We start from the raw sequence: 57,094 nt of genomic DNA, 5'->3' as shown, positions 1-57,094 counted from the left end.
GGCGGCCGGCACCCCGGAGGCCGACCGTTACCTGCTGGGTCTAGATCCGCACGCACCCGATACCCATTCACCGTTGGCGTCGGCTCTGATGCGGGTCGGAATTGCGCCCACCCTAATCGGCACCCGTAGCGGTCGACCGGCGCTGCGGATCAGCGGCCGTCGCAGGCTATCGCGCCTGGTAGAGAACGTTGGGGAACCTCCCGACTGGGCCGAGGCGTTAGCGCTGTGGCCGCGGGTTTAGCGGCCCGCTCAGACCACTGTTTGGTGCAGTCGGTTTGCGCAGGCCCACCCAAGGGTGCGAAATTGTCAGTTGCCCGCGGGCGGAGGGATGCCAACGCAACTGCCTTTCACCGGAGTCTTAGAAGCCGGCCGGTCATTTCTTCGTGCAGGGTGGTCCCGCAAGGGACCGGGATTAAGAGATGGAGCGTAAGCGAAGTTGGCTGACCCGAAGTCGGTGAAGAGCCCCGGGGGCTCTAGGAGCGGCGGAAATGGGAGCCCGCGGCGACTTGTCATAGTCGAGTCGCCGACGAAAGCGCGCAAATTGGCAGGCTATCTGGGCTCCGCGTACATCGTCGAGTCATCCCGGGGGCACATCCGTGACCTGCCGCGAGCGGCGGCCGACGTGCCCGCGAAGTTCAAGTCTGAGCCGTGGGCCCGGCTGGGCGTCAACGTCGACGCCGACTTCGAACCGCTCTACATCATCAGCCCCGAAAAGAAGAGCACCGTCACCGAACTCAAAGGCCTGCTGCAAGACGTCGACGAGCTCTATCTGGCCACTGATGGTGACCGCGAGGGCGAAGCCATCGCCTGGCACCTGATGGAAACTCTGAAACCGCGCGTTCCGGTCAAGCGGATGGTTTTCCATGAGATCACCGAGCACGCGATCCTCGCTGCCGCGCAGCACCCCCGTGACCTGGATATCGACCTGGTTGACGCGCAGGAGACCCGACGCATCCTGGACCGGCTATATGGCTACGAAGTTAGCCCGGTGCTGTGGAAGAAGGTCGCGCCTAAGCTGTCGGCCGGCCGGGTGCAATCAGTGGCCACCCGCATCATCGTGCAGCGTGAACGCGACCGGATGGCGTTCCGCAGCGCAGCGTACTGGGACATCGTTGCCAAGCTGGACGCCAGCGGGTCCGATCCGGCCGCCCAGCCGCCCACCTTCACTGCCCGACTGACCAATGTGGACGGCCAGCGCGTGGCCACTGGCCGCGACTTCGACTCGCTGGGCACGCTGCGTACTAGGGGCGGCGAAAGCACCCCAGAAGTGACAGTGTTAGACGAGGCCAACGCGACCAGGCTGGCCACGGCCCTGCGCGGCGCCCAGCTGACCGTGGCGTCGGCGGAGGAGAAGCCCTACACCCGGCGCCCGTATCCGCCGTTCATGACATCGACGCTGCAGCAGGAAGCCGGTCGCAAGTTGCGGTTTTCCGCGGAGCGCACGATGAGCATCGCTCAGCGGCTCTACGAGAACGGCTACATCACCTACATGCGTACCGACTCGACCACGCTGTCGGAGTCAGCGATCAACGCCGCCCGTACACAGGCACGTCAGCTCTACGGCGAGCAATATATCGCCACCTCTCCTCGCCAATACACCCGCAAGGTAAAGAACGCCCAGGAAGCCCACGAGGCCATCCGGCCCGCCGGCGAGACGTTCGCCACCCCGGACGCGGTGCGTCGCGAACTCGACGGCGATGAATTCCGGCTCTACGAGCTGGTCTGGCAGCGCACGGTGGCGTCGCAGATGGCCGACGCGCGCGGCACTACGCTGAGCCTGCGGATCGCCGGTAGTGCGGGCGACCCTGGCCAAGAACAGCAAGTGGTGTTCTCCGCGACCGGGCGCACCCTGACCTTCCCCGGCTTCCTTAAGGCCTATGTGGAAACCGTGGACGAGCTGGCCGGCGGCGAGGCTGACGACGCCGAGCGGCGATTGCCGCATCTGACTCCGGGTCAGCGGTTGGATGCCATCGAGCTGACCCCGGACGGGCACGCCACCAACCCGCCGGCGCGCTATACCGAGGCCTCCTTGGTCAAAGCGCTGGAGGAGCTGGGTATCGGCCGCCCGTCGACGTACTCGTCGATCATCAAGACCATCCAGGACCGTGGCTACGTGCAGAAGAAGGGCAGCGCCCTGGTGCCGTCGTGGGTCGCGTTCGCCGTTACCGGTCTGTTGGAGCAGCATTTCGGCCGCCTCGTCGACTATGACTTCACCGCGGCGATGGAAGATGAGCTTGACGAGATCGCCAACGGGCATGAGCAACGCACCAACTGGCTCAACAACTTCTACTTCGGCGGCAACCATGGTGTGCCCGATTCAATAGCCCGCTCCGGTGGATTGAAGAAGCTGGTCGGTGTGAATCTCGAAGGCATTGACGCCCGAGAGGTCAACTCCATCAAACTGTTTGACGATGCGCAGGGTCGTCCCGTCTATGTTCGGGTCGGCAAGAACGGGCCGTACCTGGAACGTTTGGTAGCAGGCGATGATGGTGAGCCCACCCCGCAGCGGGCCAACCTCAACGGCACGCTCACCCCGGACGAGCTCACCTTGGAGGTTGCCGAGGAGCTTTTCGCCACACCGCAAGAGGGGCGCGTCCTGGGCGTGGATCCAGAAACCGGCCACGAGATCGTCGCCAAAGACGGTCGGTACGGGCCTTACGTGACCGAGGTCCTGCCTAAGCCCGATGACGACGACAGTGCAGCGGATCAGGGAGCTAAGAAGGGTAAGAAGGCGTCGGCTTCTCAAGGCCCCAAACCGAGGACCGGGTCGCTGCTGCGGAGCATGGATTTGCAGACGGTCACTCTCGAGGATGCGCTGAAACTGCTGTCGCTGCCTCGGGTTGTTGGTGTGGACCCTGCTTCAGGTGAAGAGATCACCGCGCAGAACGGGCGTTACGGCCCATATTTGAAGCGCGGCGCCGATTCTCGGTCGCTGGCAACCGAAGACCAGATGTTCACCATTACTCTCGACGAAGCGTTAAGGATCTACGCTGAACCGAAACGTGCTGGCCGGCAAAGCGCTTCGGCGCCGCCGCTGCGTGAGCTGGGGACTGATCCGGCGTCAGGCAAGCCAATGCTGATCAAGGACGGCCGGTTCGGCCCGTACGTCACCGATGGTGAGACCAACGCTAGCTTGCGCAAAGGCGATGACGTGGCGTCGATTACCGATGAACGTGCCGCCGAACTGCTGGCCGACCGACGGGCCCGGGGTCCGGTTAAGCGGCCCGCTAAGAAAACTGCCCGCAAGGCGCCGGCGAAGAAGGCGGCCAAGCGCAGCTAGCCCCGGCACCCGCGGAATCAGCCAGTCACCTCGCTGGAGATCTCTTCAGGGACAGCCAGATTCACCGGTCGGGCAAGCTGGGTAGGTGCTGTGCGTCCGCGCAGCTCGACGATTTCGCCGACGTTCCAGCACAAAGCTTCGGCGTCGAGCGCGCCGCTGACCGCGATCGCCGACGCGAGCACATGGCCATCCTCGAGTTTGGCTAGTTCGGTGAGTCTCGCCGCCTCGTTGACCGGGTCGCCGATCACGGTGTACTCGAAGCGGGCTTGCGCGCCGATATGGCCGGCGATGGCCCTGCCGGCCGACACCCCAATGCCGAACTCCGCGCTACCCAGCACCGGCAGGAGTTCGTCGTGCAGCTCACGTGCGGCCGACAGCGCCGCACCGGCACCGTCAGGGTGCTCGATAGGCGCGCCGAAGATCGCCAGCGCGGCATCGCCCTGGAACTTGTTGACGAACCCGCCGTGCCGCCCGACGGTGTCCACGACCACGCGGAAGAACTCGTTGAGCAGGTGGACCACCTCGGCGGGTGGTCTTGTCTCTGCGAGCTGGGTGGAGCCGATCAGGTCCACGAACAGCACCGCGACGTCGCGCTCCTGCCCACCCAACTCGGTGCCGCGCTCCAAGGCCCGGCGGGCCACGTCTTCGCCGACGTAACGACCGAACAGGTCACGCAGCCGCTGCCGCTCGGACAGCTCACGCACCATGTCGTTGAAGCCGGCTTGCAGCAAGCCCAGCTCACTGGCGTCATAGATCTGCATGTGCGCGTTGTAATTGCCGCGCTGGACCTCGGACAGTGCCCAGCGCAGTTGTCGCAGCGGATCGGCGATCGACATGGCCACCAACCAGGTGCTGACCAGCCCGAGCACCAACGCCGCCAACGCCAGCAGCAGGATGGGGCTGAAAAACTGCTCCGGCGGTGCATGCAGTAGGGCAATCTTGTCGGCCACCACGGCCAGCACGATCGCCAGGATTGGCACGCCGGTGGACGGCACCCAGGTCAACATCAGCCGCAAGGTGACACCGGGTGCTTTGACGTTCTCTGGTATGCCGCTCCGCAGGGCTGCCACGGCCACCGGTCGCAAGACCCGCTCAGATTGCAGGTAGCCGATGATCGCGGTCGCGGTGGCGCCCAGTGCGGTGGCGAGCACCACGATGGGCGCTGAATGCCTGGCCGCCGACCAGCTGGCGACGATGAATACCGCCCCACCGATGCTCCAGGCCACCAGGCTGATCATGGTGCGATAGAAAGGCATGCGTAGTGCGCGGCTACGGGCCAGTTCGGTCGCGGCAGGATCAGCCTCGGCGAGCAGGTTGTCGCGGCGTTGCCATCGGAAAACCGGCATCAGCAGCTTCAGGTTCACTGCGAACCCAGTGGAGAACGCCACGATCACCGAGATGGTGAAGATTGCCAGGTTGCGGACGGGCAGATCCTGCAGCTCGACGCGGTCCTGGGGTGGCAAGCCGTAGCGCAGGAAACCGAGCACGAACAGGGCGCCGATGATGTCGGACTGCAGCATGCTCAGCGAGAACACCGGCCACGGGGTGCGCACCACCCACCGGACGAACGCACCGATCCGCCCGGGCAGTCCTGCCGCCTGGGTTGCCACTAACTCACCGTATCGGTCGGCGGGGACTTGTCGGAAACCTCCAGCGTCTTTGCTGGTCGCGGGAGGGTGGTGCGAGCGGCCAAAGGGTCACGGAAATGTCGCGACATGGCCGCCGATCGGGCATCATGTCGGTCGGTATCGCTACTGTTACCGATGATGTCCGGGGTGTTTACGCGGCTGGTGGGCCAAGATGCGGTGGAAGCCGAGCTGCTGGCCGCCGCCAAGGCCGCCCGTGGTGACTTAGTTCACAGTCGGACGGCTGACGGGACTATGACACATGCGTGGCTCATCACCGGTCCGCCGGGCTCGGGACGCTCGGTTGCGGCGGTGTGCTTCGCGGCCGCGCTGCAATGCACTGCAGACTTCGCCGACGGCGGCCCGGGCTGCGGGCGCTGCCGGGCGTGCACGACGACGATGGCCGGCACCCACGCCGACGTCCGCCGGGTGATTCCCGACGGCCTATCGATCGGCGTGGACGAGATGCGCGCCATCGTGCAGACCGCCTCGCGCCGTCCGACCACCGGGCGTCGGCAGATCGTGCTGATCGAGGACGCCGATCGGTTGACCGAAGGAGCCGCGAACGCGCTGCTCAAGGTTGTCGAGGAACCGCCGCCGTCGACGGTGTTCCTGTTGTGCGCGCCGTCGGTGGATCCAGAAGACATCGCGGTCACGTTGCGGTCCCGCTGCCGGCATGTCGCGCTGGTGACCCCGTCACCCGCGGCGATCGCGCAGGTACTGATTGACAGCGACGGGCTGGCCGCCGACACGGCGAACTGGGCGGCGTCGGTCAGCGGTGGCCATGTGGGACGGGCGCGCCGGTTGGCGACCGACCCGGAAGCCCAGCAGCGACGCGAACGGGCGCTCGGGCTGATCCGCGACGCCGCGACGCCGTCGCGGGCGTACGCCGCGGCCGAGGAACTGGTGGCCGCGGCCGAAGCGGAGGCTCTGGTGCTGACCGCTGAGCGGGCCGAGGCCGAGACCGAAGAGCTGCGGACGGCTCTGGGGGCCGGCGGCACCGGAAAGGGCACGGCTGGGGCGCTGCGCGGCGTTGCGGGCGCGATCAAGGATCTCGAGCGGCGGCAGAAATCCCGTCAGACCCGTGCTTCGCGTGATGCGCTGGACCGAGCATTGATCGATTTGGCGACCTACTTTCGGGATGCGTTGTTCGTTTCGGCGAATGCGGGGCCGGTGCGGCCCAACCATCCGGACATGGCCGACCGGGTAGCGGCGCTGGCCGCTCATGCCACGCCGGAGCGGCTGTTGCGCTGCATCGAAGCCGTGCTGGAGTGCCGCGAAGCGTTGGCGGTCAACGTCAAACCCAAGTTCGCGGTCGACGCTATGGTCGCGACCATCGGCCAGGAACTGCGCGAATAACTCCCTGGCGACGATGCGGCTTGGGTTGGCCAGCCCATCTGCCGTAGACTCGTGCCGCCCGGCGCGAGGGTAGGCCGCCTTAGCTCAGTCGGTAGAGCGATTCACTCGTAATGAATAGGTCAGGAGTTCGATTCTCCTAGGCGGCTCCATCTACCAGCGAAACCTCCTCAGGACGTTTCGCTGACCACGTCGGAGCCAGGGCAACGTGATGCTTTCCCAATACTTTCAGCCGCCACTTTCCTGGCAGGAGCAATTGTCAAAAGTTGTGGGTCATCGACGTATGCAGCCTTTTGGTCTTGTCCTTCGGGGCGTTGACGAGTTTGATCGGCTATTGCATCCATCGGTTGTAGAAGCGGCTGAAGGTGCCGTTGGTGAGGGCTTGGGCGAGCCACTCGTTTGTTTGTGCGGTCAGTTGGCTTCCTTTGGGCAGCAGGAAGGCCTTGTGATCGGTGGTAAACGGCGTGTCCGGGTGCACGGCCACCAGTTCGGGGTGTTGTTTCGCTTGGTAGCTAGCCTCGATGGCGTCGGTGATCATCACGTCAGCCTTGCCCTCGAGGAGCTGGTCGAACACGGTGGTGTTATCTTGCCAAATGGTGAGCGTGGCGTTGGGGAAGTTTTGTTTTGCGAACTGTTCGTTGGTCCCGCCCGCATTCTCGATCACGCGCACACCGTGCTGATTGATCTGGTCTATCGAGTGGAAGCCATCCGCATTCGCAGCGGTGGTCAGTGGTGTCTTGCCGCTGGTCAGATACGGCTGGGTGAAGTCGGCGAGCTGCTCGCGTGCCGGTGTTTTAGAAATCCCGCCAACAGCGACATCACATCTGCCCGGCGCCCCGACGTCTGTCATCAACGATCCCCACGTGGTCGCCACGAATGTCGCGATACGTCCCAGATGCGCCGCGAGATCGTTGGCCATGTCGATGTCGATACCGGCGTACTGTCCGGTTTTCGGATCACGATAGGACAGCGGCTTGTAGTCGCCGGTCGTACAGATCCGCAGCACCTCAGCAGTTGAGGAATGGCGAGCCGCGGTCTGCTCGCGTGAGCAACTCGCGCACAGCGCAGCGGCAAACGTAAAGATGCTCACTACGATCGTCGGGAAGAGCTGACGGCTAAGCCGGAAACGCATCAGCCGAGCATACGGCGACACCTGATCGCGGCCTGAACCCCGTTGTTGGCGTTGTCTACGCGGCCCCTGGTGGGCAGGCTCAAGCGACTAGGTGCGGGGCGTTGACCGCGAGCCAGCGGCTCCGAGCGGCATCAATGAGCTTGTAGGCCATGGCAATTCCGGCGGCTCTGGAACCATCGCCTTTGATGACCTTGGTGCGCAACGCACTAGCGAAAGTTGATTCAATGTCCTCGGCGTTGTAGATGTCACGCATCGCCGCGGCCGCGCCCGGGTGCGCGGATTTCGGCAGTGCGGAAAGCGCATTGGCCCGCTGGACTTGATCAACACCTGCGAATCCAGATCATCCGGAAGTACTTTCTTCCCGGCCATCCACAAGTTTCGATCATTGCTCTCCTGGCAGTGAATCTGTCCAGTGTTCCGCACGTCCGGGCTGTGGGGTATGCCGCTGCAAAATAAGGCGCTTTGGTCGTGGCTAGCTTGGAGCAGCTGAGCGATTCTACGGTGTGTTTTGGGCGGCCATTCTTCCAGGTTCTGCACGGGATTAAGAAATTGTGAAATCGGCGGTTAGCGCCGATACCCGTTAGGCCGGCGCGAGAAAGCCCACCGGTCCGGACGCGATGCACAATGACAGCGCGGTGGTGTTGGCGCGCACGGTGATCGCGTCTCCAGCGCCCGGTAGCCGCGCGTAGACCCGGTTGAGTCCCGGATGCACCGGAACCTTGACGCCGGGTCCTTGGGTCAGCGATAGCGTCATCGAGCCGTCGCTGTTGGCCAGGTAGTTGAGTTCGACGGTCCAATCGGCCGGCAGCAGCGGACCGTCGAGCGTCATGCGCGCCGGTTTGTCCGGCTGCACGAAATAGCCGCAACGTGGCGTAGGCCCGGCAACGATGGCCCGGATCCAGGTCACGTGCGCATCGACCAGCCGGCCGGAGCTGTCCAGCATCATCAATTGTGTTGTAGAAGAGGTAAATTCAGGTCTGTCGTGCAGCAGGGCGAACATGTGGCTGGCCAGGTTCTCCGGCCAAGCGACCCGTTGCAGCACCAGCGGATCGACCTCGGAATCCAGCAGCGGCGCACTCGAGGCCGCATGCGCGGCGGCCAAACCAGCACGGGCGTTCTGCAGATAGGGCTGGGCGGGGTTGTCACGCCAGCTGGTGAGAAACGTCGCCGTCGAGTACAGGCTGCTGGCCATAAACAGCACCGCGAGACCGGTTGTCACCACGGTGCGCGTCGGCGACATGTCCAGCCAACGCGCGGCCAGTGAGCGGTTCGGCGCACCAAACGCGACGGCCGCCAGCAGCGCCAGCACAATCACGAGATCCGGTAGATACCGTAGGGTCTGGGCCAATTCTAAGGCGGTCTGCTGCGACGACCGCATCAGATAGATCGGCACCTGACAGGCGACCGTATACCCCGCCGCGGTCAGCCACACCAACCCGATGCGTTGCTTGCGGACCAGCGAGAGCGCCAGTACTCCGATTAGCACCAGCCAGCCCAGCGCCATCACCAGCGGCCCCGGAGTGGCCCACGGCGACGCCGGCGCCCACCGGTCCCAACGCCACGGTCCGCCGGCCAGGCCCGGCACAATGCCGTGGGTGATCGAACGCCACAGCAGATCCCGCGTCATCGACAGGTCCGAACTCCATCGCCGCTGATTAACCACGGCCAGGTAGAGCGCTACCCAGCCAACGGTCAATGTCAACGACGCGATCCACAACCGGACGCCGTCAAGCCACACCGTCCGCACAGCCGTGTGATCACCTCGCACCTGGCGGAGCAGGGTGGCCACCGCGAACGCGACGAACGGGATCACCGCAGCTTTCTCGAAAAACAACAGCCCACCGCAGTAGACCGCCGCGCCGGTGACTGCGTAGCGCTGGTTGCCGGTGCGGACCAGCAGGATCGCGTCGGCGCACACCCAGGCCAGCGCCGCCAACATCGGCAGCGAATTCAGCGCCGCCGCCCACCACGCGAACCCCGGCACGGCAAGTGGCGCAAAAAGCGCAAACGTCAACGGGACCAGCAACACCCGGCGCCAGCCGAGGATGACGTACAGCGCACGCAGCAGGGCCAGCGACACCAGCAATTGCAGGATCACCAGGCTGATCGCCGGTCCGGTCCAGACCAGTGGCGCCAATCGGATGAGCACGCCGGCGATCAGGAAGGCGGCCGGCATCAGGTGGCCGTCGTGGTCGTCGAACAAGTACGACGGTGACAGCAGGCCTTGGGTGCCGGCCTTCCCGATCAGGATCAGGTCGTCCCAATAGAAGTAGCCGCGAAACGCCAGCACCGCGCGGATCCCTAGCTGCAGCGCGATCAACACGGCGGCGGCCACCCCTATGTATGGTGAGCCGGTGCGCGCACTAGTCACCGGGGCAGCCGGTTTCATCGGCTCGACGCTAGTCGACCGTCTGCTGGCCGACGGCCACACGGTGGTAGGACTCGACAATTTCGCGACCGGTCACGCGACCAACCTCGAGCATCTCGCCGACACTCCCGGGCACGCCTTCGTCGAGGCCGACATTGTGACCGCGGACCTGCACGCGATCCTCGACGAGCATCGGCCCGAGGTGGTGTTCCACCTGGCGGCGCAAATCGACGTCCGGCACTCGGTGGCCGACCCGCAGTTCGACGCGTCGGTTAACGTCATCGGCACGGTACGGCTAGCGGAAGCGGCCCGGCGCACCGGGGTGCGCAAAGTCGTGCACACCTCGTCGGGCGGATCGATCTACGGCACCCCCTCGCAGTACCCCACCCCGGAAACCGTGCCCACCGACCCCGCGTCGCCGTACGCCGCCGGCAAGGTGGCAGGGGAGATCTACCTGAACACCTTTCGCCACCTCTACGGCCTGGACTGCTCGCATATCGCGCCGGCCAACGTCTACGGCCCCCGCCAGGATCCGCACGGTGAAGCGGGTGTGGTGGCCATCTTCGCCCAGGCGTTGCTGTCGGGTAGGCCCACCAAGGTGTTCGGCGACGGCACCCACACCCGCGACTACGTGTTCGTCGACGATGTGGTCGACGCCTTCATCAAGGCGTCCGGCGAGGCGGGCGGCGGCCAGCGCTTCAACATCGGCACCGGGATCGAGACATCAGACCGCCAACTGCATACCGCGGTCGCGGCGGCCGTCGGGGGGCCCGACGATCCGGAGTTTGCGCCGCCGCGCCTGGGTGACTTGAAGCGGTCCTGCCTCGACATCGGCTTAGCAACAACGGTTTTGGGCTGGAGCCCACAAGTTCAGCTGAACGACGGGGTACGGCGCACAGTCGAGTACTTCCGTGTCGCCCAGCGGGCCTAGCGCGGCTCGGGCGCCTGCGCCTCCGCCAGTGCAACGGCGCGGGCCAACCGCGCGTAGCGCAACTCCAGGTCCTTGAACCGCATGTAGGTGCTCAGCGTGGTGAAACTGAACGCCATGATCAGCGCGTAGAGCATCAGATCGGTGCCGCGGCGTACCCCGAACCAGTGCGCCACGACGGTGGTGTCGTCGGGCCGAAGCACGGCATAGACACCGCCGAGCACAAACGCGATGTACCCGACCTTCACCCAGGCGCGAGACCGCGCGTTGCGGCGCGACCGCAGCAAGTAGACCAGCAGCGCAATGATCGACCCGATCAGCAGCACTTGGATCCAGTTCATCTTTCGGTCCTTTTCATCTCGGCATCCTCCCGCGCAGGAACCCGTCAAAGACGATGTTGACGCCGTTGAGCAGGGGCTGCCCCTTCGACTTCGAGTACTCGGTGTACAGCACCTCCACCGGTGCCTCGACGACGCGCCAGTGGTTCTCGGCGATCAACATGACGAACTCGTTGGCGTGGCTCATGCCGCTCATCGTGATATTCAGTCCGTCGGCTACTTTCTTGTTGAACACCCGCAGGCCGTTGTTGGTGTCGGTGAGGCCTAACCGGCGACCGCGCCGACTCAACCGCGCCGCGGTCCACAACACAACCCTTTTCACAAGCGGCGGCCGGCTGGCTGGGCTAGCTAAGGGCCGGCCAAAACGCGTTCCGATAACCACGTCGACGTCATTAGCGCCGAGCCGATCGACCATCGCGGCAAGGTCTTTGACGCGGTGCTGGCCGTCGGCGTCGAAGGTGGCGAAAACCTGCGCTCCCGGCTGCTGACGGGCGTACTCGACGCCGGTCTGGATCGCCGCACCCTGGCCCAGGTTGACCGGATGACGCACCAGGTGCGCCCCGGCTCTCAAAGCGATCTCGCCGGTGCCGTCGGCGCTGCCGTCGTCCACGCAGACGACGTGATCGAAAACCGCGCGCACATCGGCGATGACTTCCCCGATGACAGCGGCTTCATTGAAGGCGGGAACGATAACCCAGACTCTCGCGTAATGCGTTGCAGTGTCCATTTTCAAGCCCATTTAAGCCCACAAGGTACACGCCCGGTCAGGCCGGCTGTCCGGAACGCGCCAGTGCCGCCAGATGGACGCCGATCCCCACCAGCGGACCGCACAACAGCGCGACCACCGTGCGGGTCTCCAGCTGCAGCGGCAACAGCAGCAACGATGCCGACGCGACCGTCGCGCAAACCCAGCCCAGTGAATACGCGCGATGCAGCGCCGCTGCTACCGCAGCCGCGCCGGTGAGCGTCAACATGGCGATCGCCACCGCGGCCGCCGTCAGCCATGCCAGCAGCGTGCCGCTGGCGTCGTACTGTGACCCAAACCCGGCGCGCAGTAGCCACGGCCCCGCAACACCCGCCGCCAGCACCCCGAGTGCGCCGATACCGCCGATGATCGCCGCCGGCGCGATGAGTGCCCGGAGTCGGTTGCGGCGCTGGTCAACGAAATGAGCGATGAGGTTGCCCTGCATGGCGGTCAGCGGCACCAGCAGCGGCGCGCGGGTCAACGTCACAGCCAGGATGACGACGCCGCCTTGTGCCCCGAGCTCATTCGAGGTCAGCTTCAGCAGTACCGGAAACCCCATCACCAGAATCGCGCTGGCACCGGCAGCGGTGATCGAATGGGCGGCGCCGCGCAGGAACGTCGTGGTGCCGCAACGTGTGTGTAGGCGTGTCGTGGCTCGTGCTGTGGGGGAAGCCAGCAGTGTGATTAGCCACGCTATCGCGCCGGCGACGGTTGCCCACAAGAAGCCGATCAGACCCCATCCGATCACGAACGTTGCTGCGGCGATGGCCACCCGGATAACCGCGTCGGTCACCATCAGCGACCCGTAGTGGCTCCATCGGTTGGTGCCGGCCAGCATGCCCAGCAGGGTGGCGTGCAGGCAAAACCCGGCTAAACCAACGCTGAGCAGGGCCACCGAAAGCCAGCGCGCCTCAACGAACGTTCGCCCACTCCACAACGGCGAGCTCCCGGCGATCACGACGGCGGCAGCGACACCAACCGTCCCGGCGATCCACAGCGGGCGGGTAGGCCGACCCGGCATGGCCGCCAAATCGCTGACATAGCCCGTCGCGCGGACCTCGCGGGTGGTTTCTTGCAGCAAGCCGTTGGCTGCACCGGTGACCAGGCCGAACGCCCCCCAAAACACCCCGAATACCGAGAATCCACTCGGCGCCAGGTTACGGGCGGCCAGATAAATCACCGCATAGCCGCACAGCGCGGTCAATGCGGTCGCCGCGCCGACCCGGGCCACGCTGCCCCGGGCGACCGGACCCCGCGAGGTGCTGTCGGATCCAAGGGAATTCCCCAGCGGGAATCCCATTGGCGAGGGCGCTCCGCCGACCTCGGTCACTGTGGCGGCACCACCGGTCGACTGACCCGACGCATCGCCACAGTTTGAAAATACTAAGTGCACGGGGCCGAAAAGCCCGCGACGGCGACCAGCGTCGCTATTGTGGGTGGCTGGCAGGAAGGATCCATGGCAGCGTTCCGCGGTTTCGGCCTCTCGCTTTTGATAACCGCGGTGGCCCTCGTAGCCGGATACGTCTACGGCGGGCTCGCCGCCCTCTTTCTGCTGGTGGTGCTCGCTATCCTCGAAGTGTCCCTGTCGTTCGACAACGCCATCATCAACGCCGCGGTGCTCAAGCAGATGAGCCGTTTTTGGCGGCGGATGTTCCTGACGATCGGGATCCTCATCGCGGTATTCGGTATGCGCCTGGTCTTCCCGCTGGTCATCGTCTGGGCGACCGCCGAGCTTGACCCCGTTCGCGCCATGGGCTTGGCTTTACATCCGCCGCCCAACCACGCGCTGGAATTTCCGGACGGCTCGCCCAGCTATCAAAAGCTCATCATGTCGGCCCACCCACAGATCGCGGCCTTCGGCGGAATGTTCCTGTTGATGCTGTTCCTGGATTTCGTCTTTCACGACCGAGACATCAAGTGGCTCAAGTGGATCGAGGTCCCCTTCGCCCGCATCGGGCGGCTTGGTCAGCTGTCGGTGGTGGTGGCCGGCGTGATGTTGGTCCTCATCGCCGCCACGCTGACGCATTCCAGTGACGAGCAGGCGAAGGTGCTGATAGCCGGGCTGCTGGGCTTGGTGACGTATCTTCTCGTCAATGGATTGAGCCGGGCGTTTCGGCCATCAGGCATTGACGCGGCTTCTGGGCGGAGGGTGGCCGGCAAGGCCGGCCTCGTCTGGTTTCTCTATCTCGAGGTTCTCGACGCCGCCTTCTCCTTCGACGGGGTAACCGGCGCCTTTGCGATCACCGCCGACCCAATCATCATCGCGCTGGGTCTGGGACTGATCGGCTCGGTGTTCGTCCGTTCGATCACCATCTACCTGGTCCACCAGGACACGCTGGACCGTTATGTGTACCTGGAACACGGCGCGCACTGGGCGATCGGCGCGTTGTCGGTGATCATGTTGCTTTCTGTCGAGCCGCGATTCGAGGTCCCCGAGGCCGTCACCGCCTTGGTGGGCGTGGTCTTCATCGGCGCGGCACTCACCTGGAGCGTGTTGCGCAATCGTCGTGAGATCAAGGCCGGCGTCGACCTGCTGCCGACGGCGTCGTCGAGCTAGGCCGTCATCTGGTCGGCAATCATGCGGACACCAGCCAGTCCGGGGGATCACCATTGAGGTCTCGGACTGTCTTAAGAGACTTGTGCACGCTTTAAACACCAGTGCCGCTGCGGAGAAAGTGCCCGTCCGCGAGCGCGCGCAAAATGCCAGTCAATACGGCGTGTCGCCGTACCGACACGGACGTTCGTCCCGCGTCGTGTATCCCGGCCAGCGCTAGGCTTCGATTGCTCCGGCGATGCGCCGTTCGATGCTGGCTCGCGCGGGGGACGGCAGCACGATAAGCCCGTCGAGCTCCTTATTCGCCCGCGCATAGGCGTTTTGTCGTTCCTCGCGCGTCGCTGCATCGTCTTGCGCCAGGTGCAGCAGGTTTTGGGCGCGCGCCAGTCGTTGCTGTTCGTCGGCTGAGAAGTCGCTGCGGCGTCGGCGAATCGCCTCAGCCTCGGCGATCTCCAGCGCGCTGATGTACTCGTGGACGGCATCGCGGTATTCGAGTTGCGCTGTCCGATCGCCGGCGATGGTCTCCACGTCCTGGGGCCGTTCCGGCCGCAGCAGGTCCGCACGCCGCTTCGCCTTGTGGAAGGCGATGGTCAGCGGATCGCGCATGTCGGTCATCAACGGGAAGTCCAGCAATTTGGCGATATCGAATTCGTAGTCCAACCACCGGGCGTCGGCCCGCTCGTGAGCTTCGATGAGTTTGGTCAGCTCCCGGCGATAGCTTTCTTCGTTGGTTCGCCGCCGGCCGGATGCCTCGGCCAGGGCGATTTTGGTTTGCTGCTTCAGCCGATAGCGCTCCAGCCGTCGCTCGGCCCGCCGCTCGTTCGCGGCGGCAATAGCCCTCAGGCCTCCGCCGACCGCGCCGCCCAGTGGGAAGATCAGCCACCAGTAATTCGCAGCGAAATGCAGCAATGGGGTCACCTGGCCAGGATGCCACCGGCAATGCGTCAGTGTGCGCCGGCTTTGAACCGCTCCACCGAGCGCTGCACCTCTGCTTCGGCTTCGGCGCGGCCTACCCAGTCTGCGGCCTTCACGAACTTGCCCGGCTCTAGATCCTTGTAGTGCACGAAGAAATGCTTGATCGCGTCCAGCTCGAAGGCCGCAACATCGGCGATGTCTTGGATGTGATCCCATCGGTGGTCGCTGGCCGGAACGCACAACACCTTGTCGTCGCCGCCGTGCTCGTCGACCATCCGGAACATTCCTACCGGACGCGCCTGAACGAGCACGCCGGGGAACAGCGGCTCCGGTAGCAGCACCAGTGCGTCCAGCGGGTCGCCGTCTTCGCCGAGGGTGTCTTCGATGAAGCCGTAGTCGGTCGGATAGGCCATCGGGGTGTAAAGGTAGCGGTCTAGACGTACCCGTCCCGTCTCGTGGTCGACCTCGTACTTGTTCCGCTGGCCTTTCGGAATTTCGATGGTCACGTCGAATTGCACCGTGTCGGCTCCTTAAATCTCAGATAGGCCCGGGGTAGATCGGTTGCGTGGCGGGCTTCACCCTATCCGAGACGTTGGTCCAGCGGCTGGTTCGGCAGAATGGGACCAGACAGTCAGGAGGGTCATGAGTCCCATTCGCTGGCAGAAATCCTACGTGGTCGTCGGGTTGGCTGTGCTGGCGTTTGTCGTCGCCGTGGTGGCGGCGGCAACGGTCTTCACCGCGGGCGGTCACAGTGGAGCACGGTCCCCGGTACCGCCGCCGCGGGCGCCGACGGTGAAGCCGGCATTGGTCCCGGTAACCGAGACCGCCGTGGCACCTAGCGTGGACGGGCTCGCGGCCGTGCTGGCGGCGGCGGTGGCAGATCCCAATCTGGGTAGGTTTGGGGGCCGGATCACCGATGCCATGACCGCCAAGGAACTCTGGCAGCAGCAAGACGACATGCCGTTGGTGCCGGCGTCGACCAATAAGATCCTGACCGCAGCTGCGGCGCTGTTGACACTGGACCGCCAGGCCCGGATCAGCACCCGGGTGGTGGCTGGCGGCCCGAACGCCCAGCCCGGGGGGCCTGAAGTCATAGTGCTGGTAGGTGCTGGGGATCCGACGCTGTCGGCCGCGCCGCCCGACCAGGGCACCTGGTATCGGGGTGCGCCGCGGATCAGTGACCTTGTCGAACAGGTTCGTCGCAGCGGCGTGACGCCGACGGCGGTCCAGGTCGATACCTCGCTGTTCACCGGTCCGACGATGGCGCAGGGCTGGGATCCGGCCGATGTGGACAACGGTGATATCGCCCCGATCGAGTCGGCGATGATCGACGCCGGGCGTATCCAGCCGACAACCGTCAACTCACGACGGTCGCGTACCCCGGCTCTGGACGCCGGGCGGGAGCTGGCCAAGGCCCTGGGGGTCGATCCCGGTGCGGTGACAATCGCCAAGGCACCGGCCGGGGCGCGGCAGCTGGCTGTGGTGCAGTCAGCGCCGCTGGTTCAGCGGCTATCCGAGATGATGGACCACTCGGACAACGTGCTGGCCGAATGCATCGGTCGCGAGGTGGCGGCCGCCATAAACCGGCCGCTGAGCTTTGCCGGCGCGGTCGACGCGGTGACCAACCGGTTAGGCACCGCGCATATCGACACCACCGGCGCTGCGCTGGTGGATTCCAGCGGATTGTCGGTCGACAACCGCTTGACCGCCAAGACACTCGACGGCGCGGTGCAGGCGGCGGCGGGACCGGACCAACCGGCGTTGCGGGCGTTGCTGGATTTGCTCCCGATCGCCGGCGGCAGCGGCACGTTGTCAGAGCGCTTTCTCGACTCGGCGACTAACCAGGGTCCGGCCGGCTGGTTGCGCGCCAAGACCGGCTCGTTGACCGCCATTAACTCCTTGGTTGGGGTCGTCACTGACCGCAACGGTCGGGTGTTGACATTCGCGTTCATCTCCAACGACGCTGGCCCGACCGGTCGCGCCGCGATGGACGCGCTTGCCACCAGGCTGTGGACGTGCGGGTGCGCGACGTGACCTCATCGACCTCATCGACCTCATCGACCTCATCGTCGGAGTTCACCCTCGGTGCCGCGGTGGACTGGCGATTCGCCGCCAGCGTAGGAGAGCGGCTGGCACGTCCCGGTCCGCCGGCTTCCGAATACACGCGCCGCCAGGTGATCGACGAGCTGTCCCGTGCGGCGGCGAAAGCCGAACCGTTGGTGCGCGACGTCACTGGCTTGGCCACCGGCCGGGTAGTGCCGCCGGCGCGCATCGTCGACCGGCCGGAATGGGTTCGGGCGGCGGCCGAGTCCATGCGGGTGATGACGAACGGGACTGACAAGCCACGAGGGTTCTTCACCGGACGGATCACCGGTGCGCAGACAGGTGCGGTGCTGGCGTTTGTGGCGTCCGGGATCCTCGGTCAGTACGACCCGTTCGCTGCCACCGAGCAGGGCTGTCTACTGCTGGTGTATCCCAATGTCATCGCCGTCGAGCGTCAACTGCGGGTCGAGCCCTCCGATTTCCGCTTGTGGGTATGCCTGCACGAGGTGGCCCACCGGGTACAGTTCACCGCCAACCGGTGGTTGTCCGAGTACATGTCGAAGGCGCTGGGCTTGTTGACTCAAGAAACCAGTGCAGACATCGGGCAGGTGGCGGGTCGGCTTGCCGACTTTGTCCGCAGCCGGAGTTATGGGTCGTCCGCCGCGTCCGCAGCGGAGAATTCCGCTGCTCACACGTCGGGGATTCTCGGCCTGGTGCGCGCCGTGCAGTCCGAGCCGCAGCGCGCAGCCCTAGATCAGCTTCTGGTGCTCGGCACGCTGTTGGAGGGCCACGCCGACCACGTCATGGATGCGGTCGGCCCGATGGCGGTGCCGTCGGTGGCTACGATCCGCCGTCGATTTGACGCTCGTCGTCATCGCAAGCAACCGCCGTTGCAGCGGTTGCTGCGCGCACTGCTCGGCCTCGATGCCAAGCTCAGCCAATACACCCGCGGCAAGGCGTTCGTCGACCACGTGGTGGGCCGGGTCGGAATGACACGGTTCAACGCGGTCTGGTCGGGCCCCGAAACGCTGCCGTTGCCCGCCGAGATCGAAGACCCGCAGCGATGGATCGACAGAGTGCTGTAGGGCAGCTGCGCAGGGCTGTCGAAGCGTTCGCTGGTACCTATCTGGTCACTGACGACCGATGGTGCGTCGCGCTCTCCGGTGGCCCGGACTCGTTGGCGCTCACCGCGGTCGCGGCCCAGTTGCGCCCCACGACCGCGTTGATCGTGGATCACGGTTTGCAATCCGACTCGGCCGCTGTTGCAGAAACCGCTCGAAAGCAAGCCATCGCGTTGGGATGTGTTGCCGCACAAGTGCTTTGTGTGCAGGTGGGTCGCCCGTTTGGTCCCCAAGGCGGCCCCGAAGCAGCGGCCCGCGCTGCCCGATACGCCGTGTTGGGCGCCTATCGCGATGGTCCGGTGTTGTTAGCCCACACGCTCGACGATCAAGCTGAGACGGTGCTGCTGGGCTTGGGCCGCGGTTCTGGGGCGCGCTCGATCGCCGGCATGCGGCCGCACGATCCGCCGTGGTGCCGGCCGTTGCTGGGTGTGCGGCGCCGCGTGCCGCGTGCCGCGTGCCGAGAGCTGGGGCTGGCGGCGTGGCAGGATCCGCACAACACCGACCGCCGTTACACCCGAACCCGGCTGCGTCTGGACGTGCTGCCACTGCTGGAGGACGTGCTGGGTGGCGGGGTCGCCGAGGCGTTGGCCCGCACTGCGACGGCGTTGCGCGAGGACACCGAGCTGATCGACACGCTCGCCGCACAGGCGCTACCCGACGCCCGTGTCGGGTCGGGGCTACAGGCGCGGGCTCTGGCCGCATTGCCCGACGTGGTTCGACGCCGGGTGATCCGTGGCTGGCTATTGGCCGGCGGCGCGACCGGGCTGACCGACAAGCAGATCCGGAGAGTGGACACGCTGGTCACCGCGTGGCGCGGGCAAGGTGGGGTGGCGGTGGGGTCCACGTTGCGCGGACAGCGTTTGATCGCTGGTCGGTACGACGGTGTACTGAGCTTGCGACGTGAGCCCGTCTAGCGGCCGGTAGCGAGTCCTGATGCCGGGCCCCGCCGTTGGTTTTCGCGGGGTGGCATGGCACGCTGTGCTCGTGGCCCAGAGCTCCTCGGCGATCAACCCCGGACCGACGACAGAGCTGTACCCGGGCGATATCAAGTCGGTCATGCTCACCCAGGAGCAGATTCAGGCTCGCATTGCCGAGCTCGGCGCCCAAATTGGCAACGATTACCGTGACCTTTCGGTTGCTAGTGGCGAGGATCTGCTGTTGATCACCGTGCTTAAGGGCGCGGTGATCTTCGTCACCGACCTGGCGCGTGCGATTCCATTGCCTACCCAGTTCGAATTCATGGCCGTTAGTTCGTATGGATCCTCGACGTCCTCGTCAGGTGTGGTGCGGATCCTCAAGGATCTTGATCGCGATATCCACGATCGCCACGTGTTGATCGTCGAGGACGTCGTTGACTCCGGCCTGACTCTGTCTTGGTTGCTGCGGAACTTGGCCACCCGGCGTCCGCGGTCGCTGCAGGTATGCACACTGCTGCGCAAGCCCGACGCGGTAGGCGCCAACGTCGACATCACTTATGTGGGTTTCGACATTCCCAACGACTTCGTCGTGGGTTACGGACTGGATTACGACGAGCGTTACCGCGACCTGCCCTATATCGGGCTGCTGGATCCCCGGGTCTACCAGCAATAGACCAGCAACAGCGCTAGTCCAGCTCCCACACCGCGGTCACCGAGAAGCTCACCGTCTGCTGGCCAGGCTCCAACGGCACGGCGGATGTGCCCCGTTGCGGGGCGGGAGGCATCCCGGCTACCGGCGTGCCCCCGGTGGTCTCCGAGATGGAAAGCACCCTGCCCAGCCGCAGGCCGGACAGCTGAGCGTATTGGTCGGCACGACTTTTGGCGTCTTGGAAGGCCCGCGCACGCGCGTCTTTCACCAGCGGTGAGTCGTCTGCGATGGAGTAGCTGACCGAGCTGATCCGGGTCGCGTCGCCGCCGGTGCTGACGATGAGGGCCAGCATCTTTGATGCGGTGTCCGGCGGGCGGATCTTGACCTCGATCGCGTTGCTGGCGCGGTAGCCGGCGATGGTGGCGGTGCCGGCGAGCTCGGATCTGCTGTACTCGGGCTGCAGTGTCACGTTGGTGGTGCTGATGTTTTTGCGGTCCATCCCGGCGCTGACCAACGCACTGATGACCGCTTGTTGGCGGTCATTGGTCTGGTTCATCGCGGTGGTGACGTCGGGCTCGGTGAACTCGATAGCAACGTCGGCGGTCAAGGTGTCCGGGACGCCTTGGACTTGCCCTGCCCCAACGACGGTCACCTGACGCGGATTCGCCCCGGGTGGTGCGGGATTGTGCGTATCGCACGCCGACACCGTGATGATGGCTAAGCCAGCGGCGGCCACAGCGGTCGACCTACGGGCAAACCTCGGGCGTATTGTGATCGGCATGCCTGGCACCCTAGCCGCCCGGCAGCGCTGCATCAGCGGTTCTTAGAAGGGCGGGTCGTCGGGCAAGGGGTTCGGTTCGTCGGGCGCCCAGTCCGGAGACAGTAGTTCTGGCTCTCGGGGTTCGTTCACCCAGGTGCAGTAGGGGCTGTACTGGGTTTGCCTTTGAAGAGAAACAGCATGTCGCGCATGTGGTTTCGGAATACGCGTGCGGCGATTTCCTGTTTTCGGGCATATTCTAGGCGTTGTCGGGCTTCGTTGAGAGGTCTTTGCTCTCGGTTATGCTTGCGCGCCCGCGCAATCCGGCTGCTGCGTTGCTGCGATCTGTTTCGTCTGTTGGGGGGCGGTGCGGCGCATGCCGGGCCGCGCGACTTTTGGCAGGGTCGCAAGTTGTGGATACCTGCGGCCACGGCTGGAAGGTGTGGACATGAGGCGGCGCCGAAGGCGGAACCGCAACCGGCCGCGCAAACTACCGCGCGGTAAACGTCGGCGGCATAACCGCGTCTGGCTACTCGGCCAGGGGGTGTGGAAATCCGTGGCCTAACCGGTCTACGGACTAACCAGAATCTTGCAGTGCTGCTCGGGTTCGGCCAGCTCATCGAAGGCCTGGCCCACCGCGTCCAGCCCGACCTCTCCAGTGATCAGCGGGGTGGCATCGATGTCGCCCTCGGCGATCGCGCGCAGCGAGTCGGCGAACTCGTCCGGGTGGTATGCGAGCACGAATTGCACGCTGATCTCCTTGGCGATCGCAAAGAACGGATGCACAGTGTCGGCCTGCATGCACACCCCGGCGACCACCAGGCGGGTGCCCGGACGCGCCCGCAGCATCACGTCGTCGATGATCCCAGGCACCCCGACCGCCTCGAACACCACCGCGGGTTTGATGGTGTCGAACGGGGAGCCCTGCGCCGGATCTAGTGTTTGGTGCGCGCCCATCGTGCCGGCCAGCTCGCGTCGCTTCAACGAAAAATCTGATGCGACAATGGTTTCGATGCCACGAGCGGCAAGGGTGGCGATGATTGCCAGGCCAATCGGACCACAACCAAGCACCAGGGCGGTTTCACCGGGTGCGATGTTGGACTTGTTGACGGCATGCAACCCTACCGCCATGGGTTCGGTCAACGCCGCGTGTTTGAGATCCAGGCCGTTGGGGATGGGCAGCAAAAGCGGTGCCGAGAGCAGCATCCGCTCGGCGTAGCCGCCGATCGTGCTGTTGCTCGTAAGAATCGGTTCGATGCCGTTGGCGGACAGCAACACCGGGATCGATGTGACCGGGGTTCCCGGGGGATAGGTTTCAGTGTCGGGCCCGGCTTCGAGCACCTCGGCACTGAATTCGTGGCCCATGAAGACATCGCGGCTCAAATCGACGTGCACGCCGCCCGAATCACCCGTAATCTGATCGGTGAGTGCCAGCATGTCAGCGCCGTGATCGGCGAAATGCAGGTCAGTGCCACAGATTCCACATGACCGCACGCCGACCAGCACCTGGCCCGGTTCGGGTATCGGTTCGGGCACGTCGTCCCGATAGATCATGTGCCCATTGCGAAGCACCGCAGCGCGCATCAGTTCTTCTCGGTTTCAATCTTGAGTCCGTGTTCCCGCTGGTGTTCATCGACGTGTTCGGTGATGGCTTTCGCCACCGCCTCGCCGGCGCGGCCAATCAATTGGTCACGTTTGCCTCTGGCCCAGTGGTGAGACGATCGCGATGCTTCTAGCTGTCCCTTGAAATAGGGAATCACCTTGCGGGCGAACAGGTCATAGCAGTGGTGCGTCGCCCGGGGTGCGGCCCAGTCATGGCCGAGTATCAGTAGCGTGCCGAAGCCGCCGGACCGTTCGAGCAGGTCTTCGATATGTGCGATCGCGTCGTCTGGTGTACCAATACAGCAATTCCCTTTGGCCGCGTAGTCTTTGACGAACTCATGAGGTGTCTGCGCGCCGTCGACCGTGTTGGCAAGCGGAACGAAGCCAGCCGCGCCGAAATAATTGGCGAAATCCCGCAGCCCGTAGGTGCAGTCGTCGATCGCCTGGTCGCGGCTTTCCGCAATATGCATGATGCTCAGAACACGCCAATTAGCCCGATCCGGTTCGTCCCGGCCGACTTTGGTGGCCTGCTCGCGCACCAACTCCCAGGTGTTTTCCAGCGCGGCGTAGCCGCCGGGCACCGACATCGACAGTGACAGCAATGACGTGCCCAGTGCGCCGGCCAGGCGTGGCCCGGACGGCGAAATCATTGCCGCCGTGGCGATTTCCGGGTAAGGCCAGGTGTAGGGGCGGATGTGTAATTGCGCGTCGCGCAAGGTGAACCAGTCGGAATGGCGGTCGATTCGCTCAGCGGGTGCGGCCCGGAATAACGCGAGGATCGCCTCGAGGGACTCCTGCATCATTCGCCGCTGCTCAATCGGGTCGATACCCATCATGTAAGCGTCCGACGGCAGCGCACCAGGACCGGTACCGAACATAACCCGGCCCCGGGTCAGGTGGTCTAGCAGCACCCAGCGGTCGGCCACCATCAGTGGATGGTGGTAGGGCAGCGAGACCACTCCGGTGCCGAGTCGGATGTGCTTGGTCCGCTCCGCCGCGGCAGCGATGAACACTTCCGGACACGCGATCAGCTCGTAGCCGCCGGAGTGGTGTTCACCAAACCACGCCTCGTCGAACCCCAGGTGATCCAGCGCAACAACGCGCTCCATGTCGTATTCCAATGCCACCGTGGGAGATTGGCCGATCGGATGAAACGGCGTGATGAAGACGCCGAAACGCAGTGGCGCACTCACCGCAACTCTAATCCGTTGAGGAACTCCAACAAGGTGGCGTTGACCTGGTCGGGTCGTTCCTGCTGCAGCCAGTGCCCCGCACCATCGATCATTACCTGGCGGTACGGGCCGGAGATCACCTCCGAAGCGCGGTCGGTGCGGGTGAATGCCAACACCGGGTCGGCGGTCCCGGCGATAAACAACGACGGCACGGAGATAGTGGCGCCCGCGAATTCAGCGGTGGTCTCCCAGTTGCGGTCGAAATTGCGATACCAGTTCAGGCCGCCGGTGAACCCGGTACGAGAAAACTCGCTGACGTAATGGTCGAGCTCATCCTGGCTGATCCAATCCGGCAGCTGGTCCGGTTCTGGAAGCCGATCAATGAAGCCTTCCGGGCCGGGGGCGACCATCCGGATCGCCTCGCTCTGGTCGCGCGACGATGCTTGCATGGCGCCCATCATTCGGCGCATCGTGCGTGCGGGGTCGCCGCCCAGTTCGGCGTCGGCAACACCTGGCTCCTGGAAATACAAAATGTAAAAGAAGTTCTCCCCGAATGTCCGGCGAAACGCGTGTGTCGGGGGCACCCGCGCCCGGGGCAGCGCCGGCACGCTCAACCCGGCGACCGCGGCGACGCGGTCGGGGTGCAAGAGTGGCGCGTTCCACACCACGACGGCGCCCCAGTCGTGACCAATCCAGACGGCCCGCTGGGCGCCGACGTTGTCGAGCAGACCGACGATGTCGGCGGTCAGCTCATGGATGGTGTAGGCCTCCACCGCATCCGGACGAGAAGAGCCACCGTAACCGCGCTGATCGGGAGCCAAGACGTGGTAGCCGGCCTCGGCGAGGGCCGGAATTTGGTGCCGCCACGAGTAGGCCAGTTCGGGAAAGCCGTGGGCCAGCACCACCACCGGTGCGCCGCGTTCCCCGGCCTCGATTACCCGCAGCCGCACGCCATTGGTAGCTATGTACCGTTCGGTCCCCAACCGACTTGAACGCACCGTCTCACCAAATCACAACCTCCGCCGAACGTGAAGCTGGCCGCACGTTGGGCCGCGAACGTGAAGCTGGCCGCACACTCGGGAACCACGGAACTGGCGATCGCCACTGGGTGAGATGGTGGCGGCCCGCTTCGCAGGCCGCATTGTCGCCAGGCGCTGAGCTGGCGATCGCGACTGGCGGTAGCCTGGACTTTTCTAGCTGCGTGTATCGGGGAAGGAACCTGGCCGGCACGGCCGATGATTGATGAACCGAAAAAACGTGATCCGCACGGTTACGGTGATCGCCGTAGTGGTGCTGCTTGGCTGGTCGTTTTTCTACTTCAGCGACGACACCCGTGGTTACAAGCCCGTCGACACCTCGGTGGCGATGGCCCAGATCAACGGCGACAACGTCAAGAGCGCGCAGATCGATGACCGGGAGCAGCAGCTGCGGTTGACCTTGAAAAAGGGCAACAACGACACCGATGGCTCCGACAAGGTCATCACCAAATACCCCACCGGGTACGCGGTCGATCTGTTCAACGCGCTGAGCGCTAAGAACGCAAAGGTCAGCACCATCGTCAACGAAGGCAGCATCCTGGGCGAGTTGCTCGTTTACGTGCTGCCGCTGCTCTTGCTGGTGGGCCTGTTTGTGATGTTCTCCCGCATGCAGGGCGGCGCCCGAATGGGCTTCGGATTCGGCAAATCACGCGCCAAGCAACTTTCCAAAGACATGCCCAAGACCACTTTCGCCGACGTCGCCGGCGTCGACGAAGCGGTCGAGGAGCTCTACGAGATCAAGGACTTCCTGCAAAACCCCAGCAGGTACCAGGCGCTCGGCGCGAAGATCCCCAAGGGCGTGCTGCTCTACGGGCCGCCGGGCACCGGTAAGACGTTGCTGGCCCGCGCTGTCGCAGGCGAAGCGGGCGTTCCGTTTTTCACCATCTCCGGCTCCGACTTCGTTGAGATGTTCGTCGGCGTTGGCGCCTCCCGCGTAAGAGACCTGTTCGACCAGGCCAAGCAGAACAGCCCGTGCATCATCTTCGTCGACGAGATCGACGCCGTCGGCCGACAAAGAGGCGCCGGGCTCGGCGGTGGCCACGACGAACGCGAGCAAACCTTGAACCAGTTGCTGGTCGAGATGGACGGTTTCGGCGATCGGGCGGGCGTCATCTTGATCGCGGCAACCAACCGGCCTGACATCTTGGACCCCGCGCTGCTAAGGCCCGGGCGTTTCGACCGGCAGATCCCGGTGTCCAACCCTGACCTGGCAGGTCGTCGTGCGGTACTACGCGTGCATTCCAAGGGCAAGCCGATCGCCGACGACGCCGACCTCGACGGACTCGCCAAGCGCACTGTCGGCATGACCGGCGCCGACCTGGCCAATGTCGTCAACGAGGCGGCGCTGCTGACCGCCCGGGAGAACGGCACTGTCATCACCGGCCCCGCCTTGGAGGAGGCGGTGGACCGGGTGATCGGCGGGCCGCGTCGCAAGGGCCGGATCATCAGCGAGCAGGAAAAGAAGATCACGGCCTATCACGAGGGCGGGCACACCTTGGCGGCTTGGGCGATGCCCGACATCGACCCGGTCTACAAGGTGACGATCCTGGCTCGGGGTCGCACCGGCGGGCATGCGGTGGCGGTGCCCGAGGAAGACAAGGGCCTTAGAACCCGCTCGGAGATGATCGCGCAGCTGGTGTTCGCGATGGGTGGACGCGCCGCCGAGGAGCTGGTGTTTCGCGAGCCGACGACCGGTGCGGTCTCGGATATCGAGCAGGCCACCAAAATCGCGCGCTCGATGGTCACCGAATTCGGTATGAGCTCCAAACTTGGGGCGGTCAAATATGGCTCCGAGCACGGCGACCCGTTCCTCGGCCGGACCATGGGCACCCAGGCGGATTACTCCCACGAGGTGGCCCGTGACATCGATGATGAGGTTCGCAAGCTCATTGAAGCCGCGCACACCGAGGCGTGGGAGATTCTCACCGAATACCGCGACGTGCTCGACACCCTGGCCGGCGAGCTGCTGGAAAAAGAAACCCTGCACCGGCCGGAGCTAGAGGGGATCTTCGCCGGCGTCGAAAAGCGGCCCCGACTCACCATGTTCGACGATTTCGGTGGACGGATCCCGTCGGACAAGCCGCCGATTAAGACACCCGGTGAGCTGGCGATCGAGCGCGGCGAGCCCTGGCCCCAGCCGGTCCCCGAGCCGGCGTTCAAGGCAGCCATCGCCCGCGCTTCGCAGGCCGCTGAGGCCGCGCAACAAGCAGCGCAGTCGGAGGCCGACGGACCCGGCCACGGTGCCAATGGTTCACATGCTGGGGACCGTCAGCGCCAGCACGGCCCCACCCAACCCGACTACGGCGCTCCGGCGGGTTGGCATGCGCCTGGATGGCCGCCACAGCAGCCGCCGGGTTACTGGTATCCGCCTGCACAGCAACCCCCGCAGTCGCCCTATTGGCCGCAGCCAGCGCCCAGCTATCCGGGCCAAGCCCACCCTCCGTATCCGTCGTACCCGCCCTATCCGCCTTACCCGCCGCCTGATCAATCCGCCCCGGACGCGGGTAAGTCCCCTGAACAGCCGGACGAGGGCGTGAGCCCCTCCAACCCGCCGGCGCACGGCTGACGAAACGGAGGATTCGATGGCCTTACCGGATTTGGGACCGGATTTGGGGCCGGAGAGCACCGCCGCGGTCCCGCGTATCCGGGTTTTTGACCAGCAGCGTGCCGAGGCCGCGATTCGCGAGTTGCTGTATGCCATCGGCGAGGACCCGGATAGGGAAGGTTTAGCCGACACCCCGGCTCGCGTGGCGCGCGCATACCGCGAGATGTTCTCCGGGCTCTACACCGACCCGCAAACCGTGCTGAACACCATGTTCGACGAAGAACACAACGAACTGGTGATCGTCAAAGAGATTCCGATGTACTCCACCTGCGAGCACCATCTGGTGTCCTTCCACGGTGTGGCACATGTCGGCTACATTCCGGGCGTCGACGGTAGGGTGACCGGCCTGTCGAAGATCGCTCGGCTAGTGGACCTCTACGCCAAGCGGCCACAAGTGCAGGAGCGGCTCACCAGCCAGATCGCCGACGCCTTGGTCAGCAAGCTCGATCCGCGCGGGGTCATCGTCGTCATCGAGGCCGAGCACCTGTGCATGGCGATGCGCGGTGTCCGCAAACCCGGCGCGATCACGACGACGTCGGCGGTGCGCGGTCAGTTCAAAACCGATGCTGCTTCTCGAGCCGAAGCGCTCGACCTCATCCTACGTAAGTGAGTCCGGCGCCGGTGCAGGTTATCGGGGTGCTGAACGTCACTGACGATTCATTCTCGGATGGCGGGCGTTACCTTGATCCTGACGACGCTGTCCAGCACGGCTTGGTAATGGCCGCGGACGGCGCCGGGATTGTCGACGTCGGGGGCGAATCGACTCGGCCCGGTGCTATTCGAACCGATCCTCGAGTTGAGCTCTCTCGTATCGTTCCTGTCGTCAAAGGTCTTGCTGCACAGGGAATTACGGTAAGTATCGATACTATGCGCGCTGATGTTGCACGGGCGGCGCTGCAAAGCGGCGCGCGGATCGTCAACGATGTGTCCGGTGGGCGAGCCGATCCCGCGATGGCTTCTCTGGTGGCTGAAGCCGGTGTTGCGTGGGTGCTGATGCACTGGCGACCGGTGTCGGCCGACCGGCCGTATGAGGCTCCGCATTACCGCGACGTGGTGGCCGAAGTGCGCGCCGACCTACTGGCCGGCGTCGACCGGGCGGTAGCCGCAGGTGTTGACCCGCAGAAGTTAGTGATCGATCCTGGGCTTGGATTCGCCAAGACGGGACAGCACAATTGGGCGCTGCTGAATGCGTTGCCGGAGTTGGTGGCCACGGGGGTCCCGGTCTTACTTGGCGCCTCGCGTAAACGGTTCCTGGGTAGGTTATTAGCCGGGCCTGATGGCGCGTCGCGACCGCCGGATGGCCGCGAGACGGCGACCGCGGTGATTTCCGCACTTGCCGCCCTGCACGGGGCTTGGGGTGTGCGGGTGCACGACGTGCGGGCCTCGGTCGACGCTCTCAAGGTCGTCGGGGCTTGGCTGCATGCTGGGCCTCAGATTGCAAAGGTTGGATGCGATGGCTGACCGAATTGAGTTGCGGGGCTTGACAGTTCATGGACGGCACGGGGTCTACGACGTTGAGCGCGTCAACGGGCAGGACTTCGTGGTGGACGTCATCTTGTGGATCGATCTGGCCGATGCGGCCGCGAGCGACGACCTGGCTGACACCCATGACTACGTGGTTCTGGCTGAGCGGGCTGCCGAGATCATCGCCGGCCCACCACGGAACCTGATCGAGACGGTCGGCAGCGAGATTGCCGACTTCGTGATGGACGACGAACGCGTGCACGCTGTGGAGGTGGTGGTGCACAAGCCGCAGGCGCCGATCCCACAGAGGTTCTCTGATGTGGCGGTGGTGGTTCGGCGATCGCGGCGCGGTGGTCGCGGTTCGGTGATTCCTGTGAGCGAGGTGTGATGACTCGCGACGACGACGATGCAGAGCGAAGCGATGAGGAGGAGCGGCGCCGATGACTCGCGTCGTACTGTCCATCGGATCCAACCTGGGTGACCGTCTGGCGCGGCTGCAGTCAGTCGTCGACGGGCTCGGCCAAGCAGTGGTGGCGGTGTCGCCGGTGTATGACACCGTCGCATGGGGTGGCGTGGAGCAGGGATCGTTCCTCAACGCGGTGGTGATCGCCGACGGCCCGGCGTATGACGCGCAGGCCTGGCTGTGCCGGGCCCAGCAGCTCGAGCGGAAGGCGGGTCGGGTTCGCGGCCAGCGTTGGGGCCCGCGCACCCTCGACGTCGACGTGATCTCCTGCTACCAGACTTCGGGCGCTACGAACGGTGCGGCCGAGGTGATCACGCGCGAAAGCGACCTGACGTTGCCGCATCCGCGGGCTCATCTGCGGGCTTTCGTGCTGGTTCCGTGGTTGGCCGTCGACCCGGATGCTGAGCTGACCGTCGCCGGGCGGGCGCGGCGGGTCGACCAGCTGTTGGCCGAGGTGGAGCCGACCGAGCGGGAAGGTGTGCGGTTGACCAAGCTGACACTCAAGCCGAAATCAGACTGATGGGACCGACCCGCAAACGTGACCTGACGGCCGCGGTGATCGGCGCTGCGGTGGTGGGTTATCTGCTGGTGGTGGTGCTGTACCGGTGGTTTCCACCGATCACCGTGTGGACCGGTCTGTCGCTGCTCGCGGTTGCCATCGCTGAGGCGCTGTGGGCGCGCTACGTGCGGACCAAGATCAGCGATGGTGAGATCGGCGATGGGCCCGGTTGGCTGCATCCGCTAGCGGTGGCACGCAGCCTGATGGTTGCCAAGGCGTCGGCCTGGGTGGGTGCGCTGGTGCTGGGTTGGTGGGTCGGCGTATTGGTGTATTTTTTGCCGCGGCGGTCGTGGCTGCGGGTTGCCGACGAGGACACCTCTGGAACGGTTGTGGCGGCCTTCAGCGCCCTGGCTTTAGTAGTTGCAGCCATGTGGCTGCAACATTGCTGCAAATCTCCGCAGGACCCCACCGAGCACGGCGAGGGTGCCGAAAATTAGCTCGCTCGCCAACGTTGCGGACCGCCACGCGTAGCGTGGATTATCAGCCGGGTATTGCACCGCAATTCGACCCACGATTGACGCAGGTGGAAATCGCCGGACTGGTGCGACACGCGGATTGACCTCGTCCGGGTACAGTCAGGCCATGACCGTTCTGTCCCGCGGCGCCCGGGTCCGGCGCGGCGGCCGCAGGCCGGGTTGGGTGCTCTTGACGGCGTTGCTGGTCCTCGCGATGGGGGCCAGTTCCGCACTAGTTTTCACCAATCAGGTGGAACTTCTCAAGCTCGCGGTGATCCTGGCGCTGTGGGCCGCAGTCGCCGGCGCCTTCGTGTCGGTGCTGTACCGTCGGCAAAGCGACGCGGATCAGTCTCGGGTGCGGGACCTCAAGCTGGTCTACGACCTGCAGTTGGATCGGGAAATCGCGGCCCGCCGCGAATATGAGCTGATGGTGGAGTCCCAGCTGCGCCGCGAGCTGGCCTCCGAGCTGCGCGCTCAGGCCGCCGACGAAGTGGCTGCATTGCGGGCGGAGCTGACCGCGTTACGAACCAACCTGGAGATCTTGTTCGATACGGATCTGCAGCACCGCCCGGCGTTGGCTGGTGCGGAGACACCGCAGACAGAAGCCGCCCCCCCAACGCGCGCTTATAGCGATTGGGCCCGCGATGGCCAGAGCAAGCCCGTCGACTGGGTGCCCAGCGATCGGGTCACATCGGCCCGCCAAGACCGCCAAGACCGGGTGCCCAACCGCACCGATGACACCTCGATCATCGACGTGCCCGAGGAACCGCTGTTGCCGCCTCGAGGGCCGGCGACCCCGCAGGAGCGGATGCGGCCGCATTTTGAGGCCCCGCCGGCACAGCCGGATTTGCGGTTTGAACCTCGCCACCGGCCGCCACCATCAGCCCCACCACCGGAACAGCTGCAACCACAAATGCAGGATTGGCAGCCGGTCACCGCAAACGAACACTGGCTGCCCCCTGGTTCGGCGGACAGCACCTGGGCGGGCGTCGAGTCCGCGACTGCCTCGGTTGCCGCCCCGTCGGGTCGTCGGCGGCGGGCCCGCCATTCCAGCCCGGACGACGTCGTAGCAGGCCTGCCTGGCGAAGCCGGGACCGAGCAGCAGTACAGCGGGTCGGGTCGCCGGGCGCGGTCGCGCCACTCCGCCGAATACCGCGAATACAGCATCGAGAACATTGCGGTCAAAGGCACCCCGAGCAGCCAGCCGCCGGCACCTGCTGGTCCTGCTTTCGCCGAACAGCCACCACGACTGGCGTCGCCTCCCGAGCCGGTGCCCCGGCACCGCGGCGCGGATCCCTCGGCGGACGAGGTAAAGGGACGCGATCTAGCAGCCGGTGGTCAGTCGGTTGCCGATCTGATGGCCCGGCTAGGGGCCGAGCCGACCGGTGGTGGCCGGCGTCGTAAGCGTGAGGGCCGTGACGCATGACACTGGGTCCTGCCTGCCAAATCGACTACAGTCTTAGTGACCGTCCGGTACCCATGCCATGGGACTGGAACGAACCAACAAACATGTGAGGCCGTCTGCGATGGTGCAGTTCGACGGTTTGCGCCCGGCCAGGCTCAAGGTGGGGATCATCTCCGCCGGCCGGGTGGGTACCGCGTTGGGTGTCGCACTGGAGCGCGCCGACCACGTTGTGGTGACGTGCAGCGCCATCTCCCGTGCGTCGCGGCAGCGGGCTCGGCGTCGGCTCCCCGATACCTCGGTGGCCTCGCCGCCGGAGGTGGCCGCCAGCGCTGAACTGTTGCTGTTAGCGGTTCCCGATAGCGAACTCGCCGGTCTGGTGTCCGGCTTGGCTGCGACTTCGGCGGTGCGGCCTCAGACGATCGTGGCGCACACTTCTGGGGCCAACGGGGTCGGCGTCCTCGCCCCGCTGAGCACCGACGGCTGTATTCCGCTGGCCATTCACCCGGCGATGACGTTCACCGGCGCCGACGAGGACATCAGCCGGCTGCCGGATACGTGCTTTGGGATCACCGCGGCCGACGATGTCGGGTATGCGATCGCGCAGTCACTGGTGCTGGAGATGGGCGGAGAGCCGTTCTGTGTCCGCGAGGACGCCCGCGTCCTCTACCATGCGGCCCTGGCCCATGCTGGGAACCACATCGTGACGGTGCTTGCCGACGCGCTCGAGGGGCTGCGGGCCGCGCTGGGCAGCAGCGAACTGCTCGGCCAACAAACCGTCGACGACCAGCCCGGCGGCATCGCCGAACGGATCATTGGGCCATTGGCCCGGGCGGCGTGCGAGAACACCCTGCAACGTGGCCAGGCCGCGCTCACTGGACCGGTCGCCCGCGGTGATGCGGCCGCGGTCGCGGGTCACTTGGCCGCGCTGATGCAGGTTGACCCAGAACTGGCCCAGGCGTATCGGGTGAATGCGCTGCGGACCGCCCAGCGCGCACATGCCCCCGACGATGTCGTCGAGGTGCTGGCGCCGTGACGAACAGCCGGCCGCCGGCATTCGACCCGGGCGAACTCAATGTGTACTCGACGCCCCGAGACGTCACCGACGTCAGCCGCGCGCTGCGTCACACCGGCCGCCGGGTGATGCTGGTGCCGACGATGGGCGCGCTGCACGACGGGCACCTGGCCCTGGTTCGCGCGGCCAAACGCGTGCCCGGTTCGGTGGTCGTGGTGTCGATTTTCGTCAACCCGCTGCAATTCGGCGCCGCGGAAGACCTCGACGCTTACCCGCAAACCCTCGACGAGGATTTGGCGCTGCTGCGCGCCGAAGGTGTCGAGATTGTGTTCGCGCCGACCGTTGCGGCCATGTACCCCGAGTATCCCCACGGACTGCGCACCACCGTGCACGCCGGGGCGTTAGCGTCCGAACTCGAAGGTGGCCCGCGGCCAACCCATTTCAGCGGCGTGCTGACCGTGGTGCTCAAGCTGCTCCAGATTGTGCGTCCGGACCGGATTTTCTTCGGTGAGAAGGACTACCAGCAGCTGGTCCTGATCCGGCAGATGGTCGCCGACCTGAACATCGACGTCGTTGTGGTCGGCGTCCCGACCGTGCGCGAAGCCGACGGGCTGGCGATGTCGTCGCGCAACCGCTACCTGGATCCGGTGCAGCGCGATCTGGCTGTGGCGCTGTCGGCGGCGTTGACGGCCGGGGCGCACGCCGCGACGGGGGGCGCGCAGGCTGCGCTGGACGCGGCCCGCGCGGTGCTCGACGCCACACCTGGCCTTGTGGTCGATTACCTGGAGCTACGCGACGCCGGGCTCGGCCCGGTGTGCGACAACGCGTCCGGCCGGCTGCTGGTGGCGGCCAGGCTTGGCGCCACCAGACTGCTGGACAACATCGCGATTGAGATCGGAAATTTCGCCGGCACCGCTGGGCCGGACGAACGTCGGGCTGAACACGCCCAAACGCCTTGGAGGAACTGATGTTACGGACGATGCTGAAGTCGAAGATCCACCGCGCCACCGTCACGCAGGCGGATCTGCACTATGTCGGCTCGGTGACCATCGACGCCGATTTGATGGACGCTGCGGACCTGCTCGAGGGGGAACAGTTGACCATCGTTGACATCGATAACGGCGCCCGGCTCGTCACTTACGCGATTGCCGGCGAACGCGGCACCGGCGTGATTGGAATCAACGGTGCCGCAGCGCATCTCGTTCATCCGGGCGATCTGGTGATCCTGATCGCCTATGGCACCATGGAAGACGCCGAGGCACGCGCCTACCAGCCGCGGATTGTGTTCGTTGACGCCGACAACAAGCCGATCGACCTGGGCCACGATCCAGGCTCGGTGCCGTTGGACATATCCGTCGCCGGCGAACTACTTGATCCCCGGATCGGCGCGCGGTAACTGTGCTGCTGGCCATCGATGTCCGCAACACCCACACCGTCGTCGGGTTGCTGTCCGGATCCAAGGAGCAGGCAAAGGTTGTGCAGCAATGGCGGATCCGCACCGAATCCGAGGTCACCGCGGACGAACTGGCCCTGACCATCGACGGCTTGATCGGTGAGGATTCCGAGCGACTCACCGGCGCCGCCGCGTTGTCGACCGTCCCGTCGGTGCTGCACGAGGTGCGGATCATGCTCGATCAGTACTGGCCGTCGGTGCCGCACGTGCTGATCGAGCCAGGGGTGCGCACCGGTATCCCGCTGCTGGTCGACAACCCGAAAGAAGTGGGTGCTGACCGGATCGTGAACTGCCTGGCGGCGTTCCACAAGTTCGGCAAAGCCGCCATCGTCGTCGATTTCGGGTCGTCGATTTGCGTGGACGTGGTGTCGGCCAAGGGGGAGTTTCTGGGCGGTGCCATTGCGCCCGGGGTGCAGGTGTCTTCGGATGCCGCGGCGGCCCGCTCTGCCGCGCTACGCCGCGTCGAGCTGGCCCGACCCCGCTCGGTGGTCGGTAAAAACACGGTCGAATGCATGCAAGCCGGTGCGGTGTTCGGCTTTGCTGGGCTGGTCGATGGCTTAGTCGGCCGCATTCGCCAGGACGTAGCGGGATTTTCCGGCGACCTCGGTGATCGGGTCGCGGTCGTGGCCACCGGACATACCGCACCGCTGCTGCTGCCCGAGCTGCATACCGTCGACCATTACGACCAGCATCTGACCCTGCATGGCCTGCGGCTGGTCTTCGAACGCAATCGGGAAGCGCAGCGCGGCCGGTTGAAGACGGCGCGCTGACGACGACCGCCAGCGCGCGTGTGACGTTGCTCGACGCCACCGAACAGTGCCGGTGTGAGGTCATTTAAGCTGGCACGTCGTGAACGCCGACCCGCCGGAAACCGACGAGGCTCTTCCTGAGCAGTTTCGGATTCGCCGGGATAAGCGTGCTCGTCTGTTGGCCCAGGGACGCGACCCGTACCCGGTCGCCATCGAACGCACTCATACCCTGGCGCAGGTTCGCGCCGCCTATCCCGACCTGGCAACCGACTCCGCCACCGATGACATTGTTGGGATCGCGGGTCGGGTGATATTTGCGCGTAATTCGGGGAAGCTGTGCTTTGCGACACTGCAGGACGGTGACGGCACCAACATGCAGGTAATGATCAGCCTCGACAAGGTTGGTTCCGAAGCGCTCGACGCGTGGAAAGCCGATGTCGATCTTGGCGACATCGTCTATGTGCACGGGAACGTGATCAGTTCACGTCGCGGCGAGTTATCAGTTCTTGCCGATTCGTGGCAGATGGCATCCAAGTCGTTGCGGCCGCTGCCGGTCGCGCATAAGGAGATGAGTGAAGAGTCGCGGGTGCGACAGCGTTATGTCGACCTGATTGTCCGCCCGCAAGCGCGAACGGTAGCTCGTCAGAGGATCGCCGTTATCCGTGCGATACGGACTGCGTTAGAACGGCGCGGGTTTCTCGAAGTTGAGACGCCTATGTTGCAGACACTGGCCGGTGGCGCGGCGGCCCGGCCGTTCACCACACATTCCAATGCCCTGGACATCGATCTGTACCTGCGGATCGCACCTGAACTGTTCCTCAAGCGATGCATCGTCGGTGGTTTCGACAAGGTCTTCGAACTTAATCGAGTGTTCCGAAACGAAGGCGCCGATTCTACGCATTCCCCGGAATTCTCCATGCTCGAGACCTATCAGACCTACGGAACCTATGACGATTCGGCGGTCGTCACTCGAGAGCTTATTCAAGAGGTGGCCGACGAGGCGATCGGGACCAGACAACTACCGCTGCCCGACGGCAGCGTCTACGACATAGATGGAGAATGGGCGACGATACAAATGTATCCGTCCCTGTCGGCTGTGCTGGGTGAAGAGATCACGCCGCAGACGACGGTCGATCGGCTGCGAGCCATCGCGGATCGTCTTGGCCCCGAGATTGGCCCAGAGATTCTTGACAAGCCCAGCTACGGACACGGAAAACTCGTCGAGGAACTATGGGAACACACAGTGGGTAACACCCTGAGCGCGCCCACATTTGTCAAGGATTTTCCGGTGGAGACAACGCCTTTGACCCGCCAGCACCGAAGCATCCCCGGAGTGACCGAGAAATGGGATCTCTACCTGCGGGGCGTTGAACTGGCCACGGGGTACTCCGAATTAAACGATCCTGTCGTGCAGCGGGAAAGATTTGGTCAACAAGCCCGCGCTGCAGCCGCCGGGGACGATGAGGCGATGGCACTCGATGAGGATTTTCTGGCCGCACTGGAGTACGCGATGCCGCCATGCACCGGAACTGGAATGGGTATCGACCGGTTGTTGATGTCTTTGACCGGACTGTCAATTAGGGAGACTGTTTTGTTCCCGATTGTTCGGCCGCACTCCAACTGAACAGTTCGTGTTGTGTCGAGATTGAGTATGCGGCGTTCTTATGGCAGATTAGTACCCGGGGATGTTGTTCCAAACTGCTCAGCAACTGCTCAGGAAGAAATGCGAGGGTAAGATAATGGCGAAGAAAGTGACCGTCACCTTGGTCGATGATTTCGACGGTGCGGGCGCCGCCGACGAAACGGTCGAATTCGGGCTTGACGGGGTAACCTACGAGATCGACCTTACGAACAAGAATGCCGCGAAACTGCGCGGCGATCTGAGGCAATGGGTGTCTGCCGGACGCCGCGTCGGCGGTCGGCGGCGAGGACGTTCCAGTTCTGGACGTGGCCGTGGGGCGATGGATCGCGAACAGAGCGCGGCGATCCGGGAATGGGCTCGTCGGAACGGGCACAATGTGTCGACTCGTGGCCGTATTCCGGCTGACGTCATCGACGCATTCCACGCGGCGACCTAACAAGTTGCTTACCGATGCCCGGGCCCTTAAGGGCCCGGGCATCGGTGCTTTTGTCGCTTTCGCTGCTGGCGAACTAATCGCCAGCAGCTGGCGGAAACGATTCGGCGGTTTTCCTCGTTTCTGATGTTAAGGCCCTGATGTCGTAGGGCTGAAGGCTCAGATACTTCAAGCCACCGGGAACGACCAAGGTTAGGAACCCTGGCCGGCCGACCATTACAGTGGACGGCAGGTACACGGTTCCGGCCCCACGGGGCCGATAGCGGGTTGTATTGATGGTGAGGGAGAGCAGGTAACCGCCGATGTTCGAAAGATTTACCGATCGTGCCCGCAGGGTGGTCGTCCTGGCGCAAGAAGAGGCCCGGATGCTCAACCACAACTACATCGGCACCGAGCACATCCTGTTGGGCCTGATCCACGAAGGCGAAGGCGTCGCGGCGAAATCGTTGGAGTCGCTGGGGATTTCACTCGAAGGTGTTCGCAGCCAGGTCGAGGAGATTATCGGCCAGGGCCAGCAGGCGCCGTCCGGGCACATCCCGTTTACGCCCCGTGCCAAGAAGGTTCTTGAGCTGAGCTTGCGTGAGGCGCTGCAGCTCGGCCACAACTACATCGGCACCGAGCACATTTTGCTGGGCCTGATCCGGGAGGGGGAGGGCGTGGCCGCCCAGGTGCTGGTCAAGCTCGGCGCCGAGCTAACCCGGGTGCGTCAGCAGGTGATCCAGCTGCTGAGCGGCTACCAGGGCAAGGAAGCTGCCGAAGCGGGTACCGGTGGTCGGGGAGGAGAGTCAGGCTCGCCTTCTACCTCCTTGGTTCTCGACCAGTTCGGCCGCAACCTGACGGCTGCCGCGATGGAGGGCAAGCTGGATCCGGTCATCGGCCGCGAAAAGGAAATTGAGCGGGTGATGCAGGTGCTGAGCCGGCGCACCAAGAACAACCCGGTGCTGATCGGCGAGCCCGGTGTCGGCAAGACCGCTGTTGTCGAGGGTCTGGCGCAGGCGATCGTGCACGGCGAGGTCCCCGAGACGCTGAAAGACAAGCAGCTTTATACGCTGGATCTGGGCTCGCTGGTGGCCGGCTCGCGCTACCGCGGTGACTTCGAGGAGCGTCTGAAGAAGGTGCTCAAGGAGATCAACACCCGCGGCGACATCATCCTGTTCATCGACGAGCTGCACACCCTGGTGGGTGCCGGTGCCGCCGAGGGCGCGATTGACGCGGCAAGCATCCTCAAGCCCAAGCTGGCCCGCGGTGAGCTGCAAACGATTGGCGCCACCACCCTCGACGAATACCGCAAGTACATCGAAAAAGACGCCGCTCTGGAGCGCCGCTTCCAGCCGGTGCAGGTGGGCGAGCCGACGGTGGAGCACACCATCGAGATCCTCAAGGGCCTGCGGGACCGCTACGAGGCCCACCACCGGGTGTCGATCACCGATTCGGCGATGGTGGCCGCCGCCACCCTGGCCGACCGCTACATCAACGACCGGTTCCTGCCGGACAAGGCGATCGACCTGATCGACGAGGCGGGCGCCCGGATGCGGATTCGCCGGATGACCGCGCCGCCAGACCTGCGTGAGTTCGACGAGAAGATCGCTGAGGCCCGCCGAGAGAAAGAGTCGGCGATCGACGCCCAGGACTTCGAGAAGGCGGCCAGCCTGCGGGATCGGGAGAAGACTCTGGTGGCGCAGCGCGCCGAACGCGAAAAGCAATGGCGTTCAGGCGATCTCGATGTCGTTGCGGAGGTCGACGACGAGCAGATCGCCGAGGTGCTGGGCAACTGGACCGGTATCCCGGTGTTCAAGCTCACCGAGGCCGAGACCACCCGGCTGCTCCGTATGGAGGAGGAGCTGCACAAGCGGATCATCGGCCAGGAGGATGCCGTCAAGGCGGTGTCCAAGGCGATCCGTCGTACCCGGGCCGGGCTAAAAGACCCCAAGCGCCCGTCGGGTTCGTTCATCTTCGCCGGCCCGTCCGGTGTCGGTAAGACCGAGCTGTCCAAGGCGCTGGCCAACTTCTTGTTCGGTGACGACGACGCGCTCATCCAGATCGACATGGGCGAGTTTCATGACCGGTTCACCGCGTCGCGGCTGTTCGGCGCTCCGCCGGGATACGTCGGCTACGAGGAGGGCGGCCAGCTCACCGAGAAGGTGCGGCGCAAGCCGTTCTCGGTGGTGCTGTTCGACGAGATCGAAAAGGCGCACCAGGAGATCTACAACAGCCTGTTGCAGGTGCTCGAGGACGGGCGGCTCACCGATGGGCAGGGGCGCACGGTGGACTTCAAAAACACTGTGCTGATCTTCACGTCGAATCTGGGGACATCCGATATTTCTAAGCCCGTCGGTCTGGGCTTCACCCAGGGTGGCGGTGAGAACGACTACGAGCGGATGAAGCAGAAGGTCAACGACGAGCTGAAGAAGCACTTCCGCCCGGAGTTCCTCAACCGCATCGACGACATCATCGTCTTCCACCAGCTGAGCCGCGACGAGATCATCCGGATGGTCGACCTCATGATCAGCCGGGTCGCTAACCAGCTCAAGGCCAAAGACATGGCGCTGGAGCTGACCGACAACGCCAAGGCCCTGTTGGCCAAGCGTGGCTTCGATCCGGTGCTGGGTGCTCGTCCGCTGCGTCGCACCATCCAGCGTGAGATCGAGGACCAGCTCTCGGAGAAGATCCTCTTCGAGGAGGTCGGGCCGGGGCAGGTCGTCACCGTCGACGTGGACAACTGGGATGGCGAAGGCCCGGGCGAGGACGCGAAGTTCACCTTCACTGGCGCCCGTAAGCCGCCGGCCGAGCCCGATCTGGCCAAGGCCGGAGCGCACAGCGCTGGTGGTCCTGGGCCGGTCGAGCAGTAGCCAAGCCATCCGGGTCGGCTAGCGTCGTTGGGGGCCGGCGCCGCTGGCATATTCGGCTCGCCGCCCAAACGACGGGCAGTAGCTTCTATTGGTGGCTGCCAGCAGGGTTACTGCCGGAGGCCAACTCCGCCGAGATATATTTCGGCCGGTGTCCTGACGCGATGTTGGCAGCCGCCAATGAGTGGCAGCGCGTGGCTAATGAGATGTTTGAAATACCCCGTTCGTTCGAGAAAGTGCGAACGGCGTTGCAAGCGAGTGGTTCGGTCCGTCAGCGACGGAGACGCGGCGACCCTGCCATTCCAGAAGTGGTTACGGGAGGTCGCAGTTGGTGCCGTGTGCACCGTCAAACAGATCCGTAAGATCGTTGCGGAGTTTCCTCGCACAAGGGCCGCCGCGGCGCTAGGCTACAGACCTGGTTCTTTCTAGCTAGTGGGACAGTTCGTTGGGCTGTCTGAACGTAGCGAGAGGTGGCCCATGTCGTTTGTGGTTGCGGCGCCGGAGTTCGTGGCGGCGGCTGCGGCGGATCTAGCGAGTATTGGTTCAGCGATCAATTCGGCGAGTGCGGCGGCCCTGGCCCCGACAACTGGTGTGCTAGCCGCCGGCGCCGATGAAGTGTCGGCGAGCATCGCGGCGATGTTTACGGCACACGCGCAGGCGTATCAGGCGCTGAGCGCGCAGGCGGCGGCGTTTCACCAACAGTTCGTCCAGCTCATGAATTCGGGTGCAGCAGCCTATTTGAGCACCGAGGTCGCTAACGCCGAGCAGGCCGTGTTGAACGCGGTGAACGCGCCCACCGAGGCCATGTTGGGGCGGCCGTTGATCGGCGACGGTGTGGCTGGGGCCACCGTTAACGGTGTGGGCCAGTCCGGTGGGGCCGGTGGGTTGTTGTACGGCAGTGGTGGAGCAGGTGGTGCTAGCACGGCCGCCGGGGTGGTCGGCGGCCCCGGCGGTAGTGCGGGGTTGTGGGGCAACGGTGGGGCCGGCGGTTCCGGTGGTGCCGGAGCGCTCGGTGGTGCCGGCGGTAACGGTGGGCTGCTATTCGGCAATGGCGGGGCTGGTGGTGCCGGTGGGGCCGCCGCCGCCCTGGGCGGGGCCGGCGGCGGCGGTGGTGCCGGCGGCAACGCGTGGTTGTTCGGCAACGGCGGACCTGGCGGTCCCGGCGGCCAAGGCGCCCACGGGGTCGACGGGGTCAACCCGGTCTCCGATCCGGCGCCCGGGGTGCCGGCACAACCTCGCGGCAGCGGACTCGACGGCTTAATGGGTCTGCCCGGCACGGTCCCCGGACAGACCGGCGGCACCGGGGGCACCGGCGGCTCCGGCAATCCCGGCGGCATCGGCGGCACGGGTGGCACCGGCGGCACCGGCGCCACCGGGGCACCGGCGGGGCCGGCGGTGCTGGCGGCGCCGGTGGGCATGCCGGATGCTGGTCGGCGATGGCGGTGCCGGCGGCCTCGGCGGTCAGGGCGGCGTCGGCGGCGCGGGCGCGCAGGGCGGTGCTGGCGGCACCGGTGGCACCGGCGGTAATGGGCAAGTGCTGCAGGTCACCGGTCCGGGCGCGGCCGCCGTTATTCCCCCCGGAGGTCCGGCGCCCGGCGGCAAGGGCGGTATGGGTGGTACCGGGGGCACCGGTGGTACCGGCGGCACCGGTGGTGATGGCGGCAACGGCGGCGTCGCCGGGGCGGGCGGACTGTGGCAGGGCCACGCGGGCGCTCCCGGCTTGGCGGGGCCGCCGGTAGCGGTGGTGCTGCCGGCATGGGCGGCGTGCCCGGTGGAGGCGGCCTGGGTGGATTCGGGACTAACGGCGTTCAGGCCAAGGGCGGCGATGTGGGTGCGCTAGGTTCGAACGGCAGCCTGGGCGATCCCGGCCAACCCGGCCTGCCTGGCTGACATCCCGCAGCGGCGCGCGGTTTAGACTGACGACCGTTGCACTGTTCGCCGTGCCGCGCCGGTCAGCCGCCCCGCGCCCTGCATTACCGCGGAGACCGTTATCGCGGCACCAACAGCGCGAACACCTGCTTGGCGAGCTGGAGCATCCAGCCGGTCACGGTCGGTCCATGGTCGCGGGGCCAGTTCAGCTGAAAGCTGACTACCCAAGGCTGTTGTGTCTTGTCGACGGCGTACCAGCTAAAGGTGAGGTCACCGGGCAAGCCGCCGGCTTTCGCTCCGATATACGGCCATTCGCTGCGATCCAGCTGGATACCCGCGACAGCGGACAGAATCTGTTTGACGGGTGTGGCTTGGCCGACGGCGTCGGCTTGCAGTGCCGCGTGGATTCGGCAGATGTCTTCGGCGCTGCCGTACCATTCCGCGCCGTAACTGGAGGCCGGGGTGTGGGCGCGGGTTGGATCCGGTTGGTAGGGGGTGGAATTCGCCTGCTGCAGCAACTGGGCACGCAGTTGCTGGGGTGCCTGCTTCCATTGGCTGCGTAGATCTGGTTGACCCCAGCCCACCGAGAACAGCTCGTACATGGTGGGGAACGGAGTCATGCTGGCCGGATCGTGATGGCCGGCCGTGACGAGCGCTTCCTCGATGGCCTGCGTGCCCATTCTGTCGATTAGCAGGTCGGTGGCCATGTTGTCGCTAGTGGCGATCATCTTCTCGGCGGCAGTACGAACTGAAACATGTGCTCCGGGAGGCAATTCCAGACCTGAAGAGCCTACAGCTCTGCTCTTGTCGGTGACGGTTAGTTGATCGTCCCAGGACACCGTGCCGTTGCGGACCGCATCCGCCAGGGCGTGCAGCACGTACAACTTGAAAATCGATGCTAACGGTAGGGATTCGGCGGTGTTGGTGCCCTGCACCGGATCGCATCGACCGTTATCGACCTTGGCGACCTGGTACGAGTAGCGGGCGCCGGTCTTGCTCAGCACGGCGTCGACGTCGTGCCACGAGGTGATCGACGGTGACTGCGTATTGAGGTCGAACCGATCAACCCAGCCATCGTCGTCGGTGTGAATCCGGATGTCCTGTCGTGCACCGTAGGAGGAAATGAGGTGCAGCGTTGCGACGCTGGCGCTGATGTCTACACCGTCGAGGGTGAACGGACGATCCCACCATAGCTCTTCCATGGTGGTTCGGATCGAGTCCACCATGTCATGCGACGCGAGGGTGCGAACTCCGACCGAGCCGATGGGCCAGTCCGAGTTGAGCATGTCCATGGTCTGCTGGGCACGTACACCGGGAGGAGTCCTAGTGTCGATCCGCAGTCCCGGATCCGCGGCGTTCGCGTGCGGGGCAGCAGAACGGGAGCAACCCGGCGCCAGGGTCACGACCAGCGCGGCGGTGGCAGTTACCGCCACCGCGCGGTGTCGTGCGAGGCGCCGGCTAGCTCGTCTGGCCGGTCGCGGCAACGTCCAGCACAACCTCGAATTCCAGCAGCGACGAGCCAGTCGCCACCGGGTTGGCACGGTGACCAGCGTGGGCTTCGATGGCGGGACCGTTCGCCCACGCCTGGAATGCTTCATCGGACTCCCAGTGTGTCACCACGAAATATCGGTTTTCGCCTTTGACCGGGCGGAGCAGCTGAAAGCCGAGGAAGCCTGGAGAGTTCTCGACCGCATGCGCGCGGTGGGCGAACCGCCTTTCCAGTTCGGGGCCAGCATCGGCGGGTACCTCGATTGCATTGATCTTCACCACTGGCATTCGGCTAGGCTACCGCGGCCCCCGCCCGGCGACGACGGCTAGTCACGGCAAGATGGTTGGGTGCCCACCAATCTGTTGACCTGCCGCGGCGGACGCGGCGAACCGTTGGTCCTGGTCCACGGTCTGATGGGCCGGGGTAGCACCTGGTCGCGTCAGCTGCCGTGGCTCAGCCAGCTGGGCACCGTTTACACCTACGACGCGCCGTGGCACCGGGGCCGTGACGTCGTCGATCCATACCCGATCAGCACCGAACGCTTCGTGACCGATCTGGCCGATGCGGTGAGTACGTTGGGAGTGCCGGCCCGGCTGGTCGGGCATTCTATGGGTGCCATGCACTCCTGGTGTCTGGCCGCTGAACGTCCGGATTTGGTCTCGGCCCTGGTGGTCGAGGATATGGCGCCAGACTTTCGTGGCCGCAGCACCGGTCCATGGGAGCCCTGGTTGCATGGTCTTCCGGTCGAATTCGACTCTGCCGAACAGGTATTCAATGAATTCGGGCCTGTCGCCGGTCAGTATTTTCTGGATGCCTTTGACCGCACCTCCACCGGTTGGCAGCTGCATGGTCACACTTCACGATGGATCGAGATCGCCGCCGAGTGGGGCACCCGCGACTACTGGGAGCACTGGCTTGCCGTGCGGTCGCCAGCGCTGCTGATTGAGGCGGGCACCTCGGTCACGCCGCCCGGCCAGATGCTCGCCATGACCAAAACTGCTTGTCGGACAACCTACTTGCATGTCCCCGAAGCTGGTCATCTGATTCACGATGAGGCAACGCAGGTATATCGGCAGGCTGTCGAGTCTTTCTTCGCGGGCTGCGCCGGGCGTGCCTGACGGCGCTCAGCCCTCGCCGGCCAAAGCGAACCGGCCGTCAGTTGTACGGGTCACCAGGCCGTCCGCAAGCAACGAATCGAGCGCCCGGTCACGCTGGGCGCAATCGGTTAGCCAGGCCACGTCCAGCTCGGCTCCGGTAACCGGAGAATCCTTGGCGCGCAACACATCCAGCAGCCGCCCGCGAACCTGACGGTCGGTTCCCGCGTATTGCTGCACGCGCCGCGCCGGCCCTTGGGCGGGCGGATAGCCCGCATGCCGCCATGCGCATTCATTGAGTGGGCACAACCCGCATCGCGGCGACCGCGCCGTGCACACGATCGCGCCCAACTCCATCAGCGCCACCGAAAATTGTGGCGCTGCTTCCTCGCCCGGCAGCAGTGCCGAGACGTCGGCATGGTCGCGCGTTGCAGATGGCGGGCCGGCCTCGGCTCGGCCATGCACGGCGCGGGCCACCACGCGACGCACATTAGTGTCCACCACCGGCACCGGCTGACGGTAGGCGAAGCACGCGATGGCTCGTGCGGTGTAGCTGCCGACGCCCGGCAACCTCAGCAAGGTATCGACGTCGTCGGGAACCGCATCGCCGTGGTCACGTGCGATGACGGTGGCGCACTCGTGTAAACGCTTGGCCCGCCTCGGATAGCCCAGCTTGCCCCAGGCGCGTAGTACGTCCGCTGCGCTGGCCGCGGCGGTGGCCGACGGGGTGGGCCAGCGTCGCACCCAATCTGGCCAGATCGACAACACCCGAGCCACCGGCGTCTGCTGCAACATGAACTCGCTGACCAGGATTTGCCATGCGGTGACACCGGGCTGTCGCCAGGGCAAGTCACGGCGCGATTGTTGGTACCAGTCGAGCAGCCCGCCGGCCGGGATTCTTATCTCAGGCACAATGTGTGTCATGCCTAACACCAATCCGATAGCCGCTTGGAAAGCACTCAAAGAGGGTAACGAGCGATTCGTCGCTGGCCAGCCAGCGCATCCCAGCCAGAGCGTCGAGCATCGGGCCAGCCTGGCCGCCGCCCAGAAGCCCCTCGCCGTGATATTCGGCTGCGCGGACAGCCGGGTCGCCGCTGAGCTCGTCTTCGACCAGGGCCTGGGCGACATGTTCGTGGTGCGCACCGCCGGCCATGTCATCGACTCGGCGGTGCTCGGCTCCATCGAGTATGCGGTGACGGTGCTCGACGTGCCGCTCGTTGTCGTCCTTGGGCATGACAGCTGCGGCGCCGTGACGGCGGCTTTGACGGCCATCAACGAGGGCCATCTGCCAGGCGGTTACGTGCGGGATGTGGTGGAACGGGTGGCGCCGTCGATCCTGCTGGGCCGACGCGACGGCTTGACTCGTGTCGACGAGTTCGAGGAACGGCATGTTCATGAGACGGTGGCGCAGCTCATGTCCCGGTCGACGGCCATCGCGCAGCGGGTGGCTGCGGGCACCTTGGCGATCGTCGGCGTCACCTATCACCTCGCCGACGGACGGGTGGCGTTGCGCGCACACATCGGCAACATCGGTGAGGAAGTCTGACCTGGCGACACGCCGAGCCAGGTCGACCACGTCGACGTGACCTGGCCCTACGGTGGGAATGTGCTGGATCTGGAACCGCGTGGCCCGCTACCTACCGAGATCTACTGGCGACGCAGGGGACTCGCCGTGGGAATTACCGTCGTCGTGATCGCGATCGCGGTCGCCGCGATCGTTGCCGTTGTGGGCAGCAGTGCCGGAGCCAAACCTGCCAATGCTGACAAACCGGGCTCCGCGCTGAGCCATCCAGGCTCGGCGGCGCCCCAGGCGCCACCCCCGAGCGGCCAGGAAGGCAACCCCTCGGCAGCGCCGTCGGGGCAAAACCCGGAGTCCGCCACGCCGACCGCCGCAGTGCAACCGCCGCCGCTGCTGAGGGAAGGCGATGACTGCCCCGATTCGACACTGGCCGTCAAAGGCCTGACCAACGCGCCCCAATACTTCATTGGCGATCAGCCAAAATTCACCATGGTGGTCACCAACATCGGGCTGGTGTCCTGCAAACGCGATGTCGGAGCCGCGGTGCTGGCCGCCTACGTCTACTCGCTGGACAACAAGCGGCTGTGGTCCAACCTGGACTGCGCGCCGTCCAACGAGACCCTGGTCAAAACCTTCACGCCGGGCGAGCAGGTGACGACCGCGGTGACCTGGACCGGGATGGGGTCGTCGCCGCACTGTCCGCTGCCGCGGCCAGCGATCGGGCCGGGGACCTACAACCTCGTCGTACAGCTGGGCAACCTGCGCTCCCTGCCGGTCCCGTTCATCCTCAATCAGCCGCCACCGCCGCCTGGACCTGGTGGGCCAGCGCTCGCGCCGCCGCCTGAGGCGCCGCCGGCCAATGCTCCCGCTTCCGGCGGGTAACCGCGGCTAGCTGAGCGGGTCGGCGATTGTCGACTCCGCTAGCTGTGAGAGCCCCTCTCGTACATGACGGGCCCACATCGCGCCGATGCCGTCCACCGATTGCAGGTCGTTAGAGCTGGCCGCCAGCAGGCCCTGCAGCGTTCCAAACGCCCGGACCAGGAGATCGACATGGGCGAACTGCAGCCTGGGAATAGCGGCCATTGCGCGGTAGCCGCGCGCGCTCAGCGCTGAGTCCTGGGCTTCTGCTGTCGTCGGATATCCGAAGACCTTCGCCAGCGCGGTGAGTTCGAGCAGTTCGGTGTCCGAAAGGGTGTCCAGCTCGGCTAGGGTGGCGTCGATTTGCGTTTGGGATTGTGGCTCGGGGCTGGCGTGGTAGTCGCGCACCACCAATTCCCGCGCGACGTCGTTGCCGCCCAGCAGCTCCTCAAGCTGCAGCCGCAGTTGCCGTCCGTCGGTGCCGAGTTCGACGACGTCATAGTCGATCACCTGGCCGATGCGCCGGACCAACTCGAGCCGTTGCACCACCGTCATCACATCGCGCAGCGTGACGAAGTCCTCGATCTCCGCCCTGGACAGTTGCCTGCTGACCTCATCGAGCCGGGTCTTGTACCGTTCCAGGGTTGCGATGGCCTGATTGGCTCGCGACAGAATGGTCGCGGAGTCCGCGAGTATATGGCGCTCCCCGCCGACGAAGACGGTCACGATGTTCATCGAGTGGCTGACCGAGATCACCGGGTAGCCGGTCTGGATGGCGGCTCGTTCCGCCGAACGGTGCCGAGTGCCGGACTCGTCGGTAGGTATCGATGGATCCGGGACCAGCTGCACGTTGGCCCGCACGATGCGGCTCCAGTCGGTGGACAGCACGACGGCGCCGTCCATTTTGCACAGCTCACGCAGCCGTGTCGGCGCATAGCGGATATCGATGGAGAAGCCGCCATCGCAGATGGCCTCGACGTTCTCGTCGTGGCCGAGCACGATCAAAGCGCCGGTGCGGCCGCGCAGGATGCGTTCTAGGCCGTCCCGGAGCCCGGTGCCCGGGGCTAGGCGGGCGATAGCCTCACGCAGCGTCGGACGGGTCACAGAGTGTCATTCTGCTACGCGCGGGCCCGCCGGCCCCGCAGCGTCTAGCCGTTGTGGCTCCGCGGGGGTACTGCTGCGGTGATCGGCGATGTCGACGATGTGCTCCAGCGCGGCGACGATGGTGGGTGCGCTCAGCGCGCGGATGCCCGGCGGCACCGTATCGCAACCCGCTGGGATCAGCGCTGTGGTGAATCCCTGCCGCGCGGCTTCGGTTAAGCGTCGGTCCATACCGCTGACTCGGCGTAGGTCGCCCGCCAGTCCCACCTCACCGATCATCACCGCTGTGGTGGGCAGCGGCAGGTTCGCGTAGGCCGACGCCAACGCGATCGCGACCGCGAGATCTGACGACGGATCGGTTAACCGCATGCCACCTACGGTGGACAGGTAGACGTCATTGACCGCGATGGTTAGTTGGGCGTGCTTTTCCAGGACGGCGGTGATCATCGCGGCCCGGGCGTGGTCGATCCCGCTGACGGCGCGGCGCGGCGAGCCACCGGATGGCGTCGCCAATAGCGCCTGGACCTCGCCGATGAGCGGTCGCTTTCCATCCAGCGTCACCGTGATCGCGGTACCGGCCACCGGTGTCGGCCGCTGATCCAGAAAAAGATTCGACGGGTCCGCAACATCGTCGATTCCATCGTCGCGCAACAGGAAACACCCGACTTCGTCGGCGGCGCCGAATCGATTCTTGACGCCGCGGACCATCCGCATCGGGTGATTGCGATCGCCCTCGAAATGCAGCACCACGTCGACGAGGTGTTCGAGCGAGCGCGGCCCGGCGATGGCCCCGTCTTTGGTGACATGCCCGACGAGAATCAGCGCAACGCCGTTGGCCTTGGCGGCGGCGGTCAGCGCGGCCGTCACGGCACGCACTTGCGTGACACCGCCGACGACGCCGTCGGCTTCGGTGGTGGACATAGTTTGCACCGAGTCGATGATGACCAGCGCAGGCTGGACCGTCGCGATGTGATCTAGCACGGTGTGCAGGTCGGATTCGGCGGCTAGGTAGACCTCTTGTGCGCTGCCGCAGCCGGTCCGGTCGGCGCGCAGCCGGATCTGGCCAGCGGATTCCTCGCCGGAGATATACAGCGCACGTCGGCCGGATTGCGCCCAGCGGTGGGCAACTTTGAGTAGCAGCGTCGACTTGCCCACACCCGGGTCACCCGCCAGCAGCGTCACCGAGCCGGGCACCACGCCGCCGCCGAGCACCCGGTCCAATTCGTCGACACCGGTAGGGCACGGTCGCGTGCGGTGCGGGTCAATGGAGCTGATCGGAACGGCTTGCGAAATCCGGTTTGCGGAACGACGTCCGCTACCACCGATCGCACTGAGCACGGCTACCTCATCGACGGTGCCCCAGGTACCGCACTCCTGGCAACGTCCCACCCATTTAGCGGTGACATGGCGGCATTCCGAGCAGCGGTACTGCGAGCGCATATTAGCCACGCGATGACCGTATCGGGCTGGTATGACAAGCAGTGCGGTTAGGCCTGCGGTGGTGTGAGCCCGGCCGATATCGGCACCGTCACGCTGGCTTGTCCAGCTTTCTCGAAATTGAAGGTGAAGTTGTAGGTGAGGCCGTTGGTGATGGGCTTGGCCAAGGTGATGACCGCCTTCGCGGCATTGTTGGATTCGAGGGGGCCCGGCGCCACCCGCTGGCCTTCGGGCGTACCGATGAACAGCATCCCGTTGGCGGGCAGCCGAGTATCGCCGCTCAGCGCCACCGTGCCGATGTCACTGTTGACGGACACCAGCCGATCCGCGACATCCGCAGACTCGTTGACGGCCACCAGCACCAGGTCCACCGTTCGGCCCGGTTGGATGAAGTCACCGGTCTGCGCGGCTTGGATGCGGATGTCGCGCAACGCCAGATTGTTGAGCGTGACCCGGTTGCCGTTGACGGCCGGCTCCTGAGTCGCGGTCTGCGAGATCTGGCCTGCTCCGCAACCGCTGAGCACCGTGGCCATCACGGCCAAAAGGCCTAGGACGGTAACCCGGGTAGCCAGCGCGGGAAGGCGGATCTTGAAGCGGTTCACTGACTGCCTCCTGCTGGGATACTGGTCAAGGCATTAGGACAGCGGCTCAACTATGCATAGTAGTTTTAGGAACGTGCTGTCGACGGTAGACGGTAGCCCAGGACGCGAGACCAGCGTTGCGGGGCCTTGGTTTGGGCCCCCGCGGGGTCGCCGATAGTGACCTTTCAAGTGCGGCTACGCTGTTACGAGACAATGTTGGTAGTGCGGTGCATTGCACGTCTTGCCCTGCCTGTCAACCCCTAATCTGCCGGTGTTGTACCCCCTGACCTGCACCGTTGTGCGCGCCTGTCGGGTCGCCGTGTTAGGATGAAGTAACGAAAGGGGCTCGAATCAGATGATCTTCAAGGTCGGCGACACCGTTGTCTACCCGCACCACGGTGCCGCTTTAGTCGAGGCGATCGAAACCCGAACCATCAAAGGGGAGCAAAAAGAGTATCTCGTCTTGAAAGTGGCGCAGGGAGACCTGACCGTTCGAGTCCCCGCCGAAAACGCCGAGTACGTCGGTGTCCGCGACGTCGTCGGGCAAGAGGGTCTTGACAAGGTTTTCCAGGTGTTGCGGGCCCCCCATACCGAAGAGCCGACTAACTGGTCGCGCCGGTATAAGGCTAATCTCGAGAAACTCGCCTCCGGTGATGTCAACAAGGTGGCCGAGGTAGTACGCGACCTGTGGCGACGCGACCAGGAGCGCGGCCTGTCCGCCGGCGAGAAGCGCATGCTGGCTAAGGCCCGCCAGATTTTGGTCGGCGAGTTGGCGCTGGCAGAGAGCACCGACGATGCCAAGGCGGAGACCATCCTCGACGAGGTTTTGGCCGCCGCTTCCTGAATGCCCTGAGGCTTGGGGGTGGTCGGGGCAACGGGCACCGTAGCCGCAGTGGTCCCGGCCGCCGGGTCGGGGGAGCGGTTAGCGGCGGGCGTCCCGAAGGCATTCTGTGAACTTGACGGGCGCACGCTTGTCGAACGTGCCGTCGCTGGATTGCTGGAATCTGGCGTTGTTGACCATGTTGTGGTCGCGGTACCCGCTGATCGCATTGACCAGACCCAGCGGGCGTTGCCTCAACAGCTAGTCACGGTTGTGGCTGGCGGCGTCGACCGCACCGAATCGGTGCGCCAGGCCCTTGCGGCTCTCCCCGGGCCTCCGGCGGTGAGCGCACCCGAGTTCGTCTTGGTGCACGACGCCGCGCGGGCGCTGGCACCAGCACGGTTAATCGTGCGGGTGGTCGATGCGCTGCGCGCCGGTCATACCGCGGTCGTTCCGGCGCTGCCACTGTCTGACACCATTAAGGCCGTGGACGCCAACGGAATGGTTCTCGGCACTCCGGCGCGGGCCGGCCTGCGGGCGGTGCAGACCCCGCAGGGGTTTGCTACCGAGCTGCTATTGCGCGCGTATCAGCGCGGCCCCCATCTTGCTGCCATCGATTTCACCGACGATGCTTCCCTCGTCGAACATCTCGGTGGCCAGGTTCAGGTGGTCGCCGGCGACCCGCTGGCGTTCAAGATCACCACCCAGTTGGATCTGCTGTTGGCGACAGAGATTCTGCGCCAGTGAGTGGCCTGCCACGGGTCGGTTTGGGTTTCGATGTCCACGCGTTTGAACCGGGGCGGCCGTGTTGGTTGGTGGGGCTGCTGTTCCCCGACGTCGACGGCTGCGCCGGGCACTCCGACGGTGACGTGGCGGTGCATGCGTTGTGCGATGCCGTGTTGTCGGCCGCAGGGCAGGGCGATATTGGCGGCCTGTTCGGGATTGACGATCCGCGTTGGGAACGCGTCAGCGGCGCTGACATGCTGGGTCATGTCGTTGACTTGTTACTGCGACAGGGCTATGCGGTCGTCAACGCGTCCGTTCAAGTGATCGGCAACCGACCGAAGATCGGTCCGCGCCGTGCCGAGGCGCAACGGTTGCTGTCGGCGCTGCTGCGGGCGCCGGTATCAGTGGCGGCGACGACCACCGATGGACTTGGCTTGACCGGGCGCGGCGAGGGCTTGGCCGCCATCGCGACGGCGTTGGTGGTCCAGCTCTGACAGCCGTGCGCTGAGAATCGGGCAAAACGGAACCAGCAGGTAAGCTGGCACGCCGTGACCGATCGCGCCCGCTTGCGGCTCCACGACACGGCGGCTGGTGCCGTGCGCGATTTCGTTCCGCTGCGAGCCGGGCACGTCTCGATCTACCTGTGTGGTGCCACCGTTCAAGGACAGCCGCACATCGGGCATGTCCGCAGCGGGGTGGCCTTTGACATCCTGCGCCGTTGGCTTATCGCGCGCGGCTACGACGTCGCGTTCATCCGCAACGTCACCGACATCGACGACAAGATCCTCAACAAGGCCGCCGCGGCGGGCCGCCCGTGGTGGGAGTGGGCCGCCACCTACGAGCGCGCGTTTAGCGCCGCCTACGACGCCTTGGACGTCATGCCGCCGTCAGCAGAGCCCCGCGCCACCGGGCACATCACCCAGATCGTCGAACTGATCCAGCGTCTGATCGATAACGGCCACGCGTATACCGGCGGCGGGGACGTCTACTTCGACGTGCTCAGCTACCCCGAATACGGCGCCCTGTCCGGGCACAAGATCGAGGACGTCCACCAGGGCGAAGGCGTGGCCACCGGCAAACGCGACCAGCGCGACTTCACGCTGTGGAAGGGCGCCAAGCCCGGCGAGCCGTCGTGGCCTACGCCGTGGGGCCGCGGACGTCCAGGCTGGCATTCGGAGTGCGTGGCGATGGCACACGAATATCTCGGGCCGGAATTCGACATCCATTGCGGCGGAATGGATTTAGTGTTCCCGCATCACGAAAATGAAATCGCGCAGAGCCGTGCCGCCGGGGATGGCTTCGCCCGTTACTGGCTGCACAACGGCTGGGTGACGATGGGCGGGGAGAAGATGAGTAAGTCGCTGGGCAACGTGTTGTCCATCCCGGCGATGCTGCAGCGGGTTCGGCCGGCCGAACTGCGTTACTACCTTGGCAGCGCCCACTACCGGTCGATGCTGGAATTCTCCGAGACCGCGCTGCAGGACGCGGTCAATGCCTATGTCGGAGTGGAGGATTTCCTGCATCGGGTGCGTACCCGGGTTGGTGCCGTTGGCACCGGCGAACCGACCCCGCGGTTCGCCGCAGCACTCGACGACGATCTGGCGGTGCCGATCGCGCTGGCCGAGGTGCACCATGCTCGCGCGGAAGGTAACCGGGCGCTCGACGCCGGTGACCACGAAGGTGCGTTGACGAACGCCGCCGCGATCCGAGCGATGATGGGCATCTTGGGTTGCGATCCGCTCGACGAACGTTGGGAATCCCGCGATGAGACGTCGGCGGCGCTAGCGGCCGTCGACGTGCTGGTGGCCGCTGAGCTAGAAAGTCGGCAGACCGCACGCGCGCAGCGCAACTGGGCGCTTGCCGATCAGATCCGCGATCGACTTAAGAACGCCGGTATCGAGGTCACCGATACCGCCGACGGGCCGCAGTGGGAGCTGCTGGCGGGCGACAAGCAAGTCGATGCCCGGTAACTCACGTCGCCGAGGGGCTATCCGCAAATCCGGCACCAAGAAGGGGGCAGTCGTTGGCTCGGGCGGCCAGCGTCGCCGCGCCTTGGAGGGGCGTGGTCCCACACCGCCGGCGCATCTGCGCCCCAACCATCCCGCCGCCAAGCGGGCTCAATCCTCGCCGCGCCGGCCGGTCAAACGAACTGACGAGACAGAAACGGTGCTTGGGCGCAACCCGGTGCTGGAATGTCTGCGGGCCGGCGTCCCGGCGACGGCGCTCTACGTTGCGCTCGGTACCGAAGCCGACGAGCGGCTCACCGAATCCGTTGCGAGAGCAGCCGATGTGGGCATCGCGATCCTCGAGGTACCGCGCACCGACCTGGACCGGATGACTAACAACCACCTGCATCAGGGCATCGCGCTACAGGTACCGCCGTACCGCTACGCCCACCCCGATGATCTGCTAGCAGCCGCTACCGACTCGCCACCGGCGTTGTTGGTCGCGCTGGATAACATCTCCGACCCCCGTAATCTCGGTGCAATCGTGCGATCGGTAGCGGCATTCGGCGGCCATGGCGTGTTGGTACCACAGCGGCGTTCCGCCTCGGTCACCGCGGTCGCGTGGCGCACCAGCGCCGGCGCCGCGGCGCGGATCCCGGTGGCGCGGGCCACCAATCTAACTAGAGCGCTTAAGGTCTGGGCCGATCAAGGCCTGCGGGTGATCGGACTGGACGCCGACGGTGACACCGCGCTCGACGACCTGGACGGCACTGACCCGCTGGTAGTAGTCGTTGGTTCGGAAGGCAAGGGCCTGTCGCGGCTGGTGCGGCAGAACTGCGATGAGGTGGTGTCCATACCGATGGCCGGTCATACCGAATCGCTGAATGCCTCCGTGGCTGCCGGGGTGGTGCTTGCCGAAATCGCCCGTCAGCGCAGGCGTTAACGCATTGACAGCGCGTCTTGCCGCCGTCCTGCTGATGCTGGCGGTCATGCTTTTCGCACCGTTAGCGACGGCATACGCGCAACCGTCCGGTTTCGACCTGCAGGCCCACCGCGGCGGCCGCGGCGAGACAACAGAGGAATCGTTGCGGGCATTCGCCAAGGCGCTCGAACTCGGTGTCAGCACATTGGAACTCGACATCGTCATCACCAAGGATCGGGAACCGCTGGTGTGGCACGACCCAACGATCGAGGCCGAAAAATGTTCTGACACCGGGCCGGCGTTCGTCCGCGACCCGCAGTATCCCTACGTCGGCAAGCTTGTGCACGAGTTAACCTTGGTGCAGATCGCCACGCTGAACTGTGACCGGCCGCTCGCCGAGTTCCCTCGGTCAGAAATGGTGCGGGGCAACAAGATAGCGACTCTGTCGGAAGTCTTCGCGCTCGCTGACTCATACCGAGCTTCGGTGCGTTACAACATCGAAACTAAGGTGGCGGCCGATGAGCCGAGCAGGTCGGCCGACCCGCAAGAATTTGTCGACGTGATACTGGCCGTGGTCCGGTCCGCGGGCAAGCTCGACCGGGTGGAAATTCAAAGCTTCGACTGGCGAACGCTGCTGATGGTGCGTCAGGCCGAGTCGTCGATACCATTGGTGGCCGTGTGGGATGAGCAGACCTGGGTACCGGATTCGCCGTGGTTGGCCGGTATCAATCCGGCTGTGGTCGGCGACCCGATGGTCGGCGCGATGATGGTCGGCGCAAGCGTTCTCTCGCCTAGGTACACGTTGGTTGCCGGCAAACCGTTTGTCGATCGAGCACACTGGTTGGGGCTCAGGGTCATTCCATGGACTGTTAACGACGGGATGGTCATGCGCGAGCAGATTGCCTACGGCGTTGACGGCGTCATCTCCGACTACCCGACGCTGCTGCGCTGCGTGCTGGCCGAGCTTGGTTTACCGCTGCCGAGGGCCTACTAGAGGCCAAGTAGCCGCGCGCTGGCCCACAGCGCGAGCACCGCGACCACCAGGGCCGCCGGCACGGTACACAGCCCGAGACGGGTGTATTCGCCGACGCTGGCTTGGACATTCTGCTGGCGCAGCACGCCGCGCCACAGCAGGTTGGACAGTGAACCGACATAGGTCAGGTTGGGCCCGATGTTGACCCCGATCAGCACCGCCAGGATGGGTATCGGCCCGCTGACCGCGGCCAGCGGCAACAACACCAGCGTCGCGGGCAGATTGTTGACGACGTTGGCCAACACCGCGGCCACCGCGGCGATCACGAGCAATGCCGGCAGCCCGCAACCGGACGGCAGCAGCGCGGACATGGCGCTGTTCATTCCGTTGACCATGACCGCCTGCACCACGACGCCCAGCGCCAGCACGAACACCAGGAACGACAGGTTCACCGAACGCGCGATCTGGGCCACCGACGTGTGGCGACGGTGCAGGCTGCGAAGCGCCAACACCGAGGCGCCGGCCAACGCAATCCAGGCCGGGGCCACCCCCACCGATTCCGAGACCGCGAACCCGGCAAGCGTGAGCGCCACCACCGCCAAGACAAACACCGGAGGCCGCGGCGCGGGCCTCACGTGTTCCGGGTCGGGCGGTACGCGCAGATCGTCGGCGAAAAACCAGCGAAAGACTAGGTACACCGCGGCCACCGCGGTCAGCCACGGCACCGCCATCAGCAAGGTGAATTTGGTGAATGAAATGTTCGCGAGATGGAAAGCCAGCAGGTTGGTCAGATTCGACACCGGAAGCAGCAGCGAGGCGGCGTTGGCCAGATGGGCGGTGGTGTAGGCATATGGCCGCATCGGGGTTCGCAGTCGGCGCACGGTCGCCAGCACCACCGGGGTCAACAAGACCACCGTGGCGTCCAAGCTGAGCGCGGCGGTGATGGTGGCGGCAATGACGAACACATGCTGCAGCAGGCCGTGTGACCCGACGCGAACGCGCGCCATTGCCGCGCCTGCGGCCTCGAACAAGCCTTCGTCGTCGCACAGTTTGGCCAGCACCAACACCGCGCCTAAGAATGCGACCACCCGGGCAAGTCCGGCAACCTGCACGGCCGCTTGATGGACCGAAACCGCGCCGATCGCTATCAGAATGACAGCTGCCGGAACCGCAGCCAGCGCCTCTGGCCAACCCCGCGGCCGGGCAACCGCGAACCCGAGGACAACAGCCAGCAGCAACAGCGCAACGGTCAGCGTCAACGTTTAGATCCAGGGATCCTCGCGCCGAAACACCGTCGGCAGCTGCAGTGTGACCCCGTCGGCGGCCGCCATCTCGTCGAGAATCCGCACCGACACGTCTAAGTCATCGCTCGCATATGGCAAGGCCCGCAAGGGCTTTGACAGCGGGCGGAAGAAATCGTCCCAGTGGATCAGGATCACTCGGCGCGCACCTACGGTGCGCACGGTTTCGGTCCAGTAATCGTGCAGGTATGACCGCGGCTGCAGGCCCAGTTGGCCAACACTGAGATAGACGGCATCGGCCCGGTAGCCGGTCAGTGCACCCTTGACGAAACCGGCGCTGCCCTGGATCAATAGCCGCCGGCCCGATGGTCGGTGGTGCACCAGCGTCGACCACGCCTCGCCGCAGCGGTAGGCCGACGCCCGCACCGGTGGTGTCAGCGGTGCGCTGATCACACCCGGAAACCGGTCGGGTGGGCAGTGGTGTGACGCCACCAGCGTGACGTCGTAGGCGCCCAATGGAATTGGGTCACCGGGGGCCGCGACGACAAGACGGCTCTCGGGCAGCCCGTATCCGCGCCCGACCTGGGCCGCCGACTCGCCCCCCACCAGCTGGGCGCCGGTGCGGTCGGCGACCAGCGCGGAGTCCAGCACATGGTCGATGTGCGTGTGCACCGGAATGACAGCCGCAAGCTGGGATATCTTGGCCCGGGCAAGACAGCCGTCCACGCGCTGCGGCGACGACGACACCTTGCGGATCGCCAGTCGCGCGAGGCTGGGCCGGGAAAAGTAGCCGTCGGTCAGCAACGCGGACGACCCGTCGTCGAGCAGCAGCGTCGCCACACCCATCCATGTCACCGTAAGCGGTGCATCAGGTTTGGCGGCAGCAACGGTGA

54 protein-coding genes, 1 tRNA gene and 3 pseudogenes (2 of these 58 only partly in view) are annotated in these 57,094 nt (G+C 65.3%); 36 read left to right on the top strand and 22 right to left on the bottom strand.

Annotated features, from left to right (window positions below; translation table 11 throughout):
* Together B586_RS18110 and topA are read left to right on the top strand one after the other, a co-directional pair.
* A protein-coding gene (locus tag B586_RS18110; RefSeq protein WP_047316418.1) for a hypothetical protein crosses the window boundary here: on the top strand, nt 1–241 show its end. 359 nt of this gene lie to the left of the window's left edge; only the last 241 of its 600 coding nucleotides appear in the window; its start codon lies beyond the left edge, outside the window; it ends in the stop codon at nt 239–241.
* A 213-nt stretch (nt 242–454) separates the two neighbouring features.
* Nucleotides 455–3,280, top strand: coding sequence for a type I DNA topoisomerase (gene topA, locus B586_RS18105; protein WP_418001142.1), 2,826 nt, complete (start codon nt 455–457; stop codon nt 3,278–3,280).
* A gap of 17 nt (nt 3,281–3,297) precedes the next feature.
* Here topA and B586_RS18100 read toward each other — a convergent pair whose 3' ends face one another.
* A complete protein-coding gene (locus tag B586_RS18100; protein WP_054879211.1) occupies nt 3,298–4,890 on the bottom strand; it encodes an adenylate/guanylate cyclase domain-containing protein in 1,593 nt (530 codons plus the stop codon).
* A gap of 156 nt (nt 4,891–5,046) precedes the next feature.
* On the opposite strand from B586_RS18100, the gene B586_RS18095 reads away from it, so the two are divergent.
* Both B586_RS18095 and B586_RS18090 read left to right on the top strand, forming a co-directional pair.
* Nucleotides 5,047–6,264 carry a DNA polymerase III subunit delta' gene (locus tag B586_RS18095; protein ID WP_047316428.1) on the top strand — a complete coding sequence of 406 codons (1,218 nt, stop codon included), beginning with the start codon at nt 5,047–5,049 and terminating at the stop codon, nt 6,262–6,264.
* A 73-nt stretch (nt 6,265–6,337) separates the two neighbouring features.
* Nucleotides 6,338–6,413, top strand: a tRNA-Thr gene (locus B586_RS18090).
* 179 nt (nt 6,414–6,592) lie between these two features.
* Here B586_RS18090 and B586_RS18085 read toward each other — a convergent pair.
* The 3 genes and pseudogenes from B586_RS18085 to B586_RS18080 all read right to left on the bottom strand — a co-directional run bounded on the left by B586_RS18085 (nt 6,593) and on the right by B586_RS18080 (nt 9,782).
* Nucleotides 6,593–7,393, bottom strand: a complete 801-nt coding sequence (locus B586_RS18085) for a transporter substrate-binding domain-containing protein (RefSeq protein WP_054879212.1) — start codon at nt 7,391–7,393, stop codon at nt 6,593–6,595.
* A gap of 82 nt (nt 7,394–7,475) precedes the next feature.
* Nucleotides 7,476–7,706, bottom strand: a pseudogene (locus B586_RS20525) (IS256 family transposase); the annotation flags it as partial.
* Between the two features lie 267 nt (nt 7,707–7,973).
* Nucleotides 7,974–9,782, bottom strand: a complete 1,809-nt coding sequence (locus B586_RS18080) for a hypothetical protein (protein ID WP_236971324.1) — start codon at nt 9,780–9,782, stop codon at nt 7,974–7,976.
* Between B586_RS18080 and B586_RS18075 the strand changes: the two genes are divergently transcribed.
* Entirely contained in the window at nt 9,748–10,692 is a 945-nt protein-coding gene (locus B586_RS18075; protein ID WP_168162560.1) for an NAD-dependent epimerase/dehydratase family protein, read from the top strand. The two genes, B586_RS18080 and B586_RS18075, sit on opposite strands and share 35 nt — an antisense overlap.
* On the opposite strand, the gene B586_RS18070 is transcribed toward B586_RS18075, so the two are convergent.
* Genes B586_RS18070 through B586_RS18060 form a run of 3 tightly spaced genes read right to left on the bottom strand, consistent with a single transcriptional unit; the run spans nt 10,689 to nt 13,072 of the window.
* Complete coding sequence (locus tag B586_RS18070; RefSeq protein ID WP_054879214.1) at nt 10,689–11,030, bottom strand: DUF2304 domain-containing protein; 342 nt, start codon at nt 11,028–11,030, stop codon at nt 10,689–10,691. The genes B586_RS18075 and B586_RS18070 overlap by 4 nt on opposite strands.
* Before the next feature lie 13 nt (nt 11,031–11,043).
* Entirely contained in the window at nt 11,044–11,766 is a 723-nt protein-coding gene (locus B586_RS18065; protein ID WP_156406833.1) for a glycosyltransferase family 2 protein, read from the bottom strand.
* A gap of 25 nt (nt 11,767–11,791) precedes the next feature.
* On the bottom strand, nt 11,792–13,072 hold the full coding sequence (locus tag B586_RS18060; RefSeq protein WP_054880833.1) for a hypothetical protein: 1,281 nt from the start codon (nt 13,070–13,072) through the stop codon (nt 11,792–11,794).
* 156 nt (nt 13,073–13,228) lie between these two features.
* Between B586_RS18060 and B586_RS18055 the strand changes: the two genes are divergently transcribed.
* On the top strand, nt 13,229–14,329 hold the full coding sequence (locus B586_RS18055) for a DUF475 domain-containing protein (protein ID WP_047316423.1): 1,101 nt from the start codon (nt 13,229–13,231) through the stop codon (nt 14,327–14,329).
* A gap of 213 nt (nt 14,330–14,542) precedes the next feature.
* On the opposite strand, the gene B586_RS18050 is transcribed toward B586_RS18055, so the two are convergent.
* Together B586_RS18050 and B586_RS18045 are read right to left on the bottom strand one after the other, a co-directional pair.
* Nucleotides 14,543–15,244: a hypothetical protein gene (locus B586_RS18050; RefSeq protein ID WP_054879215.1), complete on the bottom strand. Its 702-nt coding sequence runs from the start codon at nt 15,242–15,244 to the stop codon at nt 14,543–14,545.
* A gap of 26 nt (nt 15,245–15,270) precedes the next feature.
* Nucleotides 15,271–15,759, bottom strand: a complete 489-nt coding sequence (locus tag B586_RS18045) for an inorganic diphosphatase (RefSeq protein ID WP_054879216.1) — start codon at nt 15,757–15,759, stop codon at nt 15,271–15,273.
* A 124-nt stretch (nt 15,760–15,883) separates the two neighbouring features.
* Between B586_RS18045 and dacB the strand changes: the two genes are divergently transcribed.
* The 4 genes from dacB to hpt are packed head-to-tail and all read left to right on the top strand — an operon-like array spanning nt 15,884 to nt 19,995.
* Nucleotides 15,884–17,275, top strand: a complete 1,392-nt coding sequence (dacB, locus tag B586_RS18040; RefSeq protein ID WP_047316410.1) for a D-alanyl-D-alanine carboxypeptidase/D-alanyl-D-alanine endopeptidase — start codon at nt 15,884–15,886, stop codon at nt 17,273–17,275.
* Nucleotides 17,272–18,369: a zinc-dependent metalloprotease gene (locus B586_RS18035; RefSeq protein ID WP_054880834.1), complete on the top strand. Its 1,098-nt coding sequence runs from the start codon at nt 17,272–17,274 to the stop codon at nt 18,367–18,369. The genes dacB and B586_RS18035 overlap by 4 nt, the downstream gene beginning before the upstream one ends.
* Nucleotides 18,348–19,319 (top strand): tRNA lysidine(34) synthetase TilS, encoded by a 972-nt coding sequence (gene tilS / locus B586_RS18030; protein ID WP_054879217.1) that lies wholly within the window; start codon nt 18,348–18,350, stop codon nt 19,317–19,319. Before B586_RS18035 ends, tilS begins: the two co-directional genes overlap by 22 nt.
* 19 nt (nt 19,320–19,338) lie before the next feature.
* Entirely contained in the window at nt 19,339–19,995 is a 657-nt protein-coding gene (gene hpt / locus B586_RS18025; RefSeq protein ID WP_156166530.1) for a hypoxanthine phosphoribosyltransferase, read from the top strand.
* Between the two features lie 13 nt (nt 19,996–20,008).
* Here hpt and B586_RS18020 read toward each other — a convergent pair whose 3' ends face one another.
* The 5 genes and pseudogenes from B586_RS18020 to B586_RS18005 all read right to left on the bottom strand — a co-directional run bounded on the left by B586_RS18020 (nt 20,009) and on the right by B586_RS18005 (nt 24,485).
* Nucleotides 20,009–20,752: an SIMPL domain-containing protein gene (locus B586_RS18020; protein ID WP_054879218.1), complete on the bottom strand. Its 744-nt coding sequence runs from the start codon at nt 20,750–20,752 to the stop codon at nt 20,009–20,011.
* A 42-nt stretch (nt 20,753–20,794) separates the two neighbouring features.
* Nucleotides 20,795–21,117 (bottom strand): annotated as a pseudogene (locus B586_RS22305) (HNH endonuclease signature motif containing protein); the annotation flags it as partial.
* Between the two features lie 181 nt (nt 21,118–21,298).
* The gene (locus B586_RS18015; RefSeq protein WP_047316406.1) at nt 21,299–22,312 is read right to left on the bottom strand and encodes a zinc-binding dehydrogenase; all 1,014 of its coding nucleotides are present in this window, start codon (nt 22,310–22,312) and stop codon (nt 21,299–21,301) included.
* Nucleotides 22,312–23,523, bottom strand: coding sequence for an LLM class flavin-dependent oxidoreductase (locus B586_RS18010; protein ID WP_054879219.1), 1,212 nt, complete (start codon nt 23,521–23,523; stop codon nt 22,312–22,314). Before B586_RS18010 ends, B586_RS18015 begins: the two co-directional genes overlap by 1 nt.
* A complete protein-coding gene (locus B586_RS18005; RefSeq protein ID WP_082607691.1) occupies nt 23,520–24,485 on the bottom strand; it encodes an alpha/beta fold hydrolase in 966 nt (321 codons plus the stop codon). The genes B586_RS18010 and B586_RS18005 overlap by 4 nt, the downstream gene beginning before the upstream one ends.
* 259 nt (nt 24,486–24,744) lie before the next feature.
* Here B586_RS18005 and ftsH point away from each other — a divergent pair, with 259 nt between their 5' ends.
* The 17 genes and pseudogenes from ftsH to B586_RS22935 all read left to right on the top strand — a co-directional run bounded on the left by ftsH (nt 24,745) and on the right by B586_RS22935 (nt 41,465).
* Nucleotides 24,745–27,105: an ATP-dependent zinc metalloprotease FtsH gene (gene ftsH / locus B586_RS18000; protein WP_054879221.1), complete on the top strand. Its 2,361-nt coding sequence runs from the start codon at nt 24,745–24,747 to the stop codon at nt 27,103–27,105.
* Nucleotides 27,106–27,121: 16 nt separating this feature from the next.
* Entirely contained in the window at nt 27,122–27,754 is a 633-nt protein-coding gene (gene folE, locus B586_RS17995; protein ID WP_047316402.1) for a GTP cyclohydrolase I FolE, read from the top strand.
* Nucleotides 27,751–28,605, top strand: coding sequence for a dihydropteroate synthase (folP, locus tag B586_RS17990; RefSeq protein WP_054879222.1), 855 nt, complete (start codon nt 27,751–27,753; stop codon nt 28,603–28,605). Before folE ends, folP begins: the two co-directional genes overlap by 4 nt.
* Entirely contained in the window at nt 28,598–28,996 is a 399-nt protein-coding gene (gene folB, locus B586_RS17985; protein WP_054879223.1) for a dihydroneopterin aldolase, read from the top strand. The genes folP and folB overlap by 8 nt, the downstream gene beginning before the upstream one ends.
* A gap of 52 nt (nt 28,997–29,048) precedes the next feature.
* Complete coding sequence (gene folK / locus B586_RS17980; RefSeq protein WP_047316399.1) at nt 29,049–29,591, top strand: 2-amino-4-hydroxy-6-hydroxymethyldihydropteridine diphosphokinase; 543 nt, start codon at nt 29,049–29,051, stop codon at nt 29,589–29,591.
* Entirely contained in the window at nt 29,591–30,067 is a 477-nt protein-coding gene (locus tag B586_RS17975; protein WP_047316398.1) for a DUF3180 domain-containing protein, read from the top strand. Before folK ends, B586_RS17975 begins: the two co-directional genes overlap by 1 nt.
* A gap of 145 nt (nt 30,068–30,212) precedes the next feature.
* A complete protein-coding gene (locus B586_RS17970; protein ID WP_054879224.1) occupies nt 30,213–31,511 on the top strand; it encodes a DUF6779 domain-containing protein in 1,299 nt (432 codons plus the stop codon).
* 100 nt (nt 31,512–31,611) lie between these two features.
* Complete coding sequence (locus B586_RS17965) at nt 31,612–32,523, top strand: Rossmann-like and DUF2520 domain-containing protein (protein ID WP_047316421.1); 912 nt, start codon at nt 31,612–31,614, stop codon at nt 32,521–32,523.
* Nucleotides 32,520–33,470 carry a pantoate--beta-alanine ligase gene (gene panC, locus B586_RS17960; RefSeq protein WP_047316396.1) on the top strand — a complete coding sequence of 317 codons (951 nt, stop codon included), beginning with the start codon at nt 32,520–32,522 and terminating at the stop codon, nt 33,468–33,470. The genes B586_RS17965 and panC overlap by 4 nt, the downstream gene beginning before the upstream one ends.
* A complete protein-coding gene (panD, locus tag B586_RS17955) occupies nt 33,470–33,898 on the top strand; it encodes an aspartate 1-decarboxylase (RefSeq protein ID WP_047316395.1) in 429 nt (142 codons plus the stop codon). The genes panC and panD overlap by 1 nt, the downstream gene beginning before the upstream one ends.
* 2 nt (nt 33,899–33,900) lie before the next feature.
* Nucleotides 33,901–34,725, top strand: coding sequence for a type III pantothenate kinase (locus tag B586_RS17950; protein ID WP_047316394.1), 825 nt, complete (start codon nt 33,901–33,903; stop codon nt 34,723–34,725).
* Between the two features lie 79 nt (nt 34,726–34,804).
* Nucleotides 34,805–36,328 (top strand): lysine--tRNA ligase, encoded by a 1,524-nt coding sequence (lysS, locus tag B586_RS17945; protein ID WP_054879225.1) that lies wholly within the window; start codon nt 34,805–34,807, stop codon nt 36,326–36,328.
* Nucleotides 36,329–36,443: 115 nt separating this feature from the next.
* Nucleotides 36,444–36,782: a histone-like nucleoid-structuring protein Lsr2 gene (gene lsr2 / locus B586_RS17940; protein ID WP_047316392.1), complete on the top strand. Its 339-nt coding sequence runs from the start codon at nt 36,444–36,446 to the stop codon at nt 36,780–36,782.
* A 299-nt stretch (nt 36,783–37,081) separates the two neighbouring features.
* The gene (clpC1, locus tag B586_RS17935) at nt 37,082–39,628 is read left to right on the top strand and encodes an ATP-dependent protease ATP-binding subunit ClpC (protein ID WP_047316391.1); all 2,547 of its coding nucleotides are present in this window, start codon (nt 37,082–37,084) and stop codon (nt 39,626–39,628) included.
* Between the two features lie 50 nt (nt 39,629–39,678).
* Nucleotides 39,679–39,987 carry a PPE domain-containing protein gene (locus B586_RS22865; RefSeq protein WP_082129620.1) on the top strand — a complete coding sequence of 103 codons (309 nt, stop codon included), beginning with the start codon at nt 39,679–39,681 and terminating at the stop codon, nt 39,985–39,987.
* 115 nt (nt 39,988–40,102) lie between these two features.
* Nucleotides 40,103–40,798 (top strand): annotated as a pseudogene (locus B586_RS22940) (PE family protein); the annotation flags it as partial.
* Between the two features lie 250 nt (nt 40,799–41,048).
* A complete protein-coding gene (locus tag B586_RS22935) occupies nt 41,049–41,465 on the top strand; it encodes a hypothetical protein (RefSeq protein WP_211141654.1) in 417 nt (138 codons plus the stop codon).
* Between the two features lie 148 nt (nt 41,466–41,613).
* On the opposite strand, the gene B586_RS17925 is transcribed toward B586_RS22935, so the two are convergent.
* Complete coding sequence (locus B586_RS17925; protein WP_054879226.1) at nt 41,614–42,978, bottom strand: Cpe/LpqF family protein; 1,365 nt, start codon at nt 42,976–42,978, stop codon at nt 41,614–41,616.
* The gene (mhuD, locus tag B586_RS17920; protein WP_047316732.1) at nt 42,953–43,270 is read right to left on the bottom strand and encodes a mycobilin-forming heme oxygenase MhuD; all 318 of its coding nucleotides are present in this window, start codon (nt 43,268–43,270) and stop codon (nt 42,953–42,955) included. The genes B586_RS17925 and mhuD overlap by 26 nt, the downstream gene beginning before the upstream one ends.
* Before the next feature lie 60 nt (nt 43,271–43,330).
* On the opposite strand from mhuD, the gene B586_RS17915 reads away from it, so the two are divergent.
* On the top strand, nt 43,331–44,101 hold the full coding sequence (locus B586_RS17915; RefSeq protein ID WP_047316731.1) for an alpha/beta fold hydrolase: 771 nt from the start codon (nt 43,331–43,333) through the stop codon (nt 44,099–44,101).
* Nucleotides 44,102–44,107: 6 nt separating this feature from the next.
* On the opposite strand, the gene B586_RS17910 is transcribed toward B586_RS17915, so the two are convergent.
* Entirely contained in the window at nt 44,108–45,001 is an 894-nt protein-coding gene (locus B586_RS17910) for an HhH-GPD family protein (RefSeq protein WP_047316730.1), read from the bottom strand.
* Between B586_RS17910 and B586_RS17905 the strand changes: the two genes are divergently transcribed.
* Together B586_RS17905 and B586_RS17900 are read left to right on the top strand one after the other, a co-directional pair.
* On the top strand, nt 45,000–45,623 hold the full coding sequence (locus B586_RS17905) for a carbonic anhydrase (RefSeq protein ID WP_047316729.1): 624 nt from the start codon (nt 45,000–45,002) through the stop codon (nt 45,621–45,623). The two genes, B586_RS17910 and B586_RS17905, sit on opposite strands and share 2 nt — an antisense overlap.
* Before the next feature lie 60 nt (nt 45,624–45,683).
* The gene (locus B586_RS17900) at nt 45,684–46,478 is read left to right on the top strand and encodes a hypothetical protein (protein ID WP_156166605.1); all 795 of its coding nucleotides are present in this window, start codon (nt 45,684–45,686) and stop codon (nt 46,476–46,478) included.
* Between the two features lie 6 nt (nt 46,479–46,484).
* Here B586_RS17900 and disA read toward each other — a convergent pair whose 3' ends face one another.
* Genes disA through B586_RS17885 form a run of 3 tightly spaced genes read right to left on the bottom strand, consistent with a single transcriptional unit; the run spans nt 46,485 to nt 49,594 of the window.
* Nucleotides 46,485–47,558, bottom strand: coding sequence for a DNA integrity scanning diadenylate cyclase DisA (gene disA, locus B586_RS17895; protein ID WP_047316727.1), 1,074 nt, complete (start codon nt 47,556–47,558; stop codon nt 46,485–46,487).
* A 6-nt stretch (nt 47,559–47,564) separates the two neighbouring features.
* A complete protein-coding gene (gene radA, locus B586_RS17890) occupies nt 47,565–49,004 on the bottom strand; it encodes a DNA repair protein RadA (protein WP_054879227.1) in 1,440 nt (479 codons plus the stop codon).
* Between the two features lie 38 nt (nt 49,005–49,042).
* Entirely contained in the window at nt 49,043–49,594 is a 552-nt protein-coding gene (locus B586_RS17885; RefSeq protein WP_054879228.1) for a copper chaperone PCu(A)C domain-containing protein, read from the bottom strand.
* Nucleotides 49,595–49,928: 334 nt separating this feature from the next.
* On the opposite strand from B586_RS17885, the gene carD reads away from it, so the two are divergent.
* Genes carD through B586_RS17855 form a run of 6 tightly spaced genes read left to right on the top strand, consistent with a single transcriptional unit; the run spans nt 49,929 to nt 54,981 of the window.
* Nucleotides 49,929–50,417 (top strand): RNA polymerase-binding transcription factor CarD, encoded by a 489-nt coding sequence (carD, locus tag B586_RS17880; protein WP_003419482.1) that lies wholly within the window; start codon nt 49,929–49,931, stop codon nt 50,415–50,417.
* 18 nt (nt 50,418–50,435) lie between these two features.
* Nucleotides 50,436–51,140 carry a 2-C-methyl-D-erythritol 4-phosphate cytidylyltransferase gene (gene ispD / locus B586_RS17875; RefSeq protein ID WP_047316724.1) on the top strand — a complete coding sequence of 235 codons (705 nt, stop codon included), beginning with the start codon at nt 50,436–50,438 and terminating at the stop codon, nt 51,138–51,140.
* On the top strand, nt 51,137–51,613 hold the full coding sequence (gene ispF, locus B586_RS17870; RefSeq protein WP_047316723.1) for a 2-C-methyl-D-erythritol 2,4-cyclodiphosphate synthase: 477 nt from the start codon (nt 51,137–51,139) through the stop codon (nt 51,611–51,613). Before ispD ends, ispF begins: the two co-directional genes overlap by 4 nt.
* A 54-nt stretch (nt 51,614–51,667) precedes the next feature.
* Nucleotides 51,668–53,089, top strand: a complete 1,422-nt coding sequence (gene cysS / locus B586_RS17865; RefSeq protein WP_047316722.1) for a cysteine--tRNA ligase — start codon at nt 51,668–51,670, stop codon at nt 53,087–53,089.
* Entirely contained in the window at nt 53,079–54,008 is a 930-nt protein-coding gene (gene rlmB, locus B586_RS17860) for a 23S rRNA (guanosine(2251)-2'-O)-methyltransferase RlmB (RefSeq protein ID WP_047316721.1), read from the top strand. The genes cysS and rlmB overlap by 11 nt, the downstream gene beginning before the upstream one ends.
* Before the next feature lie 4 nt (nt 54,009–54,012).
* Nucleotides 54,013–54,981 (top strand): glycerophosphodiester phosphodiesterase family protein, encoded by a 969-nt coding sequence (locus B586_RS17855; protein ID WP_082607690.1) that lies wholly within the window; start codon nt 54,013–54,015, stop codon nt 54,979–54,981.
* On the opposite strand, the gene B586_RS17850 is transcribed toward B586_RS17855, so the two are convergent.
* Entirely contained in the window at nt 54,978–56,219 is a 1,242-nt protein-coding gene (locus tag B586_RS17850) for an SLC13 family permease (protein WP_054879230.1), read from the bottom strand. The genes B586_RS17855 and B586_RS17850 overlap by 4 nt on opposite strands.
* Before the next feature lie 3 nt (nt 56,220–56,222).
* Nucleotides 56,223–57,094 carry the 3' portion of an MBL fold metallo-hydrolase gene (locus tag B586_RS17845; RefSeq protein WP_054879231.1) on the bottom strand. The gene runs 49 nt beyond the window's last position, so the window shows 872 of its 921 coding nt (coding positions 50–921); the start codon falls outside the window, past its right edge — the gene reads right to left on this strand; the stop codon is at nt 56,223–56,225.

Origin of the sequence: Mycobacterium haemophilum DSM 44634, assembly GCF_000340435.2 — a bacterium.
Taxonomy (GTDB): domain Bacteria; phylum Actinomycetota; class Actinomycetes; order Mycobacteriales; family Mycobacteriaceae; genus Mycobacterium; species Mycobacterium haemophilum.
Note: the sequence above shows the minus strand (reverse complement) of the source record. Positions and strands in the feature narration are given on the sequence as shown.

What these genes read in the sequence shown, in the direction of transcription:
- B586_RS18095 (WP_047316428.1), top strand. Translation starts at nt 5,047, where the DNA reads ATGTCCGGGGTGTTTACGCGGCTGGTGGGCCAAGATGCGGTGGAAGCC.
- B586_RS18085 (WP_054879212.1), bottom strand. Translation starts at nt 7,393, where the DNA reads ATGCGTTTCCGGCTTAGCCGTCAGCTCTTCCCGACGATCGTAGTGAGC.
- B586_RS18080 (WP_236971324.1), bottom strand. Translation starts at nt 9,782, where the DNA reads ATGAAACCGGCTGCCCCGGTGACTAGTGCGCGCACCGGCTCACCATAC.
- B586_RS18070 (WP_054879214.1), bottom strand. Translation starts at nt 11,030, where the DNA reads ATGAACTGGATCCAAGTGCTGCTGATCGGGTCGATCATTGCGCTGCTG.
- B586_RS18065 (WP_156406833.1), bottom strand. Translation starts at nt 11,766, where the DNA reads ATGGGCTTGAAAATGGACACTGCAACGCATTACGCGAGAGTCTGGGTT.
- B586_RS18060 (WP_054880833.1), bottom strand. Translation starts at nt 13,072, where the DNA reads ATGGGATTCCCGCTGGGGAATTCCCTTGGATCCGACAGCACCTCGCGG.
- B586_RS18055 (WP_047316423.1), top strand. Translation starts at nt 13,229, where the DNA reads ATGGCAGCGTTCCGCGGTTTCGGCCTCTCGCTTTTGATAACCGCGGTG.
- dacB (WP_047316410.1), top strand. Translation starts at nt 15,884, where the DNA reads ATGAGTCCCATTCGCTGGCAGAAATCCTACGTGGTCGTCGGGTTGGCT.
- tilS (WP_054879217.1), top strand. Translation starts at nt 18,348, where the DNA reads ATGGATCGACAGAGTGCTGTAGGGCAGCTGCGCAGGGCTGTCGAAGCG.
- hpt (WP_156166530.1), top strand. Translation starts at nt 19,339, where the DNA reads ATGCCGGGCCCCGCCGTTGGTTTTCGCGGGGTGGCATGGCACGCTGTG.
- B586_RS18020 (WP_054879218.1), bottom strand. Translation starts at nt 20,752, where the DNA reads ATGCCGATCACAATACGCCCGAGGTTTGCCCGTAGGTCGACCGCTGTG.
- B586_RS18015 (WP_047316406.1), bottom strand. Translation starts at nt 22,312, where the DNA reads ATGCGCGCTGCGGTGCTTCGCAATGGGCACATGATCTATCGGGACGAC.
- ftsH (WP_054879221.1), top strand. Translation starts at nt 24,745, where the DNA reads ATGAACCGAAAAAACGTGATCCGCACGGTTACGGTGATCGCCGTAGTG.
- folE (WP_047316402.1), top strand. Translation starts at nt 27,122, where the DNA reads ATGGCCTTACCGGATTTGGGACCGGATTTGGGGCCGGAGAGCACCGCC.
- folB (WP_054879223.1), top strand. Translation starts at nt 28,598, where the DNA reads ATGGCTGACCGAATTGAGTTGCGGGGCTTGACAGTTCATGGACGGCAC.
- folK (WP_047316399.1), top strand. Translation starts at nt 29,049, where the DNA reads ATGACTCGCGTCGTACTGTCCATCGGATCCAACCTGGGTGACCGTCTG.
- B586_RS17975 (WP_047316398.1), top strand. Translation starts at nt 29,591, where the DNA reads ATGGGACCGACCCGCAAACGTGACCTGACGGCCGCGGTGATCGGCGCT.
- B586_RS17970 (WP_054879224.1), top strand. Translation starts at nt 30,213, where the DNA reads ATGACCGTTCTGTCCCGCGGCGCCCGGGTCCGGCGCGGCGGCCGCAGG.
- B586_RS17965 (WP_047316421.1), top strand. Translation starts at nt 31,612, where the DNA reads ATGGTGCAGTTCGACGGTTTGCGCCCGGCCAGGCTCAAGGTGGGGATC.
- panD (WP_047316395.1), top strand. Translation starts at nt 33,470, where the DNA reads ATGTTACGGACGATGCTGAAGTCGAAGATCCACCGCGCCACCGTCACG.
- lsr2 (WP_047316392.1), top strand. Translation starts at nt 36,444, where the DNA reads ATGGCGAAGAAAGTGACCGTCACCTTGGTCGATGATTTCGACGGTGCG.
- clpC1 (WP_047316391.1), top strand. Translation starts at nt 37,082, where the DNA reads ATGTTCGAAAGATTTACCGATCGTGCCCGCAGGGTGGTCGTCCTGGCG.
- B586_RS22935 (WP_211141654.1), top strand. Translation starts at nt 41,049, where the DNA reads ATGCTGGTCGGCGATGGCGGTGCCGGCGGCCTCGGCGGTCAGGGCGGC.
- mhuD (WP_047316732.1), bottom strand. Translation starts at nt 43,270, where the DNA reads ATGCCAGTGGTGAAGATCAATGCAATCGAGGTACCCGCCGATGCTGGC.
- B586_RS17905 (WP_047316729.1), top strand. Translation starts at nt 45,000, where the DNA reads ATGCCTAACACCAATCCGATAGCCGCTTGGAAAGCACTCAAAGAGGGT.
- B586_RS17910 (WP_047316730.1), bottom strand. Translation starts at nt 45,001, where the DNA reads ATGACACACATTGTGCCTGAGATAAGAATCCCGGCCGGCGGGCTGCTC.
- carD (WP_003419482.1), top strand. Translation starts at nt 49,929, where the DNA reads ATGATCTTCAAGGTCGGCGACACCGTTGTCTACCCGCACCACGGTGCC.
- rlmB (WP_047316721.1), top strand. Translation starts at nt 53,079, where the DNA reads ATGCCCGGTAACTCACGTCGCCGAGGGGCTATCCGCAAATCCGGCACC.